Origin of the sequence: Streptomyces sp. NBC_01716, from assembly GCF_036248275.1 — a bacterium.
Classification (GTDB): domain Bacteria; phylum Actinomycetota; class Actinomycetes; order Streptomycetales; family Streptomycetaceae; genus Streptomyces.
Map to the genome: position 1 here is coordinate 8,248,073 of NZ_CP109181.1, position 57,671 is coordinate 8,305,743.

Sequence of the window (57,671 nt, forward strand, 5' to 3'; positions counted from 1 at the left end):
CGGCCAGCCGGCCCGCGAGGTCGTGGGGCGCGTCGTGGGAGTAGAGCTTCCACTCGAACTCCAGGCCGAGGGAGGTGAAATGACGTATCTGCTCGGCGATCGCGGTATCCGCCGAGCCTTCGTCCAGATCCGACCACAGGACCCCGTTCCAGCCGCCGTCCGACTCCTGCTCCGAGTCCGGTCCGGCTCCGCCTGCGGGGGCCGCCGTCTGGCGGACCACGGCGCCGACCCGTTCGACCACGGCCCCGGGGCTGTCGGCCGGGGCTTCTCTGCGCATCTGGCGGTCGAACAGCGCGCGTACCGCTTCGGTGTCCATCGGCCCACCTCAGCGGAGCGCCACCGGCGCCGCAACCGGGTTTTCCGTGGCGCCGCCGGTCAGGCCGCCTTGCGGGTCTCGGTGAGCCGGGCGAAGGCGACGACGTTGCCCTGATACCCGGTCTTCTCGGTGAACGCGCCGCCGCAGGTGATCAGGCGCAGTTCCGGCGCCCCGGTCGGGCGGTAGACGCTCTTCGCCGGGAAGTCCCGCTTGCTGAAGCCCTTCACGCCGTACACGGTGAACACGGCCGTGGTGCCGTCGGCGCGCGTCACCTCGACGCGGCTGTCCCTGGCGAGCCGGCCCAAGTCGTAGAAGACGGCGGGGCCTTCGCCGGTGTCGACATGACCCACGATCACCGATGTGCCCTGCTCGCCGGGTGTCACCGACCCCCGGAAGTGGCCCGCCAGTTCGGGTCTGGCGGGCGGCGGCGCCTCGATCCAGCCATCGGCGTCCAGCGACACGCGGGTCAGGGGCGCGTCGACGCGTACCGAGGGGATACGGATCCGGGTCGCCGTGGAGCCCGGCAGGGGAGGCGCGGCCCTCGCGGCCGTTCCGGCCGGACGCGGCATCGGGACGGCGTCCGCACGCGAGTCCGGGCCGGCGTCGGACACGGCGGGTCCCGCGCCGGTGGGCTGCGGCGGGAGTACGAGCCGGCTCTCGCTGCTGAGCCGCACCACGAAGATGCCGACGAGCAGCAGCAGCACGACCGTCGACCACCGGGAGGCCCGGAGCCTTTCCGTTTCCGTCATCACGCCGGCCGGCTGCGGACGAGACGGACCGCGCCGCCGACCGCGAGCGCGATGACCGCGCCGCCGACCGCGAGACCCGCCGTGTTCCGACCGCCGTCGGTGCTGCCACCGATGCCGGCCTTCACGCCCTTGTGCGCGCCGTCCGCATGGGTCTCGTGAGGCCGGGGCTCCGGGGGGCTCGGGTGCTCCGGCCGCAGCGGTTCCAGGGGATCGAGCGGGTCGAGCGGCGCCGGCGAGTGCGGCGGCTTGCCGGGCTTCCCGGGCCTGTCCGGCTTGTTCGCCTTTCCGGGCTTGTCGGCGATGCCGGTTGTGCCGGTCGTGCCGGACTTGATCATCAACGGTACCGAGCGGATCACACCGTCGCAGTCGAAGGTGATCTCGTACTCGGCCTCGGGCTTCACGTCGTCGAAGACCGTGGCCGACTTCTCCTCGCCCTCGGTCAGGGTGACGGTCTCGAACACTCCCGACGACACGGTCACGGTGGACGCCTCGCACCCGCTGCTCCGGATCGTCACCTCGTCACCGGGTGCGACCGCCTCGGGGGCCACGCTGAAGTCGAACTCCGCCTTGTCACCGGCGAACGCGGCCGGTCCCGCCCCGAGAACGAGGACGGCGGCGCCCGCGACCGCGGCCGAGGCCGTAGGGCCCGTCAGACAGGCCCTGGCTGTCGTGCGCATCGGATCTCCGCTCATGAGGGTCCCGGACGTCGGAGGCGTGCCACGGCGGGAAACGCCGAACGCGCCACACAGCGATCCCGACGCTAGAAGTGAGGAATTGTCAGCGCACTCCGGGGGCGCGCTCGTGCCCGCCAGTCGGGTTGCCGGGCGGGCACTCGGGTTACGGCGCCGGTGCGGTGAGGCGGCTGTGCCGACGAGGCAGCGGTGCCGGTGAGGCGGCTGGGGCGGTCGTGGCGGTTGTGGCGAACCGGGCGGAAGTGAACCGCCGGATTCGGCCCGGGATTTCGCGGAACCCGAACGGCGGACACACCGTGCGTGCCATGCTCGATAAGCACTCTTACCGGTGACTTCGCCACGGACGCACGGCGTGATTCGGGCATGGCTTGATACGGGGAGAGCGGATGGAATCGACTGGTGACTCCGCGCACGGCACGGACGGTTTACGCGAGGCGGAGACCGGCGCCGGACACACGCGCAAAGCGCTGCGCCGTGAGCGGCTGCTGACGACGGCGACCGACCTCTTCACGACCCGCGGCTACGTGGGCACCTCGATCGAGCGGATCTGCGCCACGGCGCATGTGTCGATCCGCGCGTTCTACGAGGAGTTCGAAGGGCGCGAGGCGCTGCTGATCGCGCTGCACAACGAGGTCGCGCGGGCCGGTATGGAGGCGACTCTCGCCGCCCTCGGTGATCCCGGGATGGACACGGCCGACACCCGGACGAGGGTGACCGCGCTGGGGCGCGCGTACGTGGGCGCCGTGACCGCCGATCCGGCCTCCGCGAAGGTCGCCTTCGTCGAGGTGATCGGGGTGAACCGAGCGGTGGAGGACCACCGGGTGGTCTGGCGCAGTCTGTGGACGGACTTCCTGACCGGCGAGGCGGACCGCGCCGTCGGGCGCGGCGAGGCGGTGCCGCGCGACTACACCCTGGCGATGGTCGCCCTGATCGGCGCCATCAACGAACTGATGGCGCACTGGGCCCGCAGCGGCGGAACGGTGCCGCGTGAGGTCGTGGCGGACGAGATGATCCACCACGTGCTCGCCACGATCGGTCATCCCGCCGGGGGTCGTCCCACCGGGCCGGGAGACGGCCCCGTACGCGGACGAGGGAGCGTGAGGCCATGAGCGGGCTCTGGCACCAGGTCATGCGGAGCATGTCCCAGCCGGACGCGTCGCCGGACGACGACATCCTCGCGCTGGCCGCCGCCGACATCGCCCTGCGCAACCATCCGGAACCGCCCGCCGACGCGGACGTCGTCCTGGACATCGCGCGGTCCGAGTTCGCCGCCGTACTGACCGTGCGGCAGGCCAGGGCGGCGCTCCAGAGGGCCCGTGAGATGGCCAGGGAACAGGCGGCGCAGGACCGGGAGCGTACGGACGGGAACGGCTGAACGGCAGTTCAGCGGGTTACGCCGACGCGGGAGCGGTCCGTCCGCTCGGTTAGCCTGAGTGGACGATGAACCGTTTGACGACGCCCTGGGGCGATCTCGACCTTGACCGCTTTCCCGAGCGGCCCCGCGACACGCTCCGGGCCTGGGACGCGGCCGACGAGTATCTGCTGCGGCATCTGGCCGGGGCCGAGGCGGAGGCCGGCCTTGATCTGTCCGGCACCGTGGCCGTCGTCGGCGACCGGTGGGGCGCGCTCGCCACCGCGCTCGCCCCGCACCGCCCCGTACAGATCACCGACTCGTACCTCACCCAGCGGGCGACCGGTGCCAACCTGCTGCGCAACGGCATCGACGCCGGCGCCGTACGGCTCCTGTCGGCACGGGACACACCGCCCGAGCGAATCGACGTCCTGCTGATCCGGGTGCCCAAGAGCCTCTCGCTCCTGGAGGACCAGCTGCACCGGCTGGCGCCCGCCCTGACTCCGGAGACCGTTGTCGTCGGCGCCGGCAAGGTCACCGAGATCCACACCTCCACGCTGAGACTCTTCGAGCAGATCCTCGGCCCCACCCGGACCTCGCTCGCCGTGAAGAAGGCGCGACTGATCTTCTGCGCGCCTGCCGCCGACCGTGTCCGGGACCGGTCCGCAGGCCGCGCGGCGGCGAGCCCCTGGCCGATCTCGTACACCGTGCCCGAGGGCGCCGGCGCCGCCTCGGGGCTGAGCGTCACCAACCACGCCGGGATCTTCTGCGCCGAACGGCTCGACATCGGTACGAGGTTCTTCCTGCGCAATCTGCCCCAGCGGCGCGGCCGGGAGCATGTCGTCGACCTCGGCTGCGGGAACGGCGTGGTCGGCACGGCCGTCGCCGTGGCCAATCCGGAGGCCCGGCTGACGTTCATCGACGAGTCCTTCTCGGCCGTGGCGTCCGCCGAGGCGACCTTCCGCAAGAACGTCGACACCGACAATCCGGTGGAGTTCGTCGTCGGTGACGCCCTGGCCACCGTGGCGGCCGGGTCGGCGGATCTCGTACTCAGCAACCCGCCGTTCCACAGCCATCAGGCGACCACAGATGCGACCGCCTGGCGGATGTTCACCGGGTCCCGGGAGGCGCTGCGCCCCGGCGGCGAGCTCTGGGTCGTCGGCAACAGGCATCTCGGCTACCACGCGAAGCTGCGGCGGCTGTTCGGCAACTGCGACGTGATGGCGAGCGATCCGAAGTTCGTCGTCCTGCGGGCCGTCCGGCGCTGATCGCCGCGGGCCGCGCCTCGCGGGCCGCGTATTCGGTCCCCGACGCGCTGACCGGCCCGAACTTGCCTTCCCCGACCTTCCGTTGGGCACACTGTGCCTGTGACGTCACTGCCGCAAGTTCCGCCCCAGGGCCAACACGGCTCGCAGACCGGCCACATGATCGTGTGTGGCGACGACGCGCTCGGCCACCGGCTGGCCGGTGAACTTCGTGAGGTCTACGGAGAACAGGTGACCCTCGTCGTCCCGCCGGTACGCGCGGAACGCCGGGACCCCGCGCCGCTCACCGGCCGTGGCAGGGCGTCCGCCCTCATCGGCCGGGTGTCGGCGGTCATGGCCCGCACGTACGGCCCCACGACCGGCGCTCCCGACGGCAGGACGGGCGATCCCGCGCTCCCGCGGCTCATGGAGGCCGCGGAGCTCGACACCGAGGTCCTCGTCGAGGCGGGAGTGGCCGAGGCGGCGGCGCTCGCGCTCGTCCACGACGACGACGAGGTCAACATCAGGACCGCCCTCGCCGCACGGCGTCTCAACCCCCAACTGCGCCTGGTCATCCGGCTCTACAACCGCAAGCTCGGCCAGCATCTCGAAGACCTGCTCGACCAGGCGGCGGCCGTCGCCGTCCCCGGTCTCGACATCGCCGCGCTCGACGCGTCCACCACCGTGCTCTCGGACGCCGACACCGCCGCCCCCGCGCTGGCCGCCACCGCCGTCGCCGGCACCAGCAAGATCGTCCGTGCCGACGGGCTGATGCTGCGGGCCGTGGAGCGCAATCCGCCGGGCCCCGGCGAGGTCGCCGACCCCGGTCTGTGCACCCTCGCCCTGCTGTCGTCCACGACCAACGACCCGGCGGGCGCGGAGGGTTCGGACAGCAGCGGCCACGACGGGCCCCGGCTGCTGCCCGACGACGCCAGCACCGCGGCGGCCACCGGCCGGGGGACCGTGGTCCTGGAGGCCGTCTCCCACGAGGGCGAGACGCTGTCCCGGCGGCGGACCATGGGGCGCGGCGCCCCGCTGGGCTCGCTCTTCTCGCCCCGGCTGCGCTGGTCGTTCGCGGGCATCGCCGCCGCCGTACTGGCCCTGGCCGTCGTCTCCTGGCTCACCACCGACGACCACCCGCTGCACGCGACGTACATCGTCCTGCTCGACCTGTTCGGCATCGGGGACCCCGCCACCGGCGAGGACCTGGACCGGCAGGTGGTCCAACTCCTGTCCGGAGTGGCCGGGTTGCTGCTGCTTCCGGTCCTGCTGGCCGCCGTGCTCGAAGCGCTGGGTACGTTCCGCAACGCCTCCGCCCTGCGCAGGCCGCCCCGCGGACTCTCCGGCCACATCGTGCTCCTCGGCCTCGGCAAGATCGGCAGCAGGGTGCTGGTGCGGCTGCGTGAACTCGACATACCCGTGGTGTGTGTGGAGGAGGACCCCGAGGCCCGGGGCATCGCTCTCGCACGGAGCCTGCGGGTGCCGACGGTGGTCGGCGACGTGACGCAGGAGGGCGTCCTGGAGGCGGCCAAGGTGCACCGGGCGCACGCCCTTCTCGCGCTCACCAGCGTCGACGTCACCAACCTCGAAGCGGCCCTGTACGCGCGCTCCGTCAAACCGGACCTGCGCGTCGCCCTGCGGCTGTACGACGACGAGTTCGCCACCGCCGTCTACCGGACGCTGCGCGCGGCCCACCCCCGGGCCCTCACCCGCAGCCGCAGCGTCTCCACGCTCGCGGCGCCGGCCTTCGCCATCGCCATGATGGGGCGTCAGATCCTGGGTGCGATCCCGGTCGAGCGCAAGGTGCTGCTGGTCGCGGCCATCGACGTGGCGGGACACCCGAGGCTCGAAGGGCGCACCGTCGCCGAGGTGTTCAGGCCGGGCGCCTGGCGGATCATCGCGCTGGACACGGCGGCGCCGGGGGACCGGCTGCCCGATCTCGCCGACACCCGGCGCGACCACGACGAGGACCGGACCGCCGGCCTGGTGTGGGAGCTGCACCCGGGGTACGTGCTGCGAGCGGAGGACCGTGTCGTGCTGGCGGCCACCCGGCGGGGTCTGGCCGAACTGATGGGCCGTCAGTCGACGCCGCCCCGGCCCTCCGTGCCCTGAGGCTCCGGCGGGGCGGGCCGCGCGGATATCGGCCACGGATGCGTCTGTTCCCGCCGTACTGCGAACAGCGCCGCTTCACGTAAGCCTCCGTCCCCCCGTACGTCACGCGACTGCCCTACTGTTCCCGTCACTTCACTCGTCTGACCGGAAGGCCGGGAACATGGGAAGACTCATGCGTACGACAGTTGCCGCGAGCGCGGCCGGGGCGCTGGCCCTGGTGGGTGCTCTGAGCCAGGCGGGCACCGCGGCCGCCGACGACCAGCTGCCGTACTCCTCTTCCACCGGGGTCGGGGTCCACAACGCGTACGAGAAGACGACCTTCCCGTACTTCGCGGACGCGCTGGACTCCGGTGCCGGGATGCTCGAACTCGACGTGTGGACCAATGTGTTCGGCGCCTCCTGGCGGGTCTCGCACAGCAACCCGCTCGGCAGCAACAGCAACTGCGTGAACGCCGCCAACGCCGGTGAACTGCGCACCAAGTCACGCGACCAGGGGCTGCCCGGCTGCCTCAAGGACATGAAGGCCTGGCACGACGCCAACCCCGGCCACCGGCCGATCCTCGTCAAGGTCGAGTTCAAGGACGGCTTCCAGGGCCAGGCCGGACGCGGCCCCGCCGCGCTCGACGCGCTCCTCGGCTCCACGCTCGGCGACGCGCTCTTCCGTCCCGCGGACCTCGTGGGCGGCAGCGCGAACCTCGACACCGCCGTCCAGGAACGCGGCTGGCCGGCGCGCTCCGCGCTCGCGGGCAAGTTCATATTCGAGCTGATCCCCGGCACCGTCGAGCAGCAGAACCCCCTCGACACCCTGTGGACCGACCGCGAGTACGCGACCCACCTGCGGGACCTCGCCGCCGCCGGCCGGCTCGGCGAGGCGGCGGCCTTCCCCGCCGTACTCGGCGCCGCCGCCGGGGACCCCCGTACCCGGTACCCGGACGCCTCGCTCCGGCCGTGGTTCGTCGTCTTCGACGGCTCGGCGTCCGTCTACGCCGCCGAGGGCTTCGACACCGCCTGGTACGACCAGCGGCACTACCTGGTCGTCATGACGGACGCCCACGCGGTGGCGCCCGCGATCGACGGCACGAACCCGACCGAGGCGCAGGCGCGCGACCGCGTCGCGATGCTGGCGCGCAAGCACGCGAGCATCGCTTCGGCGGACTGGTACCCGCTGCCGTCCGTTCTCGCCACGGTCGTGGAGCGCGGCGCGGGTCAGTAGCCGCCACCGCGTTGGGGTTGCGCGGTCTCTTGCCAGGCCGCGCAACCCGGCGGACACGCCCTAGGCACCCGGCGGGCCGTGCGCCCCCAGCACCGTCTCCAGCGTGTCCGCCTCCGACGCCGGTTTGTCCTCGCGGTGGCGCAGCACCCGCGCGAACCGCAGCGTCACTCCCGCCGGATAGCGGGACGAGCGCTGGAGCCCGTCGTAGGCGATCTCCACCACCAGCTCAGGACGCACCCGCACGGTGAAACCGTCGTCGTCCACCGCCATCTCCCGCAGACGCGCCGTCTGCCACTTCAGCATCGCGTCCGTCAGACCCTTGAACGTCTTGCCCAGCATCACGAACGAGCCGTCCGGCCGCCGGGCGCCCAGATGCAGATTCGACAGGCGGCCGGTGCGCCTGCCGTGCCCCCACTCGGCGGCCAGCACCACGAGATCCAGCGTGTGGACCGGTTTGACCTTCACCCATCCGGCCCCGCGCCGGCCCGCGCTGTACGGGGTGTCGAGTGCCTTGATCACGACGCCCTCGTGGCCCCGTTCCAGCGTGATGCGCAGGAACTCCACCGCCTCGGCGGCGTCCGGCCCCGGCACCACGACCCGCCGCACCCGCATCGGCGCCGGGACCAGCCGGTCCAGGGTCGTACGGCGCTCGGCGTACGACAGGTCCAGCAGCTCGTCACCGTCGGCGGCGAGCACGTCGAAGAAGACCGGCGACAGCGGCAGCGCGACGGCCGCCGCCCGTACGTCCGTGCGCGAGCCGACCCGCCCCGCGACCTCCTGGAACGCGCGGGGCCTGCCGTCCGTGTCCAGGGCGATGACCTCCCCGTCCAGGATGAAGCGGTCACCGTCCAGAGCGAGCGCCGCGGCGGTCACCTCCGGCAGCCGGTCGGTGATGTCGTCGAGAGTGCGGGTGTAGACGCGTACCGCGTCACCCTCCCGGTGGACCTGTACGCGGATCCCGTCCAGCTTCTCCTCCACGGCGCACGGCGCGAGCCGCTCCACGGCCTCGGCCACGCTCCCCGCCGTCTGCGCGAGCATCGGCAGCACCGGCCGGCCCACGGTCAGCCGGAACTCCTCCAGCGCCCCGGGACCGTCCGCCAGCAGCCGCTCCGCGACGCTCTGGAGCGACCCGGCCAGCATCACCGCCCGCCGGACGGCCGCGGGCGGCGCCTCCGTCGCCTGCGCGAGCGCCTCCCCGGCGACGGCGTCCAGCGCGCCCTGGCGCACCTCACCGAAGAGCAGCGCGATCAGGAACCGCTGTTCCTCCTCCGTCGCCGCGCCCAGCAGGGACTGGACCAGCCGTCTGCGCTCGGCCTGCGAGCCGGGACCGGCGACGGCGGCGAGCGCGGTGACCGCCCGGTCCGCCTCATGGATGGTCAGCGTGGCCGTGTCCGCCGCCGGTACGGGGTCCTTCAGCGCGTGCCGGCCGACACCGATCCGCCCCTGGGGAAGCCGGCCCGCCAGCCACGGGATGACGACAGGCACGTCGGCGGGCCCGGCCGCGCGGAAGAGCTCGGCCAGCAGGGCGATCTTCCGGGACCGCGCCGACGTGGCCGCGACCTCCCGTGAGACCTGAGCGAGCGTGGCCAGCAGCATGCGGCCATCCTGCAACGCCTCGTGCCCGCGCGCCCTTCCAATCCGCGCGGCCCCGCGCCGGGCGGCGGGGCGCGGGAGAGCTAGGGTCTGTCACCAGAGGCCCTAACCTGGGCGGTCCGGCCGACAGACGGCGGAGGGGTGAGCGAGCGTGAGCCACGGGGACAGTGACGCCGGCGCCCACCGCGCACGCGCCGACCCCGGGCTCTTCGGCCCCAACTCCGTCACCTGGCAGCTGCACGGCGACCCGATGATGTGGATCGCCGGCGTCCGTGCGTTCTACCTCCAGGCCCTGCATCCGCGCGCCGTACGCGGCGTCATACAGAACAGCGACTTCAGGAAGGGCGCCTGGGGGCGGCTGAAGCGCACGGCCAACTTCGTCGGCACCATCAGCTACGGCACCACCGAAGCCGCCGAGAAGGCCGGTGCCCGCGTCCGCCGCATCCACACCCACCTCAAGGTCACCGACCCCGTGACAGGTGAGCGTTACGGCGTCGACGAACCGGACCTGCTGCTCTGGGTGCACTGCGCCGAGGTCGACTCCTACCTGCACCTCCTGCGCCGCTCCGGCCTCCCGGTCACCGACGCCCAGGCCGACCTCTACATCGACGAACACCGCGAAGGCGCCCGCCTCGTGGGCCTCGACCCGGCGCTCGTGCCCGCCAACAGGGCCGAACTCGCCGCGTACTTCGAACGGGTACGACCGGAGCTGGCCGCCGGCCCGGAGGCGCGCGAGGTGGACGACTTCCTGCGCCGTCCGCCCGTCCATCCGCTGCTCGTCCCCGCCCGCGCGGTGCTGTGGCGGCACGCGTCGGCCCTCGCGTACGACTCACTGCCGGGCTACGCCCACGAGTTGTACGGCAGAGCGGCCCCCGATCCACGGCGGGTGACCCGCCGACTGGTCGTCACCGGGGCGGTCCTGCGGGCCGTCCCGGGGTGGCTGCGCCGGCGCATCCCACCGGGCCACATCAGAGGCGCGATGGCCAGGCTGGGACGTGAGACCCGGCCCCGCCCACGCGAACTCGGGCGACAGGCTGCCAAACTCCGCAGACAGGCGGCCATACTGGACGGGCCGGGGAGGGCGCAGCGAGGTGACGGGGGCGACAGCAGGCGATGGCGGAAACCAGTCTGATCCAGGGCCGGTACCGGCTGCTCGATCTGATCGGGCGCGGTGGCATGGGCGAGGTGTGGCGGGCCCAGGACGAATCGCTGGGCCGGCACGTCGCCGTCAAATGCCTCAAGCCGCTCGGCCCGCAGCAGGATCAGTCCTTCACCCGGGTGCTGCGCGAACGGTTCCGCCGGGAGGCGCGCGTCGCGGCGGCCCTCCAGCACCGGGGCGTCACGGTCGTCCACGACTTCGGCGAGCACGACGGTGTGCTGTATCTCGTGATGGAGCTGCTCGAAGGGCGTAACCTCAGCCAGCTCCTGGAGGACAACAGACAGGGTCCGCTCGCGGTGCCGGACGTCGTCGACATCGCGGAGCAGGTCGCGGACGCGCTCGCGTACACACACGAACAGGGCATCGTGCACCGGGACTTGAAGCCCGCCAACATCGTGCGGCTGACCGACGGCGCGGTGAAGATCTGCGACTTCGGCATCGCCAGACTCGGCCACGACATCGGCTTCACGTCCAAGCTCACCGGCACCGGCATCGCGATGGGCACACCGCACTACATGTCGCCCGAGCAGATTGGCGGCGGGCACATAGACCATCGCAGCGATCTGTACTCGCTCGGCTGTGTGCTGTACGAGATCGCCACCGGCGTCCCGCCCTTCGACCTGGACGACGCGTGGGCCGTCCTGGTCGGGCACAGGGACACCGCGCCCCGGCCGTTGCGGAGCCACCGGTCCGAACTGCCGGAGTTCCTCGACACGATCGTCCTCGACCTGCTGGCCAAGACGCCCGATGAGCGTCCGTCGGACGCGACCGCGCTGCGGCACCGGATCATCGCCGCCCGGTCCATCTCCGAGCACCCCGAAGCGCCGGGACGCTACGGCCGTTACGGACGCGAGGGCCGGGAGAGCCACCGGTCGGCTCTGTCGCCCATGCTCGCCCACCCGCCGTCGGCCGCCGGCTCCACGTCCCACGGGCACGCCGCGGGCGGTCGGGACCCGCGAGCCGCCCGGCTGCCCTCCTGGACGTACGGCATGACCGTCGGTCACAAGGCGACCGGCTCCTCCGCCCTGCGCACCACGCCGCCCGACCACACGGCGGGACTCACCGGCGAATGGACCACGCCGTCGGGACCGGCGGGGACCTCCGCGGGCGGGTACGCGCCGCCTGAACGCCCCACGCCATCGCCGGAGCAGATCGCCGTGCTCAACAGCCGGCACAGCGCGGGCCTCAGCCTGGGCAGGCTCGGCCGCTGGGACGAGGCGGGCGAGGTGCACCGCTCGGTCGCGGCCGAGCGGGAGCACATGCTCGGACCCGACCATCCCGACACCCTCGGCAGCCGCTACGAGGTCGGCTTCACCCTCAGCCGGACCGGCCGCACGTCGGACGCGCTGCGGGAGTTCGTCCGGGTCACGGAGGGCCGCGAACGGGCCCTCGGTCCCGACCACCCGGAGACCCTGGCCGCGCGCCAGGAGACGGCGTACGTCCTGGGTCAGCTCGGCAGGCACTTCGAGGCGCACGAGGTGTACGCGGCGGTGCTCGCCTCCCGTGAACGGACCATGGGGGCCGACCATCCCGACACCCTGCGCTGCCGCCACAACCTCGCGTTCAACCTCAGCCGGCTCGGCCGGATCGAGGACTCCTTCCGGATGGCGCTGGAGGTGGCGGAGGCGCGCGGCAGGGTGCTGGGCGCCAACCACCCCGACACGCTGGTGACGCGGTACGAGGTCGCGTACGCGCTCGGCATGCTCGGCCGCTGGACGGAGGCGCTCCAGACGTACCGCGAGGTCGCGGCCGGCCGCACCCACGCGCTCGGCGGCGACCACCCCGACAGCCTGGCGGCGCGCTACGAGGTCGGCATAAGCCTGGGCCGGCTCGGCCGCAGCGCCGAGGCCCTGGAGCTGTACCGGGGCCTCGTGGACGACCGAACCCGGGTGCACGGCCCCACCGACCCCGAGACGCTGCGCGCCCGCCACGGCCTGGGGGTGAACCTCGGCCGGCTCGCCCGCTGGGAGGAAGCCCTCGCGGAGTCCCGCGACGTGTGCGCGATCCGCGAACGGGTGCTCGGCCCCGACCACCCGGACACCCTGGTCAGCCGCCGCGAGGTCGCCGTCGGCCTGGGCTGGCTGAGCCGCTGGCCCGACGCCCTTGCGGTCTACCGCAGTGTGGCGGAGTCCCGCGAGCGGGTGCTCGGCCCGGACCACCCTGACGCCCTGGCCAGCCGCAACGACGAGGCGCACTGCCTCGAACAACTGGGCAGGGGCGGCGAGGCCGTGGAACTCTACCGCCGGGTGGCGGCCCTACGACAGCAGCGCGAGGCGGGGCGGCACTAGGGTCTGCCTTCTGGACGAGGCCCCAGAGCGGTGTTCCAGAGGCCCGGCCCGTGTCCCGCCCCGTCCGCCGGTCGGACCGGGGCGGGGTCCCGTCGGGGCCCGGGACGTGTTACCAAGAGCCATGCCCGCACTCGCCTCTCCCGCCCGCGCCTCCTACGACGCCGTGATCGTCGGCGGCGGTCACAACGGACTCGTCGCCGCCGCCTATCTCGCCGGGGCCGGGCGCTCCGTTCTCGTACTGGAGCGTCTTGGACACACCGGCGGGGCCGCCGTCTCCACCCGGCCCTTCGCCGGTGTCGACGCGCGTCTCTCCCGCTACTCGTATCTCGTGTCGCTGCTGCCCCGGAAGATCGTGGACGAGCTCGGGCTGCGGTTCGCCGTACGGAAGCGGACCGTCGCCTCGTACACACCCGTCGAGCGCGGCGGGCGGCCGACCGGACTGCTCGTGGGCGGCGGGGCCGACCGTACGAGGGAGTCGTTCGCCGGGCTGACCGGAGGCGACGCCGAGTACGCGGCCTGGCAGGACTTCTACGCCTCGACCCTCCGCGTCGCCGGGCGCGTCTTCCCGACCCTCACCGAACCGCTGCCCGCGCGCGCCGAGTTGCGCGCCCGGATCGACGACGAGGCCGCCTGGCGCATGCTCTTCGAGGAACCGATCGGTGTCGCGATCGAGGACCGGTTCGCCGACGACCTCGTACGCGGTGTCGTCCTCACCGACGCGCTGATCGGCACCTTCGCCGACGCCCACGACCCGTCCCTCGTGCAGAACCGCTGCTTCCTCTACCACGTCGTCGGCGGCGGCACCGGTGACTGGGACGTGCCGGTCGGCGGTATGGGCGCGCTCACTGACGCCCTCGCCGTCGCCGCACGCGCGGCCGGCGCGGAGATCGTCACCGGCCACGAGGCGACCCGCGTCGAGACGGACGGCAGCCACGCCGAGGTCGCCTTCCGTACGGAGGCGGGCGACACCGGAAGCGTCGCGGCCCGCCACGTCCTGGTGAACGCGTCCCCGCAGGCGCTCGCCACCCTCCTCGGCGACGCGCCGCCCGCCCCGCCCGCCGAGGGCGCCCAACTGAAGGTGAACATGCTGCTGCGCCGGCTCCCGCGGCTGCGCGACCGGAGCGTCGACCCGCGCGAGGCGTTCGCCGGGACGTTCCATATCGCCGAGGGCTACCGGCAGTTGGCGACGGCGTACGAGGAGGCGGCCGGCGGCGGGCTGCCGTCGGCGCCGCCCTCCGAGATTTACTGCCACTCGCTGACCGACCCGTCGATCCTGGCCCCCGAGCTGGCCGAGCAGGGCTACCAGACCCTCACCCTCTTTGGACTGCACACACCCGCGCGGCTGTTCGCCGACGCCAACGACACCGTCCGCGACGAACTGCTCAAGGCGACTCTGGAGCAGCTCGACGCCCATCTGGCCGAGCCGATCGCCGACTGTCTGGCCGTGGACGCGGAGGGGCGGCCCTGTATCGAGGCGAAGACACCCGTCGACCTCGAACGTGAACTGCGCCTGCCCGGCGGCCACATCTTCCACCGTGATCTCGCGTTCCCCTACGCCACCGCCGACACGGGCCGGTGGGGCGTGGAGACCGCCCACGCGAACGTGCTGCTGTGCGGGGCGGGCGCCGTGCGTGGCGGCGGTGTCAGCGGCGTGCCAGGACACAACGCCGCGATGGCCGTGCTGGAGTCGGGCCGGGCTCCGTCCGTCGGTGCGTAGGGCCCTTGAGCCGTACGGCTGACGTCCCGTTTGTCTCCTTTGGGCCCCGGGTACACGGAGTCGGCGCGTCAGCGGCGCCGGCGAGGAGGCGGAGCATGAGCCAGAGCGGGGGCCCGGCCATCGGGACGGTCACCACGAAAGTCCCGGCGCGACTCGACCGGCTGCCCTGGTCGCGCCGGCACTGGATGATCGTGATCGGCCTCGGCACCGTATGGATCCTGGACGGGCTCGAAGTCACCGTCGTCGGCAGCATCGCGAGCCGTCTCTCCGAGGACGGCAGCGGCCTGCCGGTCACCGACTCGGAGGTCACCGGTCTGGCCGCGGCCCTCTATGTGGCCGGCGCCTGCTCGGGGGCGCTCTTCTTCGGCTGGCTCACCGACCGGTTCGGCCGCAAGAAGCTCCTCATCGTCACGCTCGCGGTCTATCTGATCGCGACCGCGCTGACCGCCCTCTCCTTCAACGTGTGGTGGTTCGCCGCCTTCCGCTTCCTCACCGGATTCGGCATCGGCGGCGAGTACGCGGCCATCAACTCCGCCATCGTCGAGCTCATCCCCAGCAAGTACCGGGGCCGCGTCGATCTCGTCATCAACGGCAGCTTCTGGCTCGGTGCCATGGCCGGGGCCCTGCTCTCCGTCCTCGCGCTGAACACGAGCGTCTTTCCCAAGGATGTCGGCTGGCGGCTGACCTTCGCGCTAGGAGTCGTCCTCGGGCTGGTCATCCTGCTGGTCCGCCGGCATGTCCCGGAGAGCCCGCGGTGGATGTTCATCCACGGACACGACGAGAGGGCCGAGGAGATCGTCTCCGGCGCGGAGCGCGAGATCGAACGGGAGACCGGGAAGAAGCTGCCGGAGCCCCGCGGGTCCCTCACCGTCGAACAGCGCAGGAGTATCGGCTTCGTCGAGATCGCGAAGACGCTCTTCCGGGTCTACCCCGAGCGCGCGACGCTCGGCTTCTCGCTCTTCGTCGGCCAGGCGTTCCTCTACAACGCCATCACCTTCGGCTTCGGCACCATCCTGGTGAACTTCTTCGGCGTGTCCAGCGGTTCGACCGGTTACTACTTCGCCGCCATCGCACTGGGCAACTTCCTCGGACCCCTGCTGCTCGGGCGGCTGTTCGACACCGTGGGCCGCAGGCCGATGATCGCGGGGACGTACATCATCTCGGGGCTGCTGCTCTTTCTCACCGCCTGGTTCTTCAACGAGGGCTGGCTCAACGCGGCCACCATGACCGTCTGTTGGGCCGTGGTGCTCTTCTTCGCGTCCGCCGGGGCCAGCTCCGCCTATCTGACCGTCAGCGAGATCTTCCCCATGGAGACACGCGCCATGGCGATCGCGTTCTTCTACGCCATCGGTACGGCGGCGGGCGGAATCTCCGGGCCGCTGCTGTTCGCGAGCCTCACCGACAGCGGGGTCGTCGGGGACGCCGTCATCGCCTTCTGTGTCGGCGCCTCGCTGATGGTCGCCGCCGGTGTGGTCGCCGTGCTCTTCGCCGTCGCCGCCGAGGGCAGATCGCTGGAGGACATCGCCAGGCCGCTGTCGGCGCGCGAGTGACACACCAACCTGGTGCGGACGCCTACCCGGAGACGTTCTTCATCTCGATCGAGGCGATGCGGCCGACGTTGTCGAACAGGACGTGGGCCGTGGCACCGCCGGGCAGATCGGCGCTCACCCGGTCCGCCTCCTGACGCTGCGTCAGCCCGTGATGGCCGAAGTACCCGCTCACCACGGTGCGGGCCGAACTCCCCGCGAGCAGGTTCGCGCCCGTCAGCAGGACCCGCGGCAGCGTGATGCCGTCGGGCACGGCACGCGGCACCTGCGGGTCGTCCGGCACCATGTACAGACGGCCCTCGGGGGAGGCCTGGACGCCGAGGTAACCGGCCGCGCCGAGCGCGCCCATCGCCCCGAACGCGAGGGTCTCCACCGCGAACCCGGGGTCCTCGAACGCCGACAGGTCGACCAGGTCGGTGGTGAACTCGGGGATGCCGTGGGCCTCACCCAGCCGCCGTATCCCGTTCGCCGCGCCGACGACGGGTGACCGGCCGAAGCCGGGGTTCGCCCAACCCCACAGCCAGGACTCCTCCGAGATGTCGAAACTGCCGAGCACCGAGATACGCAGATCGCGGCCCGCCTGGCGGTAGAGACGCTGGTCGAGATCGGCGGTCCACGGACCGGCCGGCATGAACTCGGTGAAGGCTTCGAGCTGTTGGGCGCCCCAGGCGGCGTGCCGCTCGGTCAGCCGGAGGAACGGGTCGCTGAAGCTGGTGGTCGCGTTCATCCGGAAACCCTAGTGCGTGGCCCCTGGACCCTCGTACGAGGGGCGCGTCCCGCCTCAGTCCGCCGACACGCTCCAGCCGTCCAACTCGACCCGCGCCGCGTCCCCGTGCCGCGAGTCGTCGAACACCGTTCGGTCGCCGTCCTCGACCCGGAGCCCGTCCACATACGCCCCCCGGCCGACGTACGCGCCGCCGGTCGCGTACCGCCAGCGCAGCCGCACGTCGCGCCCCCGCCAGGCGGCGAGGTCGGCGTGGAGCCGGTACCACACGCGCCCCGACCAGCCCGAGACCGAGCCCGTGGGACGCGGGGTGCCCGCCCGCGCACCAGGCCGCGTCGTCGTGAACGGTACGGGCACCCACTCCGCGCCCGCGGAGCCGTCGGCCGCCTCCAGGACCAGGACGCCGCTCTCCGGCTCCGTGTCCCACCACAGCGAGCAGCGCACCCGCCCCCGCCCGGTGGCGAGGCGCAGCTCGGGCAGCGTGAGCGTGGCGGTGGCGCCTGCGGCCATGCCCGAGAACCACGCGGTCCGGCCCTCCTCGGGGGCGACGGGCACGGCGCGCGCCAGATGGTCGGCGGCGGCGACCCTCGGCGCGCTGCCCGAGCGCCAACTGCGCACCGGATGCACGGAGTTGCCGAGCACGACAAGGAAGGAGTCGGTCGTCGGGTCGAGCACGAGACTGGTCCCGGTGAAGCCGGTGTGCCCCGCCGTACGCGGCGTGGCCATGGCCCCCATGTACCAGTGCTGGTAGAGCTCGAAGCCCAGACCGTGCGCGTCACCGGGGAAGCCGGTGTTGAAGTCGGTGAACATCAGCTCCACCGACGCCGGACGCAGGATCCTCGCCCGGCCGTACGCGCCGCCGTTCAGGAGCGTACGGCCCAGGACCGCCAGGTCCCACGCGCACGAGAAGACACCGGCGTGACCGGCGACCCCGCCGAAGCCGTACGCGTTCTCGTCGTGCACCTCGCCCCACACGAGACCGCGGTCGAGCCCCGACCACGGCTGCCGCATGTCCTCCGTGGCCGCGATCTTCGGCCGCCAGGACGCGGGAGGGTTGAAGCGGGTGCGGTGCAGGCCGAGGGGCGCGGTGATCTCCTCGCGCAGCAGGACGTCCAGCGCGCGGCCGGTGACCTTCTCCAGGACGAGCTGAAGGGAGATCAGATTGAGGTCCGAGTACCGGTAGACACCGCCCGGCGGGCTCGTGGGTGCCTCGTCCCACAGCAGTTGGAGCTTTCCCTCCCGTGTCGGCTCCTTGTAGAGCGGCAGCCAGGAGACGAAACCCGAGGTGTGCGTGAGCAGTTGACGGACCGTGATGTCCTGTTTGCCCGCGCGGCCGAAGTCGGGAAGGTACGACGCGACGCGCTCCTCCAGGTCCAGCGTCCCGCGCTCGATCTGCTGCACGGCGAGGATCGAGGTGAAGAGCTTGGAGACGGACGCCAGGTCGAAGACGGTGTCCTCGGCCATCGCGATCTGCTCGCCGGCCGGCAACTCGACGCCGGTGTCGGTCGCCTCGTCGTACGCCGAGTAGCGCACCGCCCTGCCGATGGGCCGGTGCAGGGCGACGGTGCCACCGCGCCCGGCGAGCAGGACGGCGCCCGCGTACCAGGGGTGCGCGGGCGAAGGCGCCAGGAACCGCTCGGCATCGGTCACGAGCCGCTCCAGCGGCCCCGGCAGCAGCCCGGCGCGCTCGGGGGAGCCCCGTCGCAGCGTCGGGGACGGCCGCCCGGAGCCGGAGCCCGCGGGGCCGGGCGACCCGGCGCCCGCTCCCATGGCGGTGGCCGCGTCGGCGAACGGTACCGGCGCCAGGGCCAGCGCGCCTCCGAGGGCCAGCATGCCCCGGCCGAGCCTCCGCCGGCTGATCCCGTCACCCGCCGCCGCGTCCGCGCTCATCCGGCACCCCTCTGACGCTCCGTCCGAAACTGTCCGCCGCCCGAGGTTACTGCCCTGGTGCCGTACGGGCGACGACGGTGCGGCTCACCGCGCGGGTGCCGGGGACCTCTGGCAGCGTGAGGCGTATGACGACGCGCTACGGGATCCGTTCTCTGTGGTCCCGCTGGACCGTGGTCGCACCGCTGCTCGCCCTGGTCGCGCTCGTACTCGGCTGGGGACGCGATCTGCCCGGCTACGCGGTCGCCCTGGTGGCCCTGCTCCTCGGGGGCGCCGTACTCGCCGCCGTCCACCACGCCGAGGTCGTCGCGGCGCGGGTCGGCGAGCCGTTCGGCTCACTCGTGCTCGCCGTCGCCGTCACCGTCATCGAAGTGGCGCTCATCGTCACCCTGATGGTCGACGGCGGCGCCAAGAGCGGGACCCTCGCCAGGGACACCGTCTTCGCCGCCGTGATGATCACCTGCAACGGAATCCTGGGCCTCTCCCTCATCGTCGCCGCCATCCGCACCCGGGTCGCCGTCTTCAACGCCGAGGGCTCGGGCGGCGCGCTGGCCACGGTCGCCACACTCGCCACGCTCAGCCTGGTGTTTCCGACCTTCACGACGAGCAAACCGGGGCCCGAGTTCTCCACGGCGCAGCTCACGTTCGCGGCCATCGCCTCCCTCGGGCTCTACTTCCTCTTCGTCGCCATGCAGACGGTCCGTCACCGCGACTACTTCCTGCCCGTCACCCAGGAGGGCGAGATCAAGGAGGTGGAGGATCACGCGCCCGTGCCGACACGGCGGGCGACGACACTGAGCCTGGTGCTCCTCCTCGTGGCGCTGATCGCCGTCGTCGGCGACGCGAAAGCGGTGTCGCCCACCATCGAGTCGGGTGTGGAGGCGGCCGGGATGCCGCACGCCGTGGTGGGTGTGATCATCGCCCTGCTCGTCCTGGCGCCCGAGACCCTGGCCGCCGTCCGGGCCGCGCGCCGCGAGCGGGTGCAGACCAGCTTCAACCTGGCGCTCGGCTCGGCCATGGCCAGCATCGGCCTGACGATCCCGGCCATCGCGCTCGCCACCATCTGGCTGGAAGGACCGCTGGTCCTCGGCCTGAACGCCACCCATATGGTGCTGCTCGCGCTCACCGTGGTCGTGGGCGCGCTCACCGTCGTGCCGGGGCGGGCGACGCTGCTTCAAGGCGGTGTCCACATGGCGGTGTTCGCGGCGTTCGTCTTCCTCGCGGTGAGCCCGTAGGACCTGTCGTCCGGCTCGGGCCCCGGACCCGCGCTCACTGGTCAACTTTCGTACTCGCGCGCACAGTTGCCGGGGCCGCCGGTTGACCACCCCTAATGCGGGGCGGCAGTAGGGGTGTACTCAGCAACACCCCGGATCTGGGTCGTACGCCCAATGTGCCGCCGTCTGATTCTGCGTAACTTCTCATGTCGTGGCACAGAGAGTGTCCGACCGGAGAGGCGAGGCACGGCGCTGGTGCTCCGCCCCTCCGACCCGCGGCCGATCTCACCCCACGGCACGGCGCCGACACGCGCCGAGCCCTTTCCCCATGTCCTGATCCCCCCCAGACCGGGAGTACGTCTCGTGGCCACGTTCCTCTACAAACTCGGACGGTTGGCGTTCCGGCGCCGGATCTACGTCGCCCTCGTATGGGTGGCGCTGCTGGCCCTCTCCGGCGTGGGCGCCGCGTCCGCCGCCTCCGCGGGATCCAGCTTCTCCATTCCCGGGACGGAGGCCCAGAAGGCCTTCGACCTGATCGATGAGCGCTTCCCCGGCAGCAGCGTCGACGGAGCGGTCGCCCGGGTGGTCTTCAAGGCGCCGGACGGCCAGACGATGGCCTCCCCCGAGAACAAGGCCACGGTCGAGGAGGTCGTCAAGGCGCTGCCGGCCGGTTCGGACCAGGTCGGGACGGTCACCGACCCGTACAAGGCCAACGCCATCTCCCAGGACGGTTCGACGGCCTATGTCGCGGTCTCGTACAAGGTCACCACGCTGGAGCTGACCGACGACACCCGCACCTCGCTGGAGGACATCGGGGCCGACGCGAGGAAGAGCGGTCTGACGGTCGAGATCGGCGGTGACGCGCTCCAGGCCATCCCGGCCGCCGGAGCCACCGAAATCATCGGCGTCGCCATCGCCGCCGTCGTACTCGTCATCACCTTCGGTTCGCTCATCGCGGCGGGACTGCCGCTGGTCACCGCGCTCATCGGCGTCGGGATCAGTGTCTCCGTCATCGCCTCGCTGGCGGGCGCGATGGACTTCGACTCCACCACCAGCGTTCTCGCGATGATGATCGGTCTGGCCGTCGGCATCGACTACGCCCTGTTCATCGTCTCCCGCTACCGGTCGGAGCTGGCGGACGGGCACGAACCCCAGGAAGCCGCCGGACGGGCGGCCGGCACGGCGGGATCCGCCGTGTTCTTCGCGGGTCTCACCGTCGTCATCGCTCTTGTCGGGCTCGCCGTCGTCAACATCCCGATGCTCACCAAGATGGGCCTCGCGGCGGCCGGCACGGTCGTCGTCGCCGTACTCGTCGCGCTCACCCTCGTCCCGGCCGTGCTGGGCTTCGCGGGCAAGCGGGTGCTGGGCAAGAAGGCGCGCAGGAAGCAGGAGCGCGAGCGGGCCGCGACCGTCCCCGGCAAGCCCAACATGGGCACCCGCTGGGCCCGTTTCGTCCTGCGCCGTCCCGCCGTCGTGGTCCTCGTGGGAGTCGTCGGCCTCGGTGTCGCCGCCATCCCCGCGGCGCAGCTGGAGATGGGTCTGCCCGACAACGGCTCGCAGCCGACCAGCACCACGCAGCGCAAGGCGTACGACATCCTCTCGGACTCCTTCGGGCCCGGCTTCAACGGCCCGCTGGTGGTCGTCGTGGACGTCAAGGGCGACGACGACGCCGAGCGGGCGGTCGGCCAGGTCTCCGACGCGGTGAAGGGCGTCAAGGGCGTCGTCGCCGTCACCCCCGCCACCTTCAACGAGGCCGGCGACACGGCGATGATCACCGCGGTCCCGAAGGACCGTCCCTCGTCCGTGGACACCGAGAACCTGGTCCACGCGGTCCGTGACGCGGGCGGTGAGGTCGCCTCCGGGACCGGGGTGAAGGTCCTGGTCACCGGCGCCACCGCGCTGAACACCGACTTCTCGCAGAAGATGAACGACGCCCTGCTGCCCTACCTGGCGGTCGTCGTGGGTCTCGCGTTCCTCCTGCTGATGCTGATCTTCCGGTCGATCCTCGTACCGCTCAAGGCCGCCCTCGGCTTCCTCCTGTCGGTCGTCGCCGCGCTCGGCGCCGTGGTCGCGGTCTTCCAGTGGGGCTGGCTCTCGGACTTCTTCGGTATCGAGCAGACCGGCCCGGTCATGTCGATGGTGCCGATCTTCATGGTGGGTACGGTCTTCGGTCTCGCCATGGACTACGAGGTCTTCCTGGTCACGCGGATGCGTGAGGCGTACGTCCACGGGGAGCAGCCGCGCGAGGCCGTCGAGACCGGCTTCCGGCACGGGGCGCGCGTCGTCACCGCCGCCGCGATCATCATGATGGCGGTCTTCGCGGGCTTCGCCGGCTCGGGCGAGTCCATGATCAAGCTGATCGGCTTCTCGCTGGCCGTCGCGGTGTTCTTCGACGCCTTCGTGGTCCGGATGGCCATCGTGCCCGCGGTGCTCGCGCTGCTCGGCACCAAGGCCTGGTGGCTGCCGCGCTGGCTCGACCGGCTGCTGCCGAACGTCGACGTGGAGGGCGACCAGCTCCGCAAGACGCTCGACCAGCGGGCGAGCACGGGTCCGGACTCCGACCCGGACTGGAACAAGCCGATGGCGCGCGTCTGACGTGTGGTGACCTCGATCGCCGGACGGGCCTGATGGGTCCGTCCGGTGATCGGGCGATTCAGGACGGGTGTACGGCCGCCGGGCCGCGCACCCGTCCGGTCACGTTGACGGCGTCCTGAGGTCCACGATCCGCCGGATCTTGCCCACCGAACGCTCCAGCGTCTCCGGATCCACCACCTCGACCGCCACCGAGACCCCGATCCCGTCCTTCACCGCCGTCTCGATCGCCCGCGCGGCGGCCGTACGCTGCTCAGGCGTCGCCCCCGTCCGCGCCTCGGCCCGCACCGTCATGGCGTCCAGCCGGCCCTCGCGGGTGAGCCGCAGCTGGAAGTGCGGGGCGACCCCCGCCGTACGCAGCACGATCTCCTCGATCTGGGTCGGGAACAGATTCACCCCGCGCAGGATCACCATGTCGTCGGTGCGCCCGGTGACCTTCTCCATCCGCCGGAACACCCGGGCCGTGCCCGGCAGCAGCCGCGTCAGATCGCGCGTGCGGTAGCGGATCACCGGCATCGCCTCCTTGGTGAGGGAGGTGAAGACCAGCTCGCCCTCCTCGCCGTCGGGCAGCACCTCACCGGTGAACGGGTCGACGACCTCCGGATAGAAGTGGTCCTCCCAGATGTGGAGCCCGTCCTTCGTCTCGACGCACTCCTGCGCCACGCCGGGGCCGATGACCTCGGAGAGGCCGTATATGTCCACCGCGTCGATCGCGAACCGCTCCTCGATCTCCCGCCGCATCGCCTCGGTCCACGGCTCGGCGCCGAAGATGCCGACCTTCAGGGAGGTCGCGCGGGGATCGACACCCTGGCGCTCGAACTCGTCCAGCAGCGTCAGCATGTACGAGGGGGTCACCATGATGATCTCGGGCCGGAAGTCGGTGATCAGCTGGACCTGCCGCGCGGTCATGCCGCCGGACGCGGGGATGACGGTGCAGCCGAGCCGCTCGGCCCCGTAGTGCGCGCCCAGACCGCCGGTGAACAGGCCGTATCCGTACGCCACATGGACCTTGTGACCGGGCCGGCCGCCGGCCGCCCGGATCGAGCGGGCCACAACGTCCGCCCAGGTGTCCAGATCGCCTTGTGTGTAGCCGACGACGGTCGGGCGGCCGGTGGTGCCGCTGGACGCGTGGACGCGCCGGACGTCCGCCTGGTCGACGGCGAACATCCCGAAGGGATAGTTGTCCCGCAGATCGGACTTGGCGGTGAGGGGAAAGCGGGCGAGGTCGGCCAGCGAGCGGCAGTCGTCGGGCCGCAGCCCGGCGGCGTCGAACGACTCGCGGTAGAAGGACACGTTCTCGTAGGCATGCCGCAGCGTCGCCCGCAACCGGGTGAGCTGCAACGCTTCGAGCTCGTCCCGGCCGAGCCGCTCCCCGGCGTCCAGCTGAACCGTCATGGCTGACTCCCCGAACTCTTCCGCACCGACAGATGGACCGCTCGACCGATCATTCGGTTGATCTTCTTTCCCGCTCAGTAATCCAGCCCTCCCGGCGCCCGTCAAGGCTCGGGGCGGCTCCCGGATCCGGATCCGAGAACTGCCGGGCGGCCCGTTCGCATACCAACCACCCACCCCTCCAAGGGGGTTGGGGACCGCCCGTGCAATGGCCTGTCCGGGACCGGGAACGATCGATAGGCTGGCCCCGGACGACGAACCGGGAGGAGCGGGACGTGGCTGACAGCACCACCACCCAGCAGCCGTTGGCGGGCTGGGACAAGCCGGAGCTGGATCTGAGCAACGCCGACTGGCGTTCGAGCAGCCAGGGCACGGGAGACGTCCAGATCGCCTTCGTGGAAGGCTTCATCGCCATGCGTAACGGCGGTAAACCGGAGAATCCCTCACTGATCTTCAGCCCCGCGGAGTGGCGGGCCTTCGTAATCAACGCCCGCGAAGGGGAGTTCGACCTCACCTGACCGCGCCCCGCCTCCCGCCCCGGCGAGCTCCAGGGTCCCGCGTCGCCGGGGTCCCGCGGAGACGTACCATTGCCGCATGTCCTTCCTCCGCCGCCGCAGCTCCGCCACACCCGCGGGCCCGGACTTCGACGTCCTGGCCATGGACCCGGGTGACTGGCCCGGAAATCTGGGCGCCGGCCTGCTGCCCGCCCCCGACGGCAGCTGTCAGGGGGTCTTCCTGCGGTACGACCTGTTCGGCGGACGCGGCCCGGCGATGATCATCGGCAATCTGCCCGAGGGTTCGCCGGCCCGTGAGCTGGAGGACGGGCAGATCCCCTTCGAGGTCGCGCAACTGCTGATCGCCCTGGAGAACGAGGAGCACGTCGACGTCGTCAGTACGGAGGACGTACCGGTGATGCAGGGCGACAACCTGCTGATCGTGCGCCGGCTGAAGCTCTCCGAAAGCCGTATCGCCTGCGTGCAGTTCGACCGCAGCGACAACGTGCTCGTCACCATCGCGAGCTGGGACCGGCCGATCACCGATGACCTCTACGCGCTGCTGAAGCCACTGCCGGCGGAGCTCTTCCAGCAGGGCTGAGCAGGGCGGGGCCGACAGCCCTCCCGACACCCTCCCGACACCCCGGACGCGGCGCACCCTCGGCGCGCGTCACCCCATCACCTCGCGGCCGGAAAAATGCCTGCCGCGAGGTTTTGTCATGTGCCTTGCCAATTCAGTCATCGGACTTTTAACGTCTGCCGCATGACTCAGGGCATCACCCGCAGAACCACGATGAAGTCCGCACTCGGCGTAACCAGTGCTCTCGCGCTGGGTGTTCCTGCTCTGGCCGGTAGAGCGGCAGCAGCCGACCCCTCCGATGAATTGACGCTCTGGTACGCGAAGCCCGCCGCCGACTGGGAGCGCGAAAGCCTGCCCATCGGCAGCGGCGCACTCGGCGCCGGCATCTACGGAACGCTCGCCTCCGAGCGACTTGTCCTCAACGAGAAGACGCTCTGGACCGGCGGCCCCGGCGCCCCGGACTACGACCACGGCAACTGGACCAGCCCGCGGCCCGGAGTGCTGCGCGCGGTTCAGGACCGGATCGACGCCGAAGGGTCCATGACCCCGGAGGCCGTCGCGGCCGAGCTGGGCCAGCCCAAGCACAACTTCGGCTCCTACAACGTCTTCGGCGACCTGCTGATCGACGTCCCCGGAGCGCCCGGGGCCCCCGACTCCTCCTACCGGCGTGCCCTGGACATCGGCACGGCCCTCGCCTCGGTCTCGTACGACCACCAAGGCGCCACGTACACACGGGAGTTCTTCGCCTCCCACCCCGGCAAGGTCATCGCCGGCCGGTTCGCCGCCGACCAGCCGGGCAAGATCGGCTTCACCCTCCGCTACACCTCCCCCCGCAAGGACTTCACGGCCACGGCGAGCGGCGACCGGCTCACGATCCGGGGCAAGCTCCAGAACAACGGGCTGCTCTTCGAGGGCCAGATCCGCGTACGTACGGAAGGAGGCACCGTCACCGCCGGGAACGGCACCCTCACCGTCAGCGGTGCCGACAGCGCGTGGTTCGTCCTCGCGGCCGGTACCGACTACGCCGACACCTACCCCGACTACCGCACCGACGACCCGCACGGCGCGGTCACCGACGCCGTGGACCGGGCGGCCGGCCGGTCCTACGACGACCTGCGCACCGAGCATGTCGAGGACTACCAGGGGCTGTTCGACCGGGTGTCGCTCGACATCGGCCAGCAGCTGCCCGACCTGCCGACCGACCAGCTGCTCGCCCAGTACACCGGTGGCACCGGCACCGCCGACAAGGCGCTCGAAGCGCTGTACTTCCAGTACGGCCGCTATCTCCTCATCGCCTCGTCACGGGCCGGGTCGCTGCCCGCGAACCTCCAGGGCGTGTGGAACAACGTCACCAACCCGCCCTGGGACGCGGACTATCACGTCAACATCAACCTCCAGATGAACTACTGGCTCGCCGAGGTCACCAACCTCGCCGAGACCACCGTGCCGTACGACAAGTACGTCGACTCGATGCGCGAGCCGGGCCGCACCACCGCGCGGGAGATCTTCGAGACGGCCGGCTGGGTGGTGAACAACGAGACCAATCCGTACGGCTTCACGGGCCTGCACCAGTACCCGCAGTCGTTCTGGTTCCCCGAGGCCGGCGCCTGGCTCACCCAGCAGATGTACGACCACTACCGGTTCAACGCGTCGACGGACTATCTGCGCTCCACCGCCTTCCCGGTGATGAAGGAGACCGCCGAGTTCTGGCTCGGCTTCCTGCGGACCGACCCGCGCGACGGCAAGCTCGTCGTCAACCCCAGCTACTCGCCCGAGAACGGCGACTTCACGGCCGGTGCGGCGATGTCGCAGCAGATCGTGCACGACCTCCTCACCAACACGCTGGAGGCGTCGGAGACCCTGGGCGACGACCCCCGTTTCCGCAGGCGGCTCCGGCTGGCGCTGCGCGACCTGGACCCCGGGCTGCGCATCGGGTCCTGGGGACAGCTCCAGGAGTGGAAGGAGGACCTGGACGACCCGAACAACGACCACCGGCATGTCTCGCACCTCTTCGGCCTGCACCCGGGCCGGCAGATCGAGGTCGGCACCGAGTGGGCCGACGCCGCCAAGGTCTCGCTCACCGCGCGTGGTGACGGCGGCACGGGCTGGAGCAAGGCCTGGAAGATCAACTTCTGGGCGCGGCTGCGCGACGGCGACCACGCGCACAAGATGCTCACCGAGCAGCTGAAGAGCTCGACCCTGCCGAACCTCTGGGACACCCACCCGCCGTTCCAGATCGACGGCAACTTCGGCGCCTCCTCCGGTGTCGCCGAGATGCTGCTCCAGAGCCAGCACGGCCCGATCGAGGTCCTGCCGGCCCTGCCCGCGTCCTGGCCCGACGGCTCGGTCACCGGGCTGCGGGCACGCGGGGGCGCCACGCTGGACATCACGTGGGCCGGCGGCAAGGCGAGCCGGATCGTGCTGACGGCGAGCCGTACCGGCAATCTGACCCTGCGCAGCACCCTGCTGCCCGGCGGCGAGAAGACGTTCCGCGCCACCGCCGGACAGGTGTACGAATTCACAGCGGGCCGCGGCCGGCACTGACGGGCGCGGCACGAGGGGGAGGAAGGACATCCCCTGGGGGCTTCGTCCGGCAGCGGCGGCAGCCGGGCGGAGCCCCGCCGAGATTCGAGCGCTCCGCGCCCCTGCGGATGGCGCCCGGATCCCGCACCATGGAAACAGGTCCGGGGTACTCCATACCGGCCGTTCGCCGGTGCGGACCTCCGCCGAGCGAAGGGGCAGCATGGACAGTAACGATCTGACGCCCGAGGTCCTGCGCAGGCTGCGGAAGCCGCGGACCTACCCGGCGGTGTCCCTGACGATCCCCACCCATCGGCGCGATCCGCGGAACGACGGCGACCCGGTGCGGCTGCGCAACGTCCTCGCCGACGCCGTGCACCGCATGGAGGCCGACCCGGACATCTCGAAGGCGGCCTGCCTCGCCGTGAAGTCTCAGCTCAACCAGGCAGGGGCCGAGGTCGACCTGCGCCACAAGCGCGACGGACTGCTGATCCTCGCCGACGCCGACGAACACCAGGTCTGGTACCTGCCCCGCGAGACACCCGAGTCGGTGGTCATCAGCGACACCTATCTCACCCGGAACCTGGTGGCCGCCACCGCCCAGAGGCACCGCTACTGGGTGTTGAGTGTGGCCGCGGACCGCGCGACCCTGTGGAGCGGCGACGGCGAGTCCCTGCACGAGCACCGTGCCGACGGCTTCCCCATGACCGCGCCCGAGGAGACGTGGGACGTCGAGCGCGAGGAACGGATCGGCGACACGCCGAGCACCTTCACCGACGAGGAGACCCGCAAGTTCCTGCGGTCCGTCGACGACGCCCTCACGGCCGTGCTCGCCACGCGACCGGGCCCGTTCCATCTGGTCGGCGTCGCCCCCGCGCTCGCCCTGCTGGAGGACGCGGGCTCCACCGCCAGGTCGGCGGCCGGCCGGCTGGCCAAGGGCGGTCTCACCGACGGCCCCGCCCCCGTGCTGTGGAAGGCGATCCAGCCCGTCGTCAGGCAGTACGCGCGCAGCGAGGAGACCGAGGTCCTGGCCAAGCTCGGCGACGCCAGAGGCAGGCGCACCTTCGCCGCAGGCCTGGACGAGGTGTGGGAGGCGGTACGCGGGCGGCGGGCCGGCCTGGTGGCGGTGGAGGAGCACTTCCAGCGCTCCGCCAGGGTCGGCGACGGGCATCTGATCCCGGTCGACGGGGAGGACGAGGCCGCCCTCGGCCGTGAGGTGCAGGACGACATCGTGGACGAGCTGGTCGAGTCGGCCCTGGACGGCGGCGCGCAGGTCGTGTTCCTCGACGACGACGTGCTCGCGGGGCACGGCCGGATCGCGGCGATGCTGCGCTACTGACGGGGCCACGGCCGCCTGTGCGAGAACAAGGCGGGCGCCACCGGTCCCCCACAGGCCGGTGGCGCCCGTCGCCCTACGAGAGCCGCGTCTCGGAGCCTGTCAGGCTCTCAGCGGCCCGAGGGCAGTACCCGGACATCGGACGCCTTCACATAGGCGACCCGGTGCCCGAACTGGATCTCGTAGTACTGCTCCGTGCCGCTCACCACGCGGTGACCCGTCGTGTCGAAGGTGGGCGCGAAGTAGTACGCGCCCGGCACCCGGTCACCGACCACGTACTTCTGGCCCGCGAGGAGCTTGTACGGGAACGGTGAGATCGCCTGCACCGGGATGCCGGCCGGGTACGCCGCCGCCTCCGGGTAGGCCCTGCCGTACACCGGGACCTCCGCGAGACCGGCCTTCGGCGTCAGCACCCGCTCATCGGCGCTCACGGCCGTGCGAGCCGTACGCGGATTGTGGAACCAGGCCTTCTGGCCGAGGTACCAGATCGCCGTCCAGTCGCCCTCGCGCCCGGCGACCGCGTACTGCTGGCCCGTCGAGGCGCGTGCGCCCAGGTCGCTGACGCCGGTCGTGGAGTCCCCGCCGTCCGGCCGCAGACCGATGTCCTTGACCAGCGGGGACGAGGCGTCCGGCGCCGTGTGCAGCCGTACCGCTCCCGAGCCGTGCGGGGCGCACGCCTGACCGGCCGTCACACAGCCCGTGTAGACGGGCTGGTTCGACGCGTATTCGGGCCGGATCGTCACCGCGTTCGCGTGCCGCCCGCCGGCCGCCTTGAAAGGCTTGCCCAGCAGCTCGAAGTAGTGCGCCCAGTCCCAGTACGGACCCGGGTCGGTGTGCATCCCGGCGATGGTCGCGGCGGTCGTGCCGGGCACGTTGTCGTGGCCGATGATGTGCTGCCGGTCCAGAGGGATGTCGTAACGGTCGGCGAGGTAACGCACCAGCCGTGACGACGTCCGGTACATCGCCTCGGTGTACCAGGCGTCGGGGGAGACGAGGAAACCTTCGTGCTCCAGGCCCACCGAGGTCGCGTTGACGTACCAGTTGCCCGCGTGCCAGCCGACGTCCTTCAGCGGGACGTGCTGCGCGATGTGCCCGTCGGACGAGCGCAGCGAGTAGTGCCAGGAGACATACGTCGGGTCCTGGACCAGCTGGAGCGTGGTGTCCCAGGTCGCCTCGGTGTCATGGATGACGATCGAGTCGATGGACGGCGACCCGGCCTTGGGCCGCTCGGCCTTGTCGTGGTTGCCGTAGTCGCCCTCGCCGAACTCCTCGTACGGCGCCGGGATCCACTCGCAGGCCACGGTGCGCGGGCACTCGGTCTGCCCGGCGTCGGCCCTGCGCAGCCCGAGCGCGGAGACCTGCGAGGTGTCGGGGGCGACACCGGGCGCGGCCGGCAGCGCCACCCGCTGCCCGCTGTCGGTCGTACGCGCCTGGCCGTCCCTGATCACCGCGTACACGTCGTTCGCGTACGTCGCTGCGGTGGCGGAGTCGTCGGCGCCGGAGAACCGGGCGACGGCGCCGTACCAGTCGGCCGGGTCGGCGCTCGGCGGCCTGCCGAGCTCACGCTGGGCGTCGGCCAGCAGGGCCGCGCCGCCGCGGATGTTGGCGGCGGGGTCCTGCCTGAGCCGCTCGGCGGACTGCCCGGTGAGCTTCGCCGCCCGGTCCACGGTGCGCAGCCGCGCCGGGAGTTGGGAGTTCTCGGGTACGACGGCCTCGCGGACCTCGTCCGGCGCGCCGGTCCGCACCGCGCGCGAGGTGTCGCCGCGGGCGTCCTCCGTGCCGTGTGAATGATGGGGCGCCTCGGCGATGGCGGTCCTGGCGTCGGTGAGATGCATGGGGCCGTAGCCGCCGGTCACGCTCGGCGCGCCGCTGTGCGTGTCCCACCGCGACTGGAGGTAGGAGACACCGAGCAGGACGCTCGGGGGTACGTCGTACCGGTCCGCCGCCGCGGCGAAGTCACGCTGGAGCGAGCCGGCGGTGGGCTGTTCGGCGGTGGCGGAGGGGGCGGCCGACACCAGCGGCAGCAGCAGGGCGGCCGAGGCGACGGCGCCCGCCGTGCGCGTCGCGCGTCCGCGGCCGGTTCTGACGGATGTGGGGGCGGAACCTTGCAATGCGGCCTCCAGTGACATGGTGCGCGTAGCGCCCGCGGGGCTGTGCCCGGCACATGGCAGATCGTGCGGGGGCACAGGGCCTAAGGGGTATCGGCTTGAAGGCGATCCGTCAATCAGGCGTGGCGGCAGGGATTTCGCACGTCAGCGCGCGTGTCGCGGAGTTTCGAGGGCCGCAGGCCATGGGCCTGCGGCGCGTCAGTGGTGTGAACCAATGAGCGGACTCGCCCGGCCTGGAACGTTGTTGGCCCGGCCTTGACGTTTCCTGTACTTGACGCCCCGTCAGGTGCCATTGCCTGAACGGATGGCCCCCGCTCACGAGGTGCTGTCGCGCGCCAGCTGCCGGTCCACCTGCGACGGCGACAGGGCGTGCTCGATCGCCAGGATTCCGGCCCCGACCGCCGCCGCGTTCTCACCCGTACGGCTCGGCTCTATCCGCAGTACCTGCGTGGCCAGCGGATGCGACCGCCGGTACACCGCCTCCCGTACGCCCGCGAGCAACTGGTCGTGCACGGCCGCCAGCGCGCCGCCCAGCACGACGGTGTCGGGGTTGAAGAAGTTCACCAGCCCGGCCAGCACCTCGCCGACCGCGCGGCCCGCCTCGCGGACCATGCGCAGCGCGTCCCTGTTGCCGGACTTCACCAGGCGTACGACATCACTGCCCGACGCGGCGTCGAGCCCCAGGCTCGCGAGCCTGGCCGCGATCGAGGCGCCGCCGGCCACCGCCTCCAGACAGCCGAAGTTGCCGCACCGGCAGGCGTCCTCCTGCTCGCCGACCTTGATGTGCCCGATGTCGCCCGCACTGCCCTGCGCGCCCCGGTGCAGCCTGCCGTCCGCGACGATGCCGCAGCCGATGCCCGTACCCACCTTGATGTACAGCAGGAAGCGGGTGTCGGGGAACGCCCGCCGCTGCTCGGCCAGGGCCATCACATTCACGTCGTTGTCGACGAGGGCCCGCGCGCCGAAGCGGGAGGCGAAGAACTCGGGAATCGGATACTGGTGCCAGCCCGGCATGATCGGCGGGTCGACCGGGCGCCCCGTCGAGAACTCGACAGGACCCGGCACCCCCACTCCGATGGACCGCAGCGTGCGCGGCTCGCGCCCCGCCTTCTCCAGCAGGGTGTGCAGCGTTCGTTCCACATGGCGCAGGACGGAGTCGGGGCCGTCCCCGATCGACAGCGGATCCTCCTGGATGGCCAGGGTCGTACCGCCGATGTCCATCAGCGCCACCCGGCAGTGCGACGCGCCGAGGTCCACGCCCGCCACCGCGTGCTCGCGGGTACGGAGCCGGAGCCTGCGCGGCGGCCTGCCGCCCGTCGAGCCACCGGCCTCCGGCCCCGACTCGTCCACGAAGCCGTGCGCGATGAGCGCGTCCACGCGCTGGGAGACCGTCGAGCGCGCGAGCCCCGTCATCCGGGAGAGATCCGCGCGCGTCGCCGCGGCTCCGGAACTGATCAGCGTGAGCACCTCGCCCGGTGTGTGGGAGAGGGCGTAACTGCTGTTATCCGGCAGCGCAGACATGCCATCACCTTATGGAGGACTTTCGCTGCTCACAAGACACCATTGATTCGCCATCCGTCCAAAGTATCCGTCAACTCCGCTGAAATGAACGGCGCTTGGACTCTTGACAGGTCAAAGCCCAGTCACGACATTGCACAGCAGACCGCGACCGAGGAGCCATCGAGGAGCCAGGGGATGCTGACGATGCAGGGCGTGTCCAAGAGCTTTCTCGGGGTGCGTGTGCTCCATGACGTGGGACTCGACCTTCAACCCGGCGAGGTCCACGCCCTGGTGGGCGAGAACGGCGCCGGGAAATCCACCCTGATGAAGGTCCTGGCCGGCGAACACACCCCCGACACCGGCACGATCACGCTCGACGGAACGGCGCACACCTTCAGCCACCCCGGGCAGGCGCAGGCCGCCGGGATCGGCATCATCCACCAGGAGTTCGCGCTCCTCGCCCACCGCACCGTCGCCGAGAACGTTTTCCTCGGCCGGGAGCCGACCCGCCGCGGCCTTGTGGACCGCGCGGCCATGGAGCGGCGCACCGCCGAACTCCTCGCCGAGATCGACGAGACGGGCATCACCCCGCGCACGCTCGTCCGCGAGCTGTCCGTCGCCCGGCAGCAGACGGTCGAGATCGTCAAGGCGCTCGCCTCCGACGTGCGTGTGCTTGTCATGGACGAGCCAACTGCGCCGCTCGCCGAACACGAGGTCGCGCTCCTGTCGGCCCTGGTCCGCCGGCTGACCGCGCGCGGCCTCGGCATCCTCTACATCTCGCACCGCCTCAAGGAGGTCTTCGACCTCTCGGCACGCGTCACCGTCCTCAAGGACGGCCGCCATGTCACCACCGTCCGCACCGCCGACACCACGCCGGACGACATTGTCCGCGCGATGGTCGGCCGCGATCTGACCGCCTACTACCCGCCGAGGGCGGCCCACGACGAGATCGGCGACGTACGGCTCACCGTCACCGGCGGCGGCAACGCCCGCCTCAGGGACATCGACCTCACCCTGCGCGCCGGCGAGGTCGTGGGCATCGCGGGCCTGCAAGGCGCGGGGCGTACGGCGCTGGCCCGCGCCCTCTTCGGAGCCGCACCCTTCACCACCGGCGCCATGACCGTCGGCGGCAGGCCCCTGCGGCCGACGAGACCGCGCCAGGCCATCCGCGCGGGCATCGCCCTGGTCACCGAGGACCGCAAGGGCGAGGGGCTGGCCCTGCGCCAGTCGGTGCGGGACAACGCGCTGCTGGTCACCAGGGCCGTCGCGGTACGGGGCAGACCCCCGGCAGGACGGGAGGTCACCGCACTCCTGGAACGCGTACGGCTCCAGTCGCGCGGCGAGGACCAGCAGGCCCAGTACCTCTCCGGCGGCAACCAGCAGAAGGTCGTCATCGCCAAATGGCTGGCGGCCGGTCCCCAGGTGCTGCTCTTCGACGAGCCCACCCGGGGTGTCGACGTCGGGGCCAAGGCCGCCATCCACACCCTCGTACGCGAACTCGCCCGCGAGGGCCTCGCCGTGCTGATCATCTCCTCCGAACTGCCGGAGCTGATCGGGATGAGCGACCGGATCCATGTGATGTCCGAAGGCCGCCTCGTCGGTGAACTGCCCGCAGGGGCCGCCGAGGAGAGCATCATGCGCCTCGCGACGGCCGGCTCGGACCGCTCCGCCGGTGCCACGGACGCCCCGCGGGAGGGCGCCGCATGACCACCGTCGAATCGGCTCCCGCCCCGTCCGGACCCCCCTCGAAGCGGACATCGTTGTCCAAGAACAGGGCGCTGCGCTCGGTGCGCCGGTCCTTCGATCCCGTCGTCGGCGTCTGGCTCGCCGCACTCGCCGTGACCGTCCTCGGCTGGATCGTCGTCGCCGCCCAGGGCGGGAACTTCCTCACCACCACCAACGCCGTCGCGATCCTCCAGAACTGCGTGGCGCTCGGCCTGGTCGCCGTCGGCCAGTCCGCCGTCATCCTCACCGGCTCGCTCGACCTCTCCGTCGCCTACCTCATCAGTCTCGGCACGCTCGTCGCCGCCGAGACCATGGCGAGCGGCGGTGTCGTCACCGCCGTGATCGCCGTCCTCACCCTGTCCGTCGCCGTCGGACTCGCCAACGGGCTGATCGTCACCGGTCTCAAGGTCAACGCGTTCATCGCCACCCTCGGCATGGCGTTCATCCTGCGCGGCTGGATCGAGGACAACTACACCGGACCCGCCGGTGAGGTGCCCGTCTCCTTCCAGCGCCTCGGCTACGACCGTATCGGCCCCGTACCCGTCTCGGTGTTCCTCCTCATCGCCGTGGCGGCCGTCATGTGGCTCATCACCCGCCGTACCCGACTCGGCCACCACATGTACGCCACCGGCGGCGACGAACACGCCGCCCGGCTCTCCGGCGTACGCACCGGGCGCACCGTCGTGATCGCCCATGTCCTGTGCTCGCTCTGCGTCGGCGCCGCCGCGCTCTTCCTCGCGGCGCGGCTCGGCGCGGGCGCCCCGTGGGCGGGCACCGAGGCACGCTACGACCTGGAGTCGATCGCCGCCGTGGTCCTCGGCGGCACGGCGCTCGCGGGCGGCCGAGGGGGAGTGGCGGGCACCCTCGGCGGCGTGTTCGTCCTCGCCGTGCTCGACAGCGTGTTCAACCAGCTCTCCGTGGACCCGTTCTTCAAGAACGTCGTACGCGGCGTCGTCATCATCGCCGCCGTCGCCATCTACGCCAGACCCGGAAGGACCCCGAAGGCACCGAAGGCCCGGAAGGGAGGGGGCAGCGCATGAGCGCCCCGACCAAGACCCCGAACCCGGCCGAGCCGGCGAAGGACAGAGCCCCGACGGGCGCCGCCGGCACCCGGATCGTCCGCGCGCTCGGCACCGGAATCCCCGTCTACGCGCTCCTCGCCGTGCTGCTCGTCGCGCTGCTGATCACCGACCCGGGCTTCTACGAGCCCGACAGCTTCCTCTCCTTCGTCAAGCGCGCCGCGCCGCTGGTGATCCTGGCCGCCGGGCAGTATCTGGTCATCGTCTGCGGGGAGTTCGACCTCTCCGTCGGAGCGATCGTCACCGCGGGCGTGGTCGTCGCCGCCGAGCTGTACGGCTCCTTCCCCGACGCCCACTGGCTGGTGGTCACCGCTGTCCTGCTCGTCGCAGGCGCTCTGGCCGGGCTCGTCAGCGGACTGATCACCACCGTCCTTCGGGTGCCGTCGTTCATCACCACCCTCGGCATGATGCTCATCCTCGAAGGCGCCGTCTTCTTCTGGACCGGAGGCTCACCCCAGGGCGTACTGCCCACCGCGTTCCGCCAGTTGGGCCGCGGCACCGCCTTCGGCTGGCTGCCCTGGGCGGTCGTCGCCTGTCTGGTCGCCGGGACGGTCGCCGTCCTCGTGATGCGCTCCGACTTCGGACGTGCGCTCGTCGCCACCGGCGACAGCGACCGCGCCGCCGCCCTCGCCGGTGTGCGGGTGATCCGCGTGCGGACCGTCGCCTTCATCCTCTCCGGCGCAGCCGCGGCGCTCGCCGCCGTCCTCGTCGGAGGGTTCTCCGGAGTCTCCGCACAGGCGGGCAGGGGTTACGAGTTCGAGGCCATCACCGCCGTCGTCCTCGGCGGAGTGGTCCTCGGCGGCGGCCGGGGCTCGGTGGTCGCCGCCATGGCCGGTGCCTTCTCCCTCCAGGCACTGTTCACCCTGCTCAACCTCCAAGGCGTGTCCGGAGCCCTGGAGTCCACCGTCCAAGGTGTCATCGTCATCGCCGCGGTCGGCCTCGGAGCCGCCGACTGGTCCCGGCTGCGCCGCCGTCGTACGCCACTCGGCAGCGGGCCACCAGGCCACGCACCACCGGACCGTACGCACCCCACCGGTACGCACCCCTCGGGAGGAACACCCTCATGACCCTCATCCGTACCGTCCGCGGACGCGCGCTCGCCGCGGGCGCGGCGCTGCTCGGCGCCGTACTCGTCACCTCCTGCACGAGCGACGCGCCCCCCGAGTCTCCGCCGGCCGCGTCGGGCAGCGGGAGCACGGCGGACGCGGGCACCGGGAAACAGTCCACGTTCTTCGAACAGGCGGAGTACGACCGCCAGTTGGCCCTTGCCGGCGAGACGCCCGAGGGGCCGGCTGGCAAACCGTGGGAGCAGATGCTCAACCCGCAGATGGTCGACACCTCCCAGTACAAGACGGCCGACCCGGGCGGCATCGAACTCTGCTTCTCCAACGCCGGTGTCTTCAACCCCTGGCGGCAGGTGGGGCTGAAGAACATGCGCGCCGAGGTGAAACTCCACAAGGAGATCACCAAGTTCACCGTCCTGGACGCCCAGGGCAAGGACGACAAGCAGATCTCCGACATCCAGGAGCTGTCCGCCCGCGGCTGCGACGCGCTGATCGTCTCGCCGAACACGACGGCCACCCTCACCCCCGCCGTGAAGCAGGCCTGCGGCAAGCTGCCGGTCGTCGTCTTCGACCGGGGCGTGGAGACCGACTGCGCCGTCACCTTCGTCAACCCGATCGGCGGCTACGCGTACGGCGCGGTGGCGGCCGACTTCCTCGTCGAGAAGGTCAAGCCGAAGGGCAAGATCCTCGCGCTGCGCATCTCGCCCGGCGTGGACGTCCTGGAGACCCGCTGGTCGGCGGCGAAGGTCGCCTTCGACAAGAGTGAACTCGACGTCGTGGACGTGAAGTTCACCGACGGTGACCCCGCGAAGGCCAAGTCGATCGTGACCGACGCGCTCACCCGGCACGGCGACATCGACGGTGTGTGGATGGACTCCGGGGCCACGGCCGTCGCCGCCGTCGAGGCATTCGAGGACGCGGGCAAGGACGTACCGCCCATCACCGGCGAGGACCAGCAGGACTTCCTCCAGGCGTGGCAGGACAAGGACCTCACGGCGATAGCCCCCGCGTACCCGACCTTCCAGTGGCGTACGCCGGTGATCGCCGCGCTGAACATCCTCAAGGGCCAGAAGGTGCCCAAGGAGTGGAAGCTGCCGCAGCCCACCATCACCCAGGAGAATCTCGCGGACTATCTCAAGCCCGGTATGCCGCCGCTGCATTACGCGATGTGCGGGTGCGAGTCGATGCCCGGCTTCCCGAAGGACTGGGGCGGCAAGTGACGGCGCGGGCCGGGACGTCACCCGCACTCCCGCCGTTCGCGCTCGGCGCCAACCCATGGATCTGGCACTCACCGGTCGACGGGGAAGCCCTGGCCCGAACGCTGCCACGACTGGCCGCCTGGGGCTTCGACTGCGTCGAACTCCCGCTGGAGACGGCCGACGACTGGGAGCCCGCCGCCGCGTCGAAGCTGCTGGACGCGACCGGGCTCGCCCCGGCCGCCGTCGTCGCCGTCATGCCGCCGGGCCGCGATCTCGTGGCGACCGATCCCGCGACCGTACGCACCACGCGGGACTATCTGCGGCGCTGTGTCGACGCCGCCCACGCGATCGGGGCGCCCGTCGTGGCAGGACCGGTCTACACGGCCGTCGGGCGCTCCTGGCGCATGACGGACGGCGAGCGGGCGGCGGCCTGGGCAGAGTGGCGTGAGCACATCGCGCCCGTCGTCGCGCACGCACGGCAGGCGGGGGTGACGATCGCCGTCGAGCCGCTGAACCGGTACGAGACGAGTCTGCTCAACACCGTCGCCCAGTGCCTGGAAGCCATGACCGGCCTGGACCCGGCGGGCATCGGCATCGCGCTCGACGTCTACCACCAGAACATCGAGGAGCGCGGTCTGCCCGGCGCCGTACGGGAGGCGGGGGACCGAGTCGTCCATGTCCAGGTGTGCGCCAACGACCGGGGCGCGCCCGGCGCCGACCATCTCGACTGGCCCGGCTTTCTGACCGCGCTCGCGAACGGCGGCTACCGGGGGCCGCTCTGCATCGAGTCCTTCACCGCGCACAACGACGCGATCGCGGTCGCAGCCTCCGTCTGGCGTCCGCTCGCGGCCAGTCAGGATTCGCTCGCCACCGACGGTCTGGCGTTCCTGCGCCGGGTTCTCGCCGGCGGCTGAGCACCGCCCGGCGGGCCGGGAACCGACCGACCGCTCCATCCCCCCAGAGAGGATCGGAAGATGAAATGGCATGCGCATGACAGTGACCATGGCAGAGGGCAGCCCGGAGACCGTGGCGGGAAACGGCGTGGGAGAGCGCTCCGAAGAGCGTTCGTCGCCGCGGTCGGCGCCCTGCTGCTCGCCCTGACCGCCCTGCCCACCGGCGCCGGAGCCGCCGAGAAGGATCCCGCCTTCAAGGCCCTGCTCTTCACCCGCGCCGTCGGCTACGTCCACGGATCCATCCCGAACGGCATCACGATGTTCGAGGAGGAGGCCGCCGAGAACGGCTTCGAGATCGTCCAGAGCGACGACCCCACCGTCTTCAGCGACGACAACCTCGCGCAGTACGACGCGATCGTGATGCTCCAGAACTCCGGCATGGTCTGGGACACCGAGGACCAGCGCCAGGCCATGAAGACGTTCGTCCAGAGCGGCAAGGGCATCGTCGCCATCCACAACACCCTCGACATGGGCGTCGAGGAGGCCTTCCCCTGGTGGGACGAGACCATCAACGGCGGCGCCCACATGCCCACTCACTCGCCCGGCGTGCTCCAGGGCACGGCCAAGGTCGCCGACCAGGTCCACCCCTCCACCAAGGGACTGCCCGAGCGCTGGGAGCGCCCGGAGGAGTGGTACAACTTCGACGAGAACCCCCGCGGTGACGTCCATGTCCTGGTCACCGCAGACGAGACGACATACAACCCCGGCCCCGACGCCATGGGCGCCGACCACCCCATCTCCTGGTGCCGCAGTACCGAGGGCGGCAAGGTCTGGGCCACCGCCATGGGCCATGACGCCCCCGCCTACGACGAAGAGGCCTTCCGCGACCACGTCGTCGGCGGACTCCAGTGGGCGGCGGGCCAGAAGCCCGGCGACTGCGGCGGCACCGACTGGGGCGCCTACGAGAAGGTCACCCTCGACGACAACACCGCCGACCCGATGGAGCTCGATGTCGCGGACGACGGCCGTGCCGTCTACGCGCAGCGGGGCGGCGAACTGAAGATCTTCGACCCCGCCTCCCACTCCACCGTCACCGCGGGCAAGCTCGACGTCTACACCGGCGGCGAGGACGGCCTCGTCGGCATGGAACTCGACCCCGACTTCGCGAAGAACAACTGGATCTATCTCTACTACGCGCCGGCCGCCGAGACCAAGGACGTCAACCGGCTCTCCCGCTTCACCCTCAAAGGCAACACCCTCGACCTGAACAGCGAGAAGAAGCTCCTCGACGTCCCCGCCTACCGCTCCCGCACCTTCACCGAGCCCGGACACACCGGCGGCGCGGTCGAGTTCGGCCCCGACGGCACCCTGTACCTCGGCGTCGGCGACGACGTACCGCCCAACCTCGACCCCGACTGGCAGGGCTACGCCCCCATCGACTGGCGGCCCGGCAAAGAGATGCTCGACGCCGCGCGCACCGCGGGCAACACCAACGACCTCCGCGGCAAGCTGCTGCGTATCAAGCCCAAGAGCAGCGGCGGCTACACCATCCCCAAGGGCAACCTCTTCGCCAAGGGCACCGCCAAGACCCGTCCCGAGATCTACGCGATGGGCTTCCGCAACCCGTTCCGCTTCACCGTCGACCGGGAGACGGGCTACGTGCACGTCGCCGACTACGGCCCGGACCGCGGACTGCCCACCACCGACCGGGGCCCCGAGGGCCTGGTCGAGTACAACGTCCTCAAGAAGCCGGCGAACCTCGGCTGGCCGTTCTGCCACGGCGACAACCAGGCGTACGCGCCGTACAACCCGGACACCGAGGAGATCGGCGCGAAGTTCGACTGCGCCAACCCGACGAACCCCTCGCCCAACAACACGGGCCTCACCAAATTGCCGCCGATCCAGCAGCCCGAACTCTGGTACGGCTACGGCGTGTCCGAGCGGTTCCCGGAGATGGGCGAGGGCGGCTCGGCCCCGATGGGCGGACCGGTCTACCGCTACGACGCCGACAACCCCTCGGAGACGAAGTTCCCCGAGTACTTCGACGGCGCGAGCTTCCTCTACGAGTGGTCACGCAACTACATCAAGGAAGTCCGCTTCGACAAGGACGAGAAGCTCCTCAAGGTCAACGACTTCATGGACTCGGTGGCGTTCAAGAGCCCCATGGACATGACGTTCGGGCCCGACGGTTCGCTCTACGTCCTGGAGTGGGGCAGCGAGTTCGGCGGCGGCAACAACGACTCCGGGCTCTACCGCATCGACTACGCCCAGGGGCGCCGGAGCCCCGTCGCCAAGGCAGCCGCCTCCGTCACCGACGGACCGCTCCCGCTCGAAGTGGACTTCTCCAGCGCGGGCAGCGCCGATCCGGACGGCGACGCGCTGACCTACGAGTGGGACTTCGACGGAGACGGCACCTACGACTCCACCGACGAGAACGCCACCCACACCTACACCCAGGCGGGCGAGTTCAGCGCCCAGCTGAAGGTCACCGACTCCACCGGGAAGTCCGGCTTCGCCAACGTGCCCATCACCGCGGGCAACACCACCCCGAAGGTCACCATCGACATCCCCGTCAACGGCAAACTCATCGAGTTCGGCGACCAGATCCCGTACAAGATCACCGTCACCGATCCGGAGGACGGGACCGTCGACTGCTCCAAGGTCACCATCAACCCGGCACTCGGGCACGACGAGCACGAGCACCCCACCAACGACATCCCCGGGTGCGAGGGCACCGTCGACACCGGTGACCTCGGCGGCCATCCCGAGGGCGCCGACCTCACCTACGTACTCAACGCCAAGTACACCGACGGCGGCGGGGCCGGGGCACCGGCGCTCACCGGCTACGGGCGTGCCGTCCTGCAACCGAAGCTCAAGCAGGCCGAGTACTACGACGACCAGTCGGGCACACGCGTCGTCGACCAGGCGGGCGCCGCCAACGGCAAACGCATCGGTGACATCAGCAACGGCGACTGGGTGGCCTTCGAACCGATGAGCGTGGAAGGCATCGACTCGGTGCGCTACCAGATCTCGTCCCCGTACGGAGTCGGCGCGATCGAACTGCGCGCCGGCGCGCCGGACGGCGAACTGCTCGCCACCACCCCGATCCCCAACACCGGGGACTGGGACGTGTATCAGCCGACCGATCCGGTACCGGTGAAGGCCCACCCGGGCACTCACAAGCTCTATCTCGTCTTCACGTCACCGCAGAACAATTCGTTCGACGTGGACACGGTCGAGTTCGCCGGACCGTAGGGACCGACGGTCCCGAGGAACCCGAAGACGCACGTCGCGCGCCCGGTGTGTCGGCACCGGGCGCGCGACGCGCCGCTCCAACGGCCCGGCCACGCGGATCAGCCGGAGACCTGCCGGAGATCAGCGGGTCCCGACCGCGGCCCGCACGGCACGGCGGGCCATCGCACAGTCCTCGTGCAGCCGCCGCAGCAGCAGCCGCTGCTCCTCGCCCGTCGGCGCCGCACCCTGCGCGGGCCGGCTCGCCCCGGCGGCGGGCGCCTCGCGCATGGTGCGCTGCACCGCCGTCTCGTACTTACGGATCTCCCCGGTCAGCACCAGCATCAGATTGACCAGGAATGCGTCCCGGTCCGCCGTACTCCTGACCTGCGCGAGCTTGCTGATCTGCTGGCGTGCCAGCGGGTTGTTCCCGAGCACCATCCACAGCGTCGCCAGGTCGTACCCGGGCAGATACCAGCCCGCGTGCTCCCAGTCGACCAGCACCGCCCCCGCCGGTGACAGCAGCATGTTGGAGAGCAGCGCGTCACCGTGGCAGAACTGCCGCATGCCCGGGCGCCCCAGACCACGCAGCAGCGTCTGGAGATCCCCCAGGTCCCGGTCGGTGAAGAGACCGAGCTCGTGGTAACGGGTGATCCGCGACGCGTAGTCGAGACCGGCGACGAACATGTCGCCAGGCGGACGCCAGGTGTTGAGCCGGGTCACCGCGCCCAGCACGGCCCGTACGTCGGCGCGCGGGGGAGCCTCGACGGGGTGCCGCGACAGGGCCGCTGCCCGGCCCGGCATCCGCTCGACCACCAGCGTGCAGTTGTCGGGATCGGCGGCGATCAGCCGGGGGGCCCGTACCGGCGGACGGTGCCGCACGAACGAGCGGTAAGTGGCTATCTCGTGCCGGAAGCTCTCGGCCCACGCGGGTGACTGGTCCACCAGACACTTGGCCACCGCGGTCGTCCGCCCGGTCGTCCCGACCAGCAGCACCGAGCGGCCGCTGCGCCGCAGCACCTGCACCGGGTTGAACTCCGGACAGATCCGGTGCACCGCGGCGACGGCCATCCTCAACTGCGCGCCCTGCGGGCCCGACAGATCCAGTCGCCCGCCGAGCGGCCCGCCGGCCGTGGCCACCGGACGCCTGGTCCGGCCGGCATGGGTGGGGTCGAGATACGGTCCGCCGCCGGCGGCGGGAGGCCGCTGCTGACGGGGCGGGACGGTCACGGAGGACGATGCTGTGTACGACGACGTTGTGTACATGGGCCAACGGATCCCTTCGTGTACCGACGAATTCCGCGCCACCCGTCCCGGCGGTCCTTCCGCACCCTGGGGAATGTGATCGGAACCCCCGGGGCGGGGTGGCGCGTTCCTACACGACACCCGGTCACGGGTGGCACACCACGTAGCGCACCCTGGCGAAGCCTGGCGATTAGTCGCCAGGCATCTGACAGGGGGTTACTGTCAACTCAGCCGAGAACCTGGGGGCTTGACGTGACCGGAGAACCCAACGCCCGCCTGTCGGACCTGTTCGGCCTCGCCGGCTGGTCCAAGGGCGAACTCGCGCGGCTGGTGAACAGAGAGGCGGCGGCCCTCGGCCACCCGCAACTGGCCACCGACACCTCGCGGGTCAGACGCTGGATCGACATGGGCGAGATCCCACGCGATCCGGTACCGAGGGTGATGGCGTCTCTGTTCACCGAGCGGCTCGGCCGTGTCGTGACCATCGAGGACCTCGGGTTCGTACGACACGGACGCGCGGGGAGACGACGGGACGCCGGGAACGCATCGAACCCCGACGGCCTGCCTTGGGCGCCCGACCGGACGGCCGTGGTCCTCACCGAATTCACGGGAATGGACCTCATGCTCAACCGACGCGGCTTGGTGGGCGCGGGCGCCGTGCTCACCGCAGGCACCGCACTCACCAGTTCCATGTACGACTGGCTGCACTCCGACCCCGCACTGACCGCCGACGCTCCCCGCAGCGCCGATCCCCTGCACGCCGACCCCGCTGGGTACGACCGCTACGAGGCCGCCCCCATCGGGTCCCAGGAGATCGACGCGCTGGAACACTCGGTCGACGTGTTCCGGGCCTGGGACGCCGACCGGGGAGGCGGCCTCCAGCGCAAGGCGGTGGTGGGCCAGCTCAACGAGGTGGGCGGCATGCTCTCGTACCGCCACCCCCCTCATCTCCAGCGGCGCCTGTGGGGCGTCGCCGCCAACCTGGCGGTGCTCGCCGGCTGGATGTCGCACGACGTCGGCCTCGAACCCACCGCCCAGAAGTACTTCGTCATCGCCACCCACGCGGCGCGCGAGGGCGGCGACCGTCCGCGCGCGGGCGAGGCGCTCTCCAGGGCGGCCCGTCAGATGGTCCATCTGGGGCGGCCGGACGAGGCGCTCGACCTGATGAAACTGGCCAAGTCCGGTTCCGGGGACGAGGTGCTGCCCCGTACCCGGGCGATGCTCTGCACGATCGAGGCCTGGGCACAGGCGTCGATGGGGCGCGGCCAGGCCATGCGCAGGACCCTGGGCGACGCGGAGGACCTGTTCGTCTCGGACAAGGGCGACGTGCCGCCGCCGAGTTGGATGCAGATGTTCGACGAGGCGGATCTGCACGGCATGGAGGCGCTGGCCTACCGTACGCTCGCCGATCATGAGCCGGCGGCGGCGGCCATAGCTCAACGGCATGCCAAGCGGGCGATCGAGCTGCGTCAGAACGGCCGCCAGCGGTCGATGATCTTCGACTATCTCTCCCTGGCCTCGGCCTGCTTCATCGCGGACGATCCCGAACAGGCCGACCGTTACGCGCGGTTGGCGCTGGTGTCGATGGGGGAGACCTCGTCGCACCGCACCTGGGACCGGCTGCGGGAGATGTACCGGCTCACGGGTCAGTACACGACGCACGCCTCCATCCAGGAGCTGCGCGAGGAGATCGACGCGGTCCTGCCGCCGCGTACGGAGAAGGAGTCGAGGAGCTCGGAGATCTAGGACTCCGGGCCGAAGCTCGGAGATCTAGGACTCCGGGCCGATCCTGGCCACCAGTACACAGGCGTCGTCGTCGCGTCCGGTCTCGCCGAACTCCTCGACGACCGTCCTGACACTGTCCTGCGCGTCACGTGCCCCGGTCAGCCGGGGCCCGAGCGCCAGGAGCCGGTCGACGCCGGTCCGGTCCGTCAGCCTGCCGGTGTGCAGCACCAGCAGATCACCGGGCAGCAACTGGATCTCGGCCTGTTCGTACGCGGCGCCCGATGTCGCGCCGAGCAGGACACCGTCCAGCGGAGTCAGCGTGCGCCCCGTCCCGTCGCGGAACAGCAGCGGGGCGGGGTTTCCCGCCTGCGCCCAGACGAGGGTGCGGGTCTCGGCGCGGTAGCGGCAGCAGACCGCGCTGCCGAGCGCCGGCTGCTCGGCCGCGTCGAGCAGTTGATTGAGATGGCCCAGCAACGCGCCGGGCTCGACACCCGCCACCGCCATACCGCGCTGGGCGCCGAGGAGCATCGCCATCGTGGAGGCGGCCGTCACCCCATGGCCGGTGAGATCGCCGACCGTCAACAGGGTGTTCCCGTCGGGGAGTTTGAGCGCGTCGAACCAGTCGCCGCCGACCAGTCCGCCGCCGGCCGGCGGCAGATAGTGGCCCGCCAGGTCCAGTGTGCCCGGCTCGCTCTGCGGGGACTGGAGGGCCCCGCGCCACGACGGCAGCACGGCCTCCTGCAACTCGACCACGAGCCGCTGTTCGGTCCTGGCGCTCCGTTCCTTGCGCCGGAGCGAGTCACCGCACTCGTGGACGGCGCGCCGGCTGCGGCGTAACTCGCTGACGTCGCGCAGCACCGCCCACATGGAGGCAGCGCAGCCGTCGGAGTCGAGCACGGGCTCGCCCATCATGTGCAGCGTGCGCACCTGCCGGTCGGGCCTGACGATACGGAACTCGCTGTCGATGGGCCTGCCGTCGACAAGACACTCGGTCACCAGCGTCTGGAGCAGGCTCTGGTCCTCGGCGACCATCACGGACGGCAGTTCGTCCAGGGTCATCGGGCCAGCCCCGGGCTTCCGGCCGAAGATCTCGTACAGCTCCGGGGACCAGGTGACCTCGTCGGTGAGGAGATTCCACTCGGCGGTGCCGACCCTGCTCAGTGGCGAACCGTTCCTGTCGCCGGGCGCCGACGCGTCCGCCGCCTCCGTGGCGGGCGATTCCGGCTCGTCGTCGGGCAGTCCGTTCTTGAGCTGCCCCAAGTGGGAGCCGAGATCGTCCAGTTGATGAACCGCCAGGTCACAGAGCGCGCGCTGCCAGCGCCACTGCGTGTCGTGCTCGTCGGCCACGCCGTCCCTGCGCACGGCGTCCACGTCGCCGCGCAGCCTGCGGGTGCGTGTGATGAGCGACTCGACCACGTCCCGCTCCGGTGGCTGCGGCGTGGGGGGGTCCGCGAACAGATGGGACGGCATCTCGAACTCCGATACAGGCGTGGCACTGCCAGGTCTGAAGGATGGATCGTTACGACTGTTGCACAGGCCGCTACGGCTCGTAAGGGATTCGGCAACACTCGATTCGGTGGTGCTTCCGGCATATGCCACAGGCCGGACACGTGACCTACCGTGACCGAAGGACCGACACCGACTGGGGACCGTCGACTCTAGTGCGTGGGCTGGGGAGGCCGGTCCTCCCTCCTTTCCTCCTGCTCTGCCGTGCGGTGGTGGTCCGTGAAGTGATCGGCTATCTCACGCGCGGTGAGCCGGTCTCCGAAGGCATAGGTGTCCGTCGCTTCGGAGAACCCGGTGAAATGATGCGTGCTCTCCCCGTCGGGATGCCGTATCAGCGATTGGTCGATGTTGGCGAAGCCGAAGCGCAGAAGGAAAGCGCGCCCGGGAAACGCCCTCGCCAGCTGTTCCGCGGTTTCCCTGGCCGCCGGCAGTTGGAGAGGCCCGCTCGGCAGGGGCAGGCCGAGAAGGCCGCGTGCCGTCGCCGCTTCGCAGACGACGATGGACGCGTAGGTCAGCCAGACACGCAGTTCCTCGTGGCTGATCAGGGTCTCAAGGTGATGCGGCACCAGATCGAGTACGACATGCGCGCCGGCCCGTGAGCCGCGGCGCATGGCTTCGAGGACCGCGCTCCGGCGGGGTTCGGAGAGCAGACTGTAGCCGTCGGCGACGATGAAGTCGGTGTCCGCCAGGACATCGCCGTTGCTCGCTATGTGGTCAGAGGTGAGTGCCGAGTTCGCACTGCCGGGGCTGGCGATCATCAGTCGGCTGCCTTGCTGGGTCCCCCCGTCGCGGATCGCCACGACGGTGCCCGTGGGACGGCCGGGACTGCGGAACAGGCGGGTGTCTACGCCGCAGGAGCGCAGCGCGGACTCCGCCCAGGAACCCTGTTCGTCGGTGCCCACCACTCCCACCAGCCGGACCCTGCGGAAATGGGCTCGCGCGGCGATCGCGAAGTTGGCGGCCGTGCCTCCCACATGCACCTTGAGCGGTGCCGAGGTGAGATGATCGCCCGTCAGTGCGCCGAAACGGGGGGCGATGACTCCGGTGACCTCCAGGTTCACATCGCCGAGCACGGTGATACGCGCGGGATTCTCCTCACCCACCTGCGGTGATTTCCCGGTAGCGGGCGAAGCAGTCGGCGACGATGGACTCCTCGGCCGAGACCCGGAGCCGTTCCCTGGTGTACTCCGCGGGTGTCACCCACCGGTACGCGGTGTGCTCCTCCGAGACCGTCACCTCCCGGGAATCGGTGCCGGCGAGATAGAAGGCGACGAGGATGGGGTTGCCGCTCTGGTGGTGGTCCCACTTGAGCCAGCAGCTCTGGGACAGCACGGTGACACTCAGACCGGTCTCTTCCCGTACCTCGCGGTGCAGACCGCTCAACGGGGCCTCGCGATCGGTGAGAGTGCCACCGGGCAGATCCCACATGTACTTTCGCTTCTTCTCATTCTCTTTGAGGAGCAGCATTTTGCCGTCCGGGGAGAAGACAAACGCAAATGCCGCGGCCATGTAGAGGGAATAGGATGACCGCTTTTCGGTGGAGAGCATGGTCCCGTATCCGGTGTGTGAAGGCATTGGTCTGTCTCTCTTCTCTGTCATACGAGGGGACTCCAGATCGCCTCACGGGAGACGATCCCTTTCCATAGACCGACGTCGGCCAGTTTCTCGCACGAGTCGAGCTCCTCCGACGTCCGTGTCGCGAGTTCGATCTTCGGTATCTCGAACTGATGGCCAAGATGAACGCGTTTGGTGTCCATGTGGTCGGTCCGCAGGGACGTCAGGAGAGCGAACGCCTGTGAGACGCACTCCCGTGCTCGGGATTCGCCCGATCCCGCCCGCGCCAGACAGTGCCAGCGGGCCTGGGCCAGCAGAACGCTGCTGAGCGCGAATTTACCCGCCACGATGCCGAACGGCTTGCGGTCCCGCTCGGGAGTGAACCCGCCCCGTGCGCTCTCAACGGCCTTGTCCCACATGGTCTGAGTCACTGCCTGCAGGTTCACCAGGCTGCTGACGACGGTGGCGAAGGCGGCCGTGCCGTTCAGCCGGCCCTCGTAGTGGGTGCCGACTCCCGTGACCCCGCGCAGTTCGGCGAACTGGGCGCTCCCGTTCCGCAGCGCCTCATGGGCCGATCGCAGAGCGGCGTTGCGTACCAGCTCAGGCGGAGACGGTGACAGGGCCTGCTCCAGGCGGCATTGGGCGAGAAGCACCCAGCTGTCGCCCAGGCCGCACAGGACGGCAGGCTCACGCGCCGCCCTGAGCGAAGGCTCCAGAGTCGCGATGGCAGCCTCGAAACACGTCTGGGCGGGGCCCAGTTCACCCAGCTGCCGATGACGGACCCCGGCGATGTGCAGGCGCTCCACCTCCAGGTCCGCGAGCACACTCTGCGACAGGTTGCGGTACGGGCCTTCGAGGACCACGAGAAGTTCCTCGTACCGGTTGAGCTTCAGCAGCGACTTGGACAAGTAGTAGAAGAGGAGCGAGTGTTCGGGCACCGTGAGGAGCCCGTGATTGCGCTGGGACGATTCGAGCCGGTCCACGAGGTGCGCGATGCTCTGTCTGTAGTCGCCCACGTCGTAGAGACCGAAGGCGAGCCGCAGATGGTAGTCGAGTTTCGCGTGCGCGGCCGGGGAGCGTTCGATCAGATCTGTCACCGGGCGGCGCCGCAGACAGTAGCCCTGCTCGGTGTCCTTGACGCCGGTGATGGAGAAGCGTGAGAGTTCGTCCCGGTTCCTGGCCGTGAGCGCCTGGTTGGCTTCCCGTACCAGCGCCGACAGACGCCGCCGGTGGGCCACGTCGAGTCTCAGCAGCAGTTCCCCCTCGCCGATCGCCGACGGGTACGCCTCGGCGAGAACCCTGATCAGCGCTGCCGCCGACGCCCCGGGTTCGCTCGCCGCGGCCTCCCGCAGCGCGGTCACGCGAGTGATCTCGGTCCGCTCGTCCAGCGAATCCGACGGCTCCCATTCCTCGCACAGTTGGTGCAGCGCCTGCCAGATACGGGTGCTGTCACCGGCCGGCCTCGGCCCGCCGTGGCCGGCGCGATAGGAGGCGGTGTGATCCGTGGCGTCGGCGGCCGGGGCCGCGGCACGGGTGAAGAACGTGTTGTGGATCGAGCGGCAGAAGACCACCGGCGCCCCCCAGTCCGGCAGGATCCCCGACGCGGAGATTCTCCGTCTGCCGTCGGAGACGGCCTCGTCCAGCGAGGCACCGGCGGCCAGTGCCGTGTAGAAGGCGCGGCTGAACGCGGCGGCATGGGCGTCCTCGACCGGCAGCTGCATGACCACCACCGCCGGAACACCGGCTTCCACCAGGAGGGTTCCCAGCCCCAGACGGTGCGCGCCCAGACCTTCCGTGGGATTGCAGGTGTTGATCACCGCGATCTTCACCTTGGCCGCCTTCAGCAGTACGGCCAGCTTCTCGCCGGACAGGAGGGCTTCACGCCCGCCGTCGTCCGCGATTGCCAGTCCCACCATGTCGCTGCCGTCCAGACGAGAGCGGTGCATCGAGTGCCCGGCGAAGTGGAAGACATCGTAGGAGGTGCACAGGGCGGATTCCAGTGCGGCGGCCGTGACGGGATCGGGCAGTCGCTCCACGCGCAGGCGCGTGTTCCCGGCCGGTCCCTGGGAGCCCAGATCGGCGGCGGCGAGAGCGGGCAGCCCCGGCAGCTGTCTCGCGGAGGCGGACAGCACACTCAGCGCCGCGCCGTCGGTGCCCTCCAGGACGGGCTGAGGCGAAGGCATCGCCTCGTGCCGCATGATCGACACCGCCGGGTGGAGCGCCAGATACGGGACCAGGGCATCGTCGTCGGCGCGCAGCGGAACGTGGGCGAACTCCCATGGCAGGCTGGCCGCCCAGGTTTCGCGTACGACGAGCCGGAGCCGGATACCGGCGGTGGCGTCCGACTCACCTGGAAACGCGGCACGGAACAGATCGAGGACCTCGCCCGGCAGGAGAATCCCGCCGAGCAGTGTGCCCAGTTCGAAACAGGCACCGGCCGAGATCCTGCGGCCGTCGAGCTCGGCCACCAGCTTGTCGATCCGTCTCCGGTCGACGGAGACCGCGGTGGTGCTGCGGGTCTCACCGACGGGGCACGACGCCTGCACGGCCCAGGCGGTGTCGTCGAATGCCGTGATCTCCACCCGGAAGTCAAGATATTCACGCATAGGAGGTGTCCTCGACGGCTCCGGAAGTACGCAGGGGATGGAACTCCGTGCCGGGATTCTCCCGCAACAGTTCCGACATCCGCTCCAGCATGGCGTTGGCCGAGCGGTCGATGCAGTCTCCACAGGCGTCCGGGAACGTGGCCAGCAGCTTTCTGCCGTGGGGTGAGGCGTGGACATCGGCGACTGTCGTCGAGGCGTCCAGCTCGCCGAACATCACCCGTGGTCTGTCCGGTTCCTCGGCGCGGTAGCCCTCGCCGCGATAACGGCCGCAGGGCACGACGGCGGCACGGTCGGGCCGGCTGCCGACCTCGACGACCGCGCGGTGGGTCGAGGCACGGCAAACTTTGAAGAATCTGCTGGGCACGTATCCGGTGTCGGTCAGATCGCGGGTCGGCAGGAACGCCTGGAATCCGGTGCCCGTGACGGAGGCGCGGATCTCCGCGAACTGGGCACGCAAGGAGGCGAGTTGGTCCTCGCTGAAGTGCACCTTGTGGTCGTTGCCGAGCACCACTCGGAACGAGATGTGATCGAATCCGGTGTCGCGGGCCAGCCGGGCGATCTCCGCCGTCTCGGCCGCGTTGCCGGGATGGATCATCGATGTCGCGCCCAGCGGCATCAGCTGAGCCGCGTCCTGGCCGAATTCCCTCTCCCGTAACCTCACCAGCCTGCCGACCACACCCAGAATCGAACTCACCGGGAAGCGCCCCAGACGCTGCCCGTGGAGCTGCCATCTCGTACTGTCACGTGCCGCGTTGAGACTGATCCGCAGATAGGTGCGGGCTGCCAGGAGCGTCGGAAGCAGCGAATCCGACAACAGATCGCCGGCTGTCAGCACCGCGGTGCGCAGGTCCTTCTCCGCGCACAGAGAGATCGCCTCCGGCAGTCGCGGATGTGTCAACGGGTCGCCACCGCCGTCGAATCGGACGACCCGCACTCCGTCTGCCGCCCACCGCCGGATCAGCGCCAGCATCACGTCGCCGTCAAGGATTCGCCCTTCCTTGCGTGTCAGCCGGTAGGAGGCGGAGAAGCAGAAGGAACAGGCCGATGGGCAGGCCATGCTCACATCGAAATCCATCTGCACCGGCCCCCGGATCTCGCCCAGGGCAACCGCGCGCAAACGCTCGACATGGTCGTCGAGACGTCCGGGAATGATCTCGCCGCCATGGCCGGGCACCACGGTCCAGTCACCTGACGGCCGCACCGCCAGCAACGCGTCCCACCGACCGAAGACCGCGTTGTCCGTACCGTGGACGAACCGACCGTCCGCGACCGGCAGCATCGACCAGCACCGGGTACGGCCGCTCCCGTCGCGCCCGACGATCGCCACGACACCGCGGCCGGCGATCGTCAGCGGCAGGGCCACCGTCCTCGCGCCGGCGCTTCCCTCGTCCGCGGTCGGCGCGGGACCGGACGCGGAACCGGCCAGGAACTCGGACAGGGCATGCGAGAGAAGATCGCGCCCCGTCGGCACGCCCGCCGCCCGCAGGAGCCCGACACAGCGCCGGGACAGGAGAGCCTGTCCGACCGCTTCTCGGACGCCGGCATCCGGAGGGCGGACGTCACACGCCGTCACGGTGACCGCCCGACTCGCCGGGTTCGGTGAGCCGAGACCCGGGTTCCGGCGGACGAATCGGGCTGTCTTCCTCCCTCCCTCCCCGATACACCAACGACATCCTCCGTACTCGGCCGCCACGCAACTGGCAGACCCTGAACAGCGGAGTCAGCCCCGTGGGCGACACCACCCGCGCAGCGATCCCCGCCTCGGAGTTCACCTGCACCCGCGACGCCAGCTCCGCCAGGGACGCACCCGGCTCACCGCCCTGTACGCGCAGATCGAGGCGGCCACCCCTCCGGCTGGAAACCACCACCACCGCCGACCGGGCCTTCACCACCTCGGTCACCACGACCCACTCCCGCTGCCAGTCTCCGCCCAGCCCGATCAGCGCACGCTCCACCGCGGGCAGATCGGAGATGGCGCTCGTCACCGCCCGACTCGCCTGAAAGAACGTGGCATGTGAACGCTTGAACGAAACGGTGACCCGCGTCTGAGCGCCCGCCATGGAACCGGCGAGCAGGCCGGCCTGGCCGTGCCATTCGACCTCCACCTGTCCGGCGGACGCGTATTCGAGATCACCGGGTGTGCCCACGGGGCGCATCCCGAAGTCAACACGCAAACCGGCGAGAGTGGTGTATGGCTCGAAGCGGCTGCCGCGCAACACACCGACATCTCCCACGGAGATGCGCGTTCCCGGCAACCAGGTCGCCAGATACCCGAACTGCTGCCGCATCTCAGTCGCGTACTGCTCATGAACAGCGGTCACATACCACCCCCTGGTAGGCGCCTCACTTTCAGAGTGACACACTATGGGCCTTTTGGGGACAGCACCCGGTCGACCGTGAAAAGCCTGCTACCAGAGGCGGTTCGGCAGGAAAACCGGCCCTGCCGAAATGCCGCTCCGTCAGCGCGTGGGGGCACGGTGGAGCACGACGAGCAGTCGCCACACCTGTCCGGCGACCGCCTCCGGCGGTGCGTCGATCAGGCCGTGCAGCCAGTCCGCGAGTACGCCGGCGAACGACGCGGCGACCGCCGAGGCGATCAACTCCGGCTCGGGCGCGCCCGCCAGGGCCCGTTCGGTGCGGCTGCGCTCCCGCAGCTCCCGGTGGAGCAACTCGCCGAGCGGGCCGCTTCCGCCGGGGCGCAGCAGCGTGCGGTACAGGCCGGCGTGGGGTACGAGACCGGTGAAGAACGCCGTCAGATCGGGTGGCGGCGAAGCGGGGTCCGGCAGACCGCGCCAGGCGTGCAGCGCGTCCACGGCGTCCCGGACGACCGTGGCGCACGCGTCGACGGCGAGGGCCCCGAGGTCCGCGTAGTGCAGATAGAACGTGGCCCGGCCGACCCCCGCCCTGCGTACCAGCGCGGTTACGCCGACCTGTTCGAGCGGACGCTCCGCGCACTCGTCGAGGAGCGCCTGCCGCAGGGCGGCCCGGGTCCGGGCCGCGCGCGGATCGCCCGTCATCCTGCCGCCAGTACGACGGCCAGCGCGACGGCGCCCGGCAGTGCCTGGACGAAGAGGATGCGGCGGTTCGCCGTGGCCGCGCCGTACACCCCGGCGACGACCACACAGCTCAGGAAGAATATCTGCGCGTGACGCCCCGTCGGGTCGGCCGCGATCAGACCCCAGACCAGGCCCGCCGCCAGGAATCCGTTGTAGAGACCCTGGTTGGCGGCCAGGGGCGCGGTGGCTCGGGCCATCTCCGCGTCGAAGCCGGACAGGCTCAGGCCGGGGCCGCGCTCCCAGAGGAACATCTCCAGCACCATGGCGTAGACGTGGAAGGCGGCCACGAGGGCGACCAGGATCTGGGCGGCGGTAGTCACGGGGGCATCCTCAGGGGTCATTCTTCTGGACAGATGTCCGTGAACTATAGACATCTGTCCAGAAGATGGCTCACCCGCCCCCGCTGTTCGGCCGAGCCTCGTCGTCCCCGTCCCAACTCGCCGGTCCCTGCTGCCGGTTGATGCCCGCGGAGAGCAGCGCGTCCTCGCACCGCGCCACCGCCGTCTCCCTGGAGGGCACTTGCCGCCACGCGCCCTCGCCACCCGCCCGGCTGCCCTCGTCGGCATGCGGTGCCAGATCGCCGACCACCGTCACCTGATGCCCCTGTGATGCCAGCCTGGTCAGCGCCTCCCGCAGCATGATCTCTGCGAACGGCCTGATCTCCGAGACGTCCTCCAGATCGAGCACCACCCAACCGGGCTCCCCGGGCACGACGTTGCCCAGTTCGTGCAGCAGCCGCTCCGACTCCGTGAAGTCGAGGATCCCCTGGGCGGCCACGATCGCCACGTTGTCGCCCGCGCGCTCGATCACCTCGCGCTCGGCCTCGCTGCGCGGGCGGTCGGACGGCGCCGTCCGGGCGGTCTCCGCGAGCTTCACTGTCGGGGCCGTACGCGAGGAGCGGCGCATCAGATGCAGCCCGAACCGCGCCGACAGCTCGCGCAGCACGGCCACGCCCCGTACCGGGGTGCCCGTGGCGTCCAGCGGCGGGCTGTGCACCGCGAGACCGAACCGCGCCGGGCTGGCGGCGATCAGCCCGCCCGACACACCGCTCTTCGCGGGCAGTCCGACGCGCAGCAGCCAGTCGCCCGACGCGTTGTACATCCCGCAGGAGGCCATCACCGCGAGGACCTGCACCGCCACCGGTTCGGGCACCACCGTCTCGCCGGTGGAGGGGTTGACGCCGCCGTTGGCCAGCGTCGCGGCCATCACCGCCAGATCGACCGTCGTCACACGCACCGAGCACTGACGGAAGTACGTCTCCACGCCCGCCGGGCTGCCGGGCAGCGATCCCGCGCCGCGCATCAGATACGCCAGGGCCCGGTTGCGGTCGCCGGTCTCGGACTCCGAGGCGCGGACCCTCTCGTCCACGTCCAGCCGGCGTCCGGCGAACCGGCCGAGACAGTCGAGGATCCGCTCGAACCGCTCGTCCTCGTCCGTTCCCGGCACCAGCGCGGTCGTGACGATCGCCCCCGCGTTGATCATCGCGTTCGCCGGCCGCCCCGTGCTGGGCTCCAGACTGATCGCGTTGTACGCCTCGCCGCTGGGCTCGGCGCCGACCCAGCGGGTCACCTCGTCCAGGCCCAGCTCCGCCAGGACCAGGGCGTAGACGAACGGTTTCGACACCGACTGGAGGGTGAAGGGCGTGTCGACGCCGCCCGACCAGTAGTGGTTGCCGCCCATGCTGGTCAGCGCGATGCCGAAGGTACTCGGGTCGGCCGTGGCCAACTGCGGGATGTACGAGGCGACTTCACCCTCCTCCAGGGTGGCGACCCGCCGCTGGAGCTCCACCAGCGCGTCGGTGATCACATCGGTGGCCGGGACGTGTGTCACGGACGACCTCCAGGGGCTGTCTGCGGAGTGCGCCGGGCAGACCGAAGCCCCCGGTCGCGGACTCGGGCATCCGCGGCCGGGGGCTTCGGTCAGCATTCCCCGATGGGGGCGCTTGGAGTTGACGCCGCCCACTCTGGCAGCCGGGGTGATCACCCCCGGGGAGGCCGCGCCGTGTCGCCTGGCGGTGTCACCAGATGGACTCGGCCCATTCGGGGTGGTCGATGAACGGGTTCCGGTTGTGCTGGAACTGGCTGTATATGAGGTCGTTGCGGCGCTTCTCGAAGGCGTCCGGCGGGTCCTCGTCGTTCCACTGCTTCAGCACGGACAGCCGTCCCATCGCGGGGGCCGAGCCGTTGTTGACGCGGTCGTTCGGTTCGAGGTCGGCGAAGCTGTCGTTGCCCTCGTAGCGGACGGCCATGTAGAGGATCATGCGGGCGACATCGCCCTTGACCGCGTCGCGCGGCTCGTAGGAGTCGCTGTCGGTGAGGTTCCCGGGAGCGCCGCTGACCGGGCTGCCGCCGTTGTCGAAGTCCTTGTTCCCGCGGATGCCGTTGACCTGGACATCCTCGGGGCGCAGGTGGTGGACGTCGGTGCCGGGGCCCTGCGACGTACCGAAGTCGCCGTGGGACTGGGCCCATACGTGCTCGCGGTTCCAGTCGCCGACGTCGCCGCCGTTCTGCGACTTGGACCGTGAGGCTCCGGTGTAGAGGAGGATGACGTTGGCGGAGTTGGCCGGGTCCTGGTCGGTGACCTTGAGGGCTTCCCAGACGGCGCTGTACGACAGCTTCGTCTGGTCGCTGATGATGCCGTGCAGCGCGGTCTTGAGCGCGGGGCCGGTCTTGCCGATCGCGCCCTGGTAGTACGTGTCGTCCAGTGCGGCGATTCCGGTCGCGGCCGGGGTGCCGGCGGCGGTGGTGCCCGACGCGGTCGCCGGGGGTGTGGCGGCCGGGGCGGCGCCCGCGCTGCCGGCGAGCACCGCGGCGGCGGCGCACAGGGCCAGCACCGGCCGCACGGCGGGATGGTGACGACGGGACATGTGGGGAGTGTCCTCTCGATCAGGAGATCACCGCGCGTAGAACCGACGGGTGAGGCGCTGCGCACGGCGATCATCGCGATGTGACGTTTCCGCAGGAGCCTTCCACAGCACCTGTGACGCCGGGGTGAATGCTCCGCGACCATCATGTGCAGGTCAAGAAGTCTGCCGACGTTGGCCGTTGACCTGGCCCGTCCTGGGCTGCGCGTTCACATGGGTGGCCTGAAAACACACCGCTGATAATTTTGGTCCATACCAACTCCTTGACGGAGGCCGCGTGGCTGCCTTGAATCAAGCATTGAAATAAGTGCCACCGGCGCTTCGTCTCTCAGCAGCACCTGTCATACGCATGCCCCCCACGCAAAGCGATGTGATGACCGTGAGCATGTCCTGGCGGCGCCGAACGGCGCTGTACACCCTCGCACTTCTGTGCACCTCCGGAGCCGTGGCCGCCGTGCCCGCCGGAGCCTCCGCCACCGACGGCCCCCACGCCGCCGCGGCCCCCGCAGCGATCAAGTTCGCCGACGAGTTCGACGGTCCCGCCGGGTCCGGTGTCGACGGAAGCAAGTGGCAGATCGAGACCGGCGACAACGTCAACAACCACGAGCGGCAGTACTACACGTCCGGGAACAACAACGCCCAACTCGACGGGCAGGGCAATCTCGTCATCACCGCCCGCAAGGAGAACCCCGGCAACTACCAGTGCTGGTACGGGACGTGCGAGTACACCTCGTCCCGGCTGAACACCTCGGGCAAGTTCGACTCGGCGTACGGCCGGGTCGAGGCCCGCATGAAGATCCCGCGCGGGCAGGGCATCTGGCCCGCGTTCTGGATGCTCGGCAGCAACATGGGTGACGTCGGCTGGCCCAACAGCGGCGAGATCGACATCATGGAGAACGTCGGCTTCGAGCCGAACACCGTCCACGGCACGCTGCACGGCCCCGGTTACTCCGGCGAGGGCGGCATCGGCGCCGGCTACAGCCTGCCGAACGGCGAGGCGTTCGCGGACAACTTCCACACCTTCGCGGTCGACTGGGCGCCGGACTCCATCAAGTGGTCGGTGGACGGGCAGGTCTACCAGACTCGTACGCCCGCCGATCTCGGCGGCCGCGAGTGGGTGTTCAACAAACCGTTCTTCCTCATCCTCAACCTCGCGGTCGGCGGCTACTGGCCCGGCGACCCCGACGGCAGCACGGTCTTCCCGCAGCAACTGGTCGTCGACTACGTACGCGTCAGCGACTAGAACACCGGTCTGTTCGCAGGTCCCCGTGGCCGGACGGGCTCAGTGCTCCGTTCCCGGGCGCCGGACAGGGCTCCTCCCGCCCTGTCCGGCGCCCGGGGGCGAACCGGCCACCGGGCGGACCCGGTGAGCCGCCCCACCAGAAGTGGACGGTGACCTCGCATGACCGCCTCGTTCAAGCCCTGGAAGCACCTCAGACCCCTGGCCCTGCTGGCCATGCCCCTGGTGGCCGTCGCCTCGACCATGACCGTGACACCGGCGACGGCGGCAGCCGCGGCCGTCGGCACCATCACCGGTCTCGGCGGCAAGTGCGTGGACGTGGCGGGCGCGAGCTCCGCCAACGGCGCCGCCGTCCAG

At 70.8% G+C, this 57,671-nt stretch carries 44 protein-coding genes (2 of these 44 running past the window's edge); 24 read left to right on the top strand and 20 right to left on the bottom strand.

Going from position 1 to position 57,671, the window contains the following annotated elements:
- The 3 genes in view from OIE74_RS36680 to OIE74_RS36690 are tightly spaced (at most 59 nt apart) and all read right to left on the bottom strand, a layout consistent with a single transcriptional unit that may run on beyond the window.
- On the bottom strand, positions 1 to 316 hold the beginning of the coding sequence (locus tag OIE74_RS36680; protein WP_329391595.1) for a GNAT family N-acetyltransferase. Its footprint begins 500 nt before the window's first position; 316 of the gene's 816 nt are visible here — the first part of the coding sequence; it begins with the start codon at positions 314 to 316; its stop codon lies beyond the left edge, outside the window.
- A gap of 59 nt (positions 317 to 375) precedes the next feature.
- Positions 376 to 1,065, bottom strand: a complete 690-nt coding sequence (locus tag OIE74_RS36685; protein WP_329391598.1) for a class F sortase — start codon at positions 1,063 to 1,065, stop codon at positions 376 to 378.
- Positions 1,065 to 1,742, bottom strand: a complete 678-nt coding sequence (locus OIE74_RS36690) for a hypothetical protein (protein WP_329391601.1) — start codon at positions 1,740 to 1,742, stop codon at positions 1,065 to 1,067. Before OIE74_RS36690 ends, OIE74_RS36685 begins: the two co-directional genes overlap by 1 nt.
- A 401-nt stretch (positions 1,743 to 2,143) precedes the next feature.
- Between OIE74_RS36690 and OIE74_RS36695 the strand changes: the two genes are divergently transcribed.
- The 5 genes from OIE74_RS36695 to OIE74_RS36715 all read left to right on the top strand — a co-directional run bounded on the left by OIE74_RS36695 (position 2,144) and on the right by OIE74_RS36715 (position 7,677).
- Positions 2,144 to 2,866 (top strand): TetR/AcrR family transcriptional regulator, encoded by a 723-nt coding sequence (locus tag OIE74_RS36695; protein ID WP_329391603.1) that lies wholly within the window; start codon positions 2,144 to 2,146, stop codon positions 2,864 to 2,866.
- On the top strand, positions 2,863 to 3,132 hold the full coding sequence (locus tag OIE74_RS36700) for a hypothetical protein (protein ID WP_189105758.1): 270 nt from the start codon (positions 2,863 to 2,865) through the stop codon (positions 3,130 to 3,132). Before OIE74_RS36695 ends, OIE74_RS36700 begins: the two co-directional genes overlap by 4 nt.
- Before the next feature lie 65 nt (positions 3,133 to 3,197).
- Positions 3,198 to 4,376 carry a methyltransferase gene (locus tag OIE74_RS36705; RefSeq protein WP_329391605.1) on the top strand — a complete coding sequence of 393 codons (1,179 nt, stop codon included), beginning with the start codon at positions 3,198 to 3,200 and terminating at the stop codon, positions 4,374 to 4,376.
- A 156-nt stretch (positions 4,377 to 4,532) separates the two neighbouring features.
- Entirely contained in the window at positions 4,533 to 6,464 is a 1,932-nt protein-coding gene (locus tag OIE74_RS36710) for an NAD-binding protein (protein WP_329392563.1), read from the top strand.
- Positions 6,465 to 6,624: 160 nt separating this feature from the next.
- Positions 6,625 to 7,677 (top strand): phosphatidylinositol-specific phospholipase C domain-containing protein, encoded by a 1,053-nt coding sequence (locus tag OIE74_RS36715; protein WP_329391606.1) that lies wholly within the window; start codon positions 6,625 to 6,627, stop codon positions 7,675 to 7,677.
- 60 nt (positions 7,678 to 7,737) lie between these two features.
- Here the strand turns inward: OIE74_RS36715 and OIE74_RS36720 are convergent, their stop codons facing one another.
- Positions 7,738 to 9,273, bottom strand: a complete 1,536-nt coding sequence (locus tag OIE74_RS36720) for an ATP-dependent DNA ligase (RefSeq protein WP_329391608.1) — start codon at positions 9,271 to 9,273, stop codon at positions 7,738 to 7,740.
- Between the two features lie 148 nt (positions 9,274 to 9,421).
- Between OIE74_RS36720 and OIE74_RS36725 the strand changes: the two genes are divergently transcribed.
- The 4 genes from OIE74_RS36725 to OIE74_RS36740 all read left to right on the top strand — a co-directional run bounded on the left by OIE74_RS36725 (position 9,422) and on the right by OIE74_RS36740 (position 15,984).
- Entirely contained in the window at positions 9,422 to 10,402 is a 981-nt protein-coding gene (locus OIE74_RS36725) for an oxygenase MpaB family protein (RefSeq protein WP_329391610.1), read from the top strand.
- The gene (locus tag OIE74_RS36730; protein ID WP_329391613.1) at positions 10,384 to 12,717 is read left to right on the top strand and encodes a serine/threonine-protein kinase; all 2,334 of its coding nucleotides are present in this window, start codon (positions 10,384 to 10,386) and stop codon (positions 12,715 to 12,717) included. Before OIE74_RS36725 ends, OIE74_RS36730 begins: the two co-directional genes overlap by 19 nt.
- Before the next feature lie 121 nt (positions 12,718 to 12,838).
- The gene (locus OIE74_RS36735; protein ID WP_329391615.1) at positions 12,839 to 14,434 is read left to right on the top strand and encodes a phytoene desaturase family protein; all 1,596 of its coding nucleotides are present in this window, start codon (positions 12,839 to 12,841) and stop codon (positions 14,432 to 14,434) included.
- 95 nt (positions 14,435 to 14,529) lie between these two features.
- Positions 14,530 to 15,984 (top strand): MFS transporter, encoded by a 1,455-nt coding sequence (locus tag OIE74_RS36740; protein WP_329391617.1) that lies wholly within the window; start codon positions 14,530 to 14,532, stop codon positions 15,982 to 15,984.
- Positions 15,985 to 16,006: 22 nt separating this feature from the next.
- Here the strand turns inward: OIE74_RS36740 and OIE74_RS36745 are convergent, their stop codons facing one another.
- Entirely contained in the window at positions 16,007 to 16,708 is a 702-nt protein-coding gene (locus tag OIE74_RS36745) for a DUF6882 domain-containing protein (RefSeq protein WP_329391620.1), read from the bottom strand.
- Positions 16,709 to 16,762: 54 nt separating this feature from the next.
- Positions 16,763 to 18,595 carry a serine hydrolase gene (locus tag OIE74_RS36750; protein ID WP_329391622.1) on the bottom strand — a complete coding sequence of 611 codons (1,833 nt, stop codon included), beginning with the start codon at positions 18,593 to 18,595 and terminating at the stop codon, positions 16,763 to 16,765.
- Positions 18,596 to 18,720: 125 nt separating this feature from the next.
- On the opposite strand from OIE74_RS36750, the gene OIE74_RS36755 reads away from it, so the two are divergent.
- A complete protein-coding gene (locus OIE74_RS36755; RefSeq protein WP_329391625.1) occupies positions 18,721 to 19,827 on the top strand; it encodes a calcium:proton antiporter in 1,107 nt (368 codons plus the stop codon).
- Positions 19,828 to 20,169: 342 nt separating this feature from the next.
- The gene (locus OIE74_RS36760) at positions 20,170 to 22,401 is read left to right on the top strand and encodes an MMPL family transporter (protein ID WP_329391627.1); all 2,232 of its coding nucleotides are present in this window, start codon (positions 20,170 to 20,172) and stop codon (positions 22,399 to 22,401) included.
- 99 nt (positions 22,402 to 22,500) lie between these two features.
- On the opposite strand, the gene paaK is transcribed toward OIE74_RS36760, so the two are convergent.
- Positions 22,501 to 23,793 (bottom strand): phenylacetate--CoA ligase PaaK, encoded by a 1,293-nt coding sequence (gene paaK / locus OIE74_RS36765; RefSeq protein WP_329391630.1) that lies wholly within the window; start codon positions 23,791 to 23,793, stop codon positions 22,501 to 22,503.
- A 272-nt stretch (positions 23,794 to 24,065) separates the two neighbouring features.
- On the opposite strand from paaK, the gene OIE74_RS36770 reads away from it, so the two are divergent.
- From OIE74_RS36770 to OIE74_RS36785, 4 genes are all read left to right on the top strand, one after another.
- Positions 24,066 to 24,308 carry a DUF397 domain-containing protein gene (locus OIE74_RS36770; protein ID WP_329391632.1) on the top strand — a complete coding sequence of 81 codons (243 nt, stop codon included), beginning with the start codon at positions 24,066 to 24,068 and terminating at the stop codon, positions 24,306 to 24,308.
- A 76-nt stretch (positions 24,309 to 24,384) separates the two neighbouring features.
- Entirely contained in the window at positions 24,385 to 24,885 is a 501-nt protein-coding gene (locus OIE74_RS36775) for a hypothetical protein (protein WP_329391634.1), read from the top strand.
- Positions 24,886 to 25,077: 192 nt separating this feature from the next.
- A complete protein-coding gene (locus tag OIE74_RS36780) occupies positions 25,078 to 27,408 on the top strand; it encodes a glycoside hydrolase family 95 protein (RefSeq protein WP_329392564.1) in 2,331 nt (776 codons plus the stop codon).
- A 199-nt stretch (positions 27,409 to 27,607) separates the two neighbouring features.
- A complete protein-coding gene (locus OIE74_RS36785; protein WP_329391635.1) occupies positions 27,608 to 28,723 on the top strand; it encodes a baeRF3 domain-containing protein in 1,116 nt (371 codons plus the stop codon).
- A gap of 107 nt (positions 28,724 to 28,830) precedes the next feature.
- Here the strand turns inward: OIE74_RS36785 and OIE74_RS36790 are convergent, their stop codons facing one another.
- Together OIE74_RS36790 and OIE74_RS36795 are read right to left on the bottom strand one after the other, a co-directional pair.
- Positions 28,831 to 30,831 carry an N-acetylmuramoyl-L-alanine amidase gene (locus tag OIE74_RS36790; protein WP_329391637.1) on the bottom strand — a complete coding sequence of 667 codons (2,001 nt, stop codon included), beginning with the start codon at positions 30,829 to 30,831 and terminating at the stop codon, positions 28,831 to 28,833.
- 312 nt (positions 30,832 to 31,143) lie between these two features.
- Positions 31,144 to 32,349, bottom strand: a complete 1,206-nt coding sequence (locus OIE74_RS36795) for an ROK family transcriptional regulator (RefSeq protein ID WP_329391639.1) — start codon at positions 32,347 to 32,349, stop codon at positions 31,144 to 31,146.
- Positions 32,350 to 32,523: 174 nt separating this feature from the next.
- Here OIE74_RS36795 and OIE74_RS36800 point away from each other — a divergent pair, with 174 nt between their 5' ends.
- Genes OIE74_RS36800 through OIE74_RS36825 form a run of 6 tightly spaced genes read left to right on the top strand, consistent with a single transcriptional unit; the run spans position 32,524 to position 41,543 of the window.
- Entirely contained in the window at positions 32,524 to 34,035 is a 1,512-nt protein-coding gene (locus tag OIE74_RS36800) for a sugar ABC transporter ATP-binding protein (RefSeq protein ID WP_329391642.1), read from the top strand.
- Positions 34,032 to 35,093, top strand: coding sequence for an ABC transporter permease (locus OIE74_RS36805; protein WP_329391644.1), 1,062 nt, complete (start codon positions 34,032 to 34,034; stop codon positions 35,091 to 35,093). The genes OIE74_RS36800 and OIE74_RS36805 overlap by 4 nt, the downstream gene beginning before the upstream one ends.
- Positions 35,090 to 36,199, top strand: coding sequence for an ABC transporter permease (locus tag OIE74_RS36810; RefSeq protein WP_329391646.1), 1,110 nt, complete (start codon positions 35,090 to 35,092; stop codon positions 36,197 to 36,199). The genes OIE74_RS36805 and OIE74_RS36810 overlap by 4 nt, the downstream gene beginning before the upstream one ends.
- On the top strand, positions 36,196 to 37,416 hold the full coding sequence (locus OIE74_RS36815) for an ABC transporter substrate-binding protein (RefSeq protein ID WP_329391648.1): 1,221 nt from the start codon (positions 36,196 to 36,198) through the stop codon (positions 37,414 to 37,416). The genes OIE74_RS36810 and OIE74_RS36815 overlap by 4 nt, the downstream gene beginning before the upstream one ends.
- Positions 37,413 to 38,309, top strand: coding sequence for a sugar phosphate isomerase/epimerase family protein (locus OIE74_RS36820; protein WP_329391650.1), 897 nt, complete (start codon positions 37,413 to 37,415; stop codon positions 38,307 to 38,309). The genes OIE74_RS36815 and OIE74_RS36820 overlap by 4 nt, the downstream gene beginning before the upstream one ends.
- Before the next feature lie 60 nt (positions 38,310 to 38,369).
- Complete coding sequence (locus OIE74_RS36825) at positions 38,370 to 41,543, top strand: ThuA domain-containing protein (RefSeq protein WP_329391653.1); 3,174 nt, start codon at positions 38,370 to 38,372, stop codon at positions 41,541 to 41,543.
- 120 nt (positions 41,544 to 41,663) lie between these two features.
- Here the strand turns inward: OIE74_RS36825 and OIE74_RS36830 are convergent, their stop codons facing one another.
- The gene (locus tag OIE74_RS36830; RefSeq protein ID WP_329391656.1) at positions 41,664 to 42,785 is read right to left on the bottom strand and encodes an aminoglycoside phosphotransferase family protein; all 1,122 of its coding nucleotides are present in this window, start codon (positions 42,783 to 42,785) and stop codon (positions 41,664 to 41,666) included.
- A gap of 231 nt (positions 42,786 to 43,016) precedes the next feature.
- Here OIE74_RS36830 and OIE74_RS36835 point away from each other — a divergent pair, with 231 nt between their 5' ends.
- A complete protein-coding gene (locus OIE74_RS36835) occupies positions 43,017 to 44,510 on the top strand; it encodes a DNA-binding protein NsdB (RefSeq protein ID WP_329391658.1) in 1,494 nt (497 codons plus the stop codon).
- 24 nt (positions 44,511 to 44,534) lie between these two features.
- Here the strand turns inward: OIE74_RS36835 and OIE74_RS36840 are convergent, their stop codons facing one another.
- The 10 genes from OIE74_RS36840 to OIE74_RS36885 all read right to left on the bottom strand — a co-directional run bounded on the left by OIE74_RS36840 (position 44,535) and on the right by OIE74_RS36885 (position 56,077).
- On the bottom strand, positions 44,535 to 45,959 hold the full coding sequence (locus OIE74_RS36840; protein WP_329391660.1) for a PP2C family protein-serine/threonine phosphatase: 1,425 nt from the start codon (positions 45,957 to 45,959) through the stop codon (positions 44,535 to 44,537).
- 188 nt (positions 45,960 to 46,147) lie between these two features.
- Complete coding sequence (locus OIE74_RS36845; RefSeq protein WP_329391662.1) at positions 46,148 to 47,098, bottom strand: carbohydrate kinase family protein; 951 nt, start codon at positions 47,096 to 47,098, stop codon at positions 46,148 to 46,150.
- Positions 47,091 to 47,504 carry an NUDIX hydrolase gene (locus tag OIE74_RS36850; RefSeq protein ID WP_329391664.1) on the bottom strand — a complete coding sequence of 138 codons (414 nt, stop codon included), beginning with the start codon at positions 47,502 to 47,504 and terminating at the stop codon, positions 47,091 to 47,093. The genes OIE74_RS36845 and OIE74_RS36850 overlap by 8 nt, the downstream gene beginning before the upstream one ends.
- 86 nt (positions 47,505 to 47,590) lie before the next feature.
- On the bottom strand, positions 47,591 to 50,155 hold the full coding sequence (locus tag OIE74_RS36855) for a CHAT domain-containing protein (protein WP_329391666.1): 2,565 nt from the start codon (positions 50,153 to 50,155) through the stop codon (positions 47,591 to 47,593).
- Entirely contained in the window at positions 50,148 to 51,626 is a 1,479-nt protein-coding gene (locus tag OIE74_RS36860) for a radical SAM protein (protein WP_329391668.1), read from the bottom strand. Before OIE74_RS36860 ends, OIE74_RS36855 begins: the two co-directional genes overlap by 8 nt.
- An 88-nt stretch (positions 51,627 to 51,714) precedes the next feature.
- Positions 51,715 to 52,476, bottom strand: coding sequence for a hypothetical protein (locus tag OIE74_RS36865; protein ID WP_329391671.1), 762 nt, complete (start codon positions 52,474 to 52,476; stop codon positions 51,715 to 51,717).
- A 138-nt stretch (positions 52,477 to 52,614) separates the two neighbouring features.
- On the bottom strand, positions 52,615 to 53,172 hold the full coding sequence (locus OIE74_RS36870; RefSeq protein ID WP_329391674.1) for a TetR/AcrR family transcriptional regulator: 558 nt from the start codon (positions 53,170 to 53,172) through the stop codon (positions 52,615 to 52,617).
- On the bottom strand, positions 53,169 to 53,531 hold the full coding sequence (locus OIE74_RS36875) for a DUF1304 domain-containing protein (RefSeq protein ID WP_329391676.1): 363 nt from the start codon (positions 53,529 to 53,531) through the stop codon (positions 53,169 to 53,171). Before OIE74_RS36875 ends, OIE74_RS36870 begins: the two co-directional genes overlap by 4 nt.
- 70 nt (positions 53,532 to 53,601) lie before the next feature.
- Complete coding sequence (glsA, locus tag OIE74_RS36880) at positions 53,602 to 55,041, bottom strand: glutaminase A (protein ID WP_329391678.1); 1,440 nt, start codon at positions 55,039 to 55,041, stop codon at positions 53,602 to 53,604.
- Positions 55,042 to 55,228: 187 nt separating this feature from the next.
- Positions 55,229 to 56,077 carry an endonuclease I family protein gene (locus tag OIE74_RS36885; RefSeq protein WP_329391680.1) on the bottom strand — a complete coding sequence of 283 codons (849 nt, stop codon included), beginning with the start codon at positions 56,075 to 56,077 and terminating at the stop codon, positions 55,229 to 55,231.
- 370 nt (positions 56,078 to 56,447) lie between these two features.
- Between OIE74_RS36885 and OIE74_RS36890 the strand changes: the two genes are divergently transcribed.
- A complete protein-coding gene (locus OIE74_RS36890) occupies positions 56,448 to 57,317 on the top strand; it encodes a glycoside hydrolase family 16 protein (protein WP_329391682.1) in 870 nt (289 codons plus the stop codon).
- A gap of 213 nt (positions 57,318 to 57,530) precedes the next feature.
- On the top strand, positions 57,531 to 57,671 hold the start of the coding sequence (locus OIE74_RS36895) for a ricin-type beta-trefoil lectin domain protein (RefSeq protein WP_443076397.1). The gene runs 1,200 nt beyond the window's last position; 141 of the gene's 1,341 nt are visible here — the first part of the coding sequence; its start codon is at positions 57,531 to 57,533; its stop codon lies beyond the right edge, outside the window.

What these genes read in the sequence shown, in the direction of transcription:
- OIE74_RS36890 (WP_329391682.1), top strand. Translation starts at nt 56,448, where the DNA reads ATGACCGTGAGCATGTCCTGGCGGCGCCGAACGGCGCTGTACACCCTC.
- OIE74_RS36715 (WP_329391606.1), top strand. Translation starts at nt 6,625, where the DNA reads ATGGGAAGACTCATGCGTACGACAGTTGCCGCGAGCGCGGCCGGGGCG.
- OIE74_RS36740 (WP_329391617.1), top strand. Translation starts at nt 14,530, where the DNA reads ATGAGCCAGAGCGGGGGCCCGGCCATCGGGACGGTCACCACGAAAGTC.
- OIE74_RS36775 (WP_329391634.1), top strand. Translation starts at nt 24,385, where the DNA reads ATGTCCTTCCTCCGCCGCCGCAGCTCCGCCACACCCGCGGGCCCGGAC.
- OIE74_RS36855 (WP_329391666.1), bottom strand. Translation starts at nt 50,155, where the DNA reads ATGCGTGAATATCTTGACTTCCGGGTGGAGATCACGGCATTCGACGAC.
- OIE74_RS36805 (WP_329391644.1), top strand. Translation starts at nt 34,032, where the DNA reads ATGACCACCGTCGAATCGGCTCCCGCCCCGTCCGGACCCCCCTCGAAG.
- OIE74_RS36780 (WP_329392564.1), top strand. Translation starts at nt 25,078, where the DNA reads ATGAAGTCCGCACTCGGCGTAACCAGTGCTCTCGCGCTGGGTGTTCCT.
- OIE74_RS36830 (WP_329391656.1), bottom strand. Translation starts at nt 42,785, where the DNA reads ATGTACACAACGTCGTCGTACACAGCATCGTCCTCCGTGACCGTCCCG.
- OIE74_RS36795 (WP_329391639.1), bottom strand. Translation starts at nt 32,349, where the DNA reads ATGTCTGCGCTGCCGGATAACAGCAGTTACGCCCTCTCCCACACACCG.
- OIE74_RS36730 (WP_329391613.1), top strand. Translation starts at nt 10,384, where the DNA reads ATGGCGGAAACCAGTCTGATCCAGGGCCGGTACCGGCTGCTCGATCTG.
- OIE74_RS36750 (WP_329391622.1), bottom strand. Translation starts at nt 18,595, where the DNA reads ATGAGCGCGGACGCGGCGGCGGGTGACGGGATCAGCCGGCGGAGGCTC.
- OIE74_RS36710 (WP_329392563.1), top strand. Translation starts at nt 4,533, where the DNA reads ATGATCGTGTGTGGCGACGACGCGCTCGGCCACCGGCTGGCCGGTGAA.
- OIE74_RS36735 (WP_329391615.1), top strand. Translation starts at nt 12,839, where the DNA reads ATGCCCGCACTCGCCTCTCCCGCCCGCGCCTCCTACGACGCCGTGATC.
- OIE74_RS36800 (WP_329391642.1), top strand. Translation starts at nt 32,524, where the DNA reads ATGCTGACGATGCAGGGCGTGTCCAAGAGCTTTCTCGGGGTGCGTGTG.
- OIE74_RS36720 (WP_329391608.1), bottom strand. Translation starts at nt 9,273, where the DNA reads ATGCTGCTGGCCACGCTCGCTCAGGTCTCACGGGAGGTCGCGGCCACG.
- OIE74_RS36885 (WP_329391680.1), bottom strand. Translation starts at nt 56,077, where the DNA reads ATGTCCCGTCGTCACCATCCCGCCGTGCGGCCGGTGCTGGCCCTGTGC.
- OIE74_RS36825 (WP_329391653.1), top strand. Translation starts at nt 38,370, where the DNA reads ATGAAATGGCATGCGCATGACAGTGACCATGGCAGAGGGCAGCCCGGA.
- OIE74_RS36745 (WP_329391620.1), bottom strand. Translation starts at nt 16,708, where the DNA reads ATGAACGCGACCACCAGCTTCAGCGACCCGTTCCTCCGGCTGACCGAG.
- OIE74_RS36755 (WP_329391625.1), top strand. Translation starts at nt 18,721, where the DNA reads ATGACGACGCGCTACGGGATCCGTTCTCTGTGGTCCCGCTGGACCGTG.
- OIE74_RS36700 (WP_189105758.1), top strand. Translation starts at nt 2,863, where the DNA reads ATGAGCGGGCTCTGGCACCAGGTCATGCGGAGCATGTCCCAGCCGGAC.
- OIE74_RS36870 (WP_329391674.1), bottom strand. Translation starts at nt 53,172, where the DNA reads ATGACGGGCGATCCGCGCGCGGCCCGGACCCGGGCCGCCCTGCGGCAG.
- OIE74_RS36705 (WP_329391605.1), top strand. Translation starts at nt 3,198, where the DNA reads ATGAACCGTTTGACGACGCCCTGGGGCGATCTCGACCTTGACCGCTTT.
- OIE74_RS36815 (WP_329391648.1), top strand. Translation starts at nt 36,196, where the DNA reads ATGACCCTCATCCGTACCGTCCGCGGACGCGCGCTCGCCGCGGGCGCG.
- OIE74_RS36785 (WP_329391635.1), top strand. Translation starts at nt 27,608, where the DNA reads ATGGACAGTAACGATCTGACGCCCGAGGTCCTGCGCAGGCTGCGGAAG.
- OIE74_RS36685 (WP_329391598.1), bottom strand. Translation starts at nt 1,065, where the DNA reads ATGACGGAAACGGAAAGGCTCCGGGCCTCCCGGTGGTCGACGGTCGTG.
- OIE74_RS36690 (WP_329391601.1), bottom strand. Translation starts at nt 1,742, where the DNA reads ATGCGCACGACAGCCAGGGCCTGTCTGACGGGCCCTACGGCCTCGGCC.
- OIE74_RS36810 (WP_329391646.1), top strand. Translation starts at nt 35,090, where the DNA reads ATGAGCGCCCCGACCAAGACCCCGAACCCGGCCGAGCCGGCGAAGGAC.
- paaK (WP_329391630.1), bottom strand. Translation starts at nt 23,793, where the DNA reads ATGACGGTTCAGCTGGACGCCGGGGAGCGGCTCGGCCGGGACGAGCTC.
- OIE74_RS36695 (WP_329391603.1), top strand. Translation starts at nt 2,144, where the DNA reads ATGGAATCGACTGGTGACTCCGCGCACGGCACGGACGGTTTACGCGAG.
- OIE74_RS36840 (WP_329391660.1), bottom strand. Translation starts at nt 45,959, where the DNA reads ATGCCGTCCCATCTGTTCGCGGACCCCCCCACGCCGCAGCCACCGGAG.
- OIE74_RS36850 (WP_329391664.1), bottom strand. Translation starts at nt 47,504, where the DNA reads ATGGCCGCGGCATTTGCGTTTGTCTTCTCCCCGGACGGCAAAATGCTG.